The following is a 57,671-nucleotide window of genomic DNA, read 5'->3' as shown; positions in this document are numbered from 1 at the left end:
GGCGTCAGCGGCGACGCGTACGAAGCCACCCACTGCCCGCCCTGCACCCGCTGGAACGACAGTAGCCGCCCGTCATTGGCCCGGTAGTCGGCGAAGTCCAGCAGCCCGCGGTCCGGCAGCCCGGTCATGCCCTCGGCCCGGAACGCGACAGTCCCCCGCTCGATCGGGAAGAACTCCACGCCCTCCATGATCAGCATGCTCTTGGCGGGCACCATGCCCTGGGCCGGAACCTGGGTCCAGAGCAGGACCTCCAGGTGGGCGACCTCCTCCTGGACGTCGCGCTCCTGCACCGAGAGCCACTGGTAGCGGCGGGTGCCGTCGTCCAGCAGATGCTCGGTCCACTGCTCGCCGTGCCAGGAAAGATGCAACGCTCCCATGGTCTTGTAGCGGACACCCGCGACATGCACGGTGTCGCCGACCTTGATGGTCCGGGGATCGAAGAAGGCGGGCCCCTGACCAGGGCCGAAGTCGAGTCCCCCGTTCGCCGGAACCACCCGCCTGTCCTGGCGGGTGGTGGCGATGAACGCGCCCAGCACGACGATAAGCGTCGCGACGCTCAGGCCGAGCACCACCGCTGTCGTCATGGCGCGCGATCCTACTGGAGCCGACGCACGACCGCATTTATCCGTTCATCTGTGGCCGTAATCGCGATACGAATGTGTTGCTTTCCGGCCGTACCGTAGAAATCTCCCGGGGCCACCAGGATGCCCTTCTCCGACAGCCGCCGCACCTGGTCCCAGCAGCCGGAACCGTCGCCGGCCCACAGGTAGAGACCGGCGGTGGAGTGCTCGATCCGCCAGCCCGCCGCCTCCAGCGCGGGGCGCAGAACGCTCCGGCGCGCCGCGTATCGGGCCCGCTGTTCCTCGGCGTGCGCGTCGTCCTGGAGCGCGGCCGCCATGGCCGCCTGGACCGGTCCCGGCATGATCATGCCGGCGTGCTTGCGGACTTCCAGCAGCCGCTGGACGAGCTCCGGATCGCCGGTGACGAACCCCGCCCGGTATCCGGCCAGATTGGACCGTTTCGACAGGGAGTGCACCGCGAGGAGGCCCTGGTGGGAGCCGCCGCAGACGTCCGGGTGCAGGATCGAGACCGGCTGTTCCTCCCAGCCGAGGCCGATGTAGCACTCGTCGGAGGCGACGATCGAGCCGTGCTCGCGGGCCCAGTCCACCACCTTGGCCAGGTGCCCGGCCGGCAGCACCCGCCCGGTCGGGTTGGACGGCGAGTTCACCCAGACCAGCGGCGCCCGCTCGGGCCCGAGCGCGACCAGCCCGTCGGTCGCGTACGGCTCCGCTCCCGCCAGTCGCGCGCCCACGTCGTAGGTCGGGTAGGCCAGCTCGGGGAAGACCACCCGGTCGCCGCCGCGCACCCCGAGCAGGGTGGGCAGCCAGGCGACCAGCTCCTTGGTGCCGATGACGGGCAGCACGGCGGCCGGGTCCACGTGCACCCCGTGCCGGCGGGCCAGCCAGCCGGCGGCGGCGGCGCGCAGTTCGGGCGTGCCGTGGGTGAGCGGGTAGCCGGGGCTGTCGGAGGCGTCGGCGAGCGCCTGCCGTACCAGCTCGGGCACCGGATCGACCGGCGTGCCGACCGACAGGTCGGCGATGCCGTCCGGGTGGGCCTGCGCCACCTCCTTGTACGGCGTGAGCCGGTCCCACGGAAAATCAGGCAGTGCGATCAACGAACGTCCCCCCAACGGGCATGCGGAAGCCGCCCACCGGGGTCAGCGGGCGGCCGTGGCGAACAAGTTAGCTCAGTGGTCGGCGGCCTGCGGGGGCATCGCGGCCACGACCTCGTGGTCCTTATCGATCTTCCCGACCTTGGCGGCGCCGCCAGGCGACCCCAGGCCATCGAAGAAGTCCACGTTGGCGCGGTAGAAATCCTTCCACTGCTCGGGCAGGTCGTCCTCGTAGAAGATGGCCTCCACCGGGCAGACCGGTTCGCACGCACCGCAGTCCACACACTCGTCGGGGTGAATGTAGAGCATGCGGTTGCCCTCGTAGATGCAGTCGACGGGGCATTCCTCGATGCACGCCTTGTCCAGGACATCCACGCAAGGCTGCGCGATGACGTAGGTCACCTCGGGCTCCTTCTCTCCGGCACGACACGGGCCGCGGGTTGCTAACGCCTAGTATTGCGTTGCCTGCCAGGTGGCTGAAACAGGAGGGGGTCAAACCTGTGGCCTTTCGGCTCACAGTGAGCATCTCCGCGGAAGACGTGGGACGCCGGGTGACCGTGCGGCGCAAGGTGCCGGAAGGATTTCGGGACGTCGTGGGCGTACTGGAATCGTGGTCCGGCGGCACGCTGGCGGTCCGGAAACGCGACGGCACGCTGGTGGAGTTTCCCGAGAACGTCATGGTGGCGGCAAAGGTCGTCCCCGGCTGACGGCGTGCCTCCTCGACCGGCCGGAAAATCACGCCAAGTATTCGAATCGTGACCACACGTGCTCTAGGTCTGATAGCCCTGCTCGCGGTGGCCGCGGCCGCCTGCTCCGCCCCGGCTACGGACTCCAAGAACCTGCCGCCGGTGAACCCCAAGGCCGCCAGCCTGCAGTCGGGATTCACCAACATGGACCGGCTGATCGAGACGGCCCAGAAGGAGGGCGAGCTGGTCGTCGTCGGCCTGCCCAGGGACTGGGTGAACTACGGCGCGATCATCGACGAGTTCGCCGACAAGTACGGCGTGAAGGTGACCGCGCTCAAGCCGGAGGCCACCAGCGCCCAGCAGCTGGCCTCGGCCGGCGCGCAGACCCCCGACGTGTACGACCTGAGCCTGGACGTGGCCGTCGCCAACGCCGCCGCCTTCGCGCCCTACCGGGTGCTCGGCTGGCAGGACATCGCCGACGACCTGAAGGAGCCCTCCGGCTCCTGGTACGCGGGCTACGGCGGCTACATGTCGATCGGCTACGACCCCGCCAGGATGGCCGAGCCCGCCTCATTCGCGGCCCTGCTGAAGCCCGGCAACACGGTCGCCCTGCCCGGCGACCCGCTGCGCACCGCGTCCGGGTTCGCCGGCGTGATGGCGACCTCGCTCGCGGGCGGCCAGCCGGACGCCGCGCGCGGCGTGCAGTTCTTCACCGAGCTGAAGAAGGCGGGCGTGCTGTCCACCCCCGACCGGGCCGCCGCGCTGCTCGACTGGGACTACCTCAACCTGGCCAAGGCCGCCACCGCCGCCGAGCACGACAGGCCGGAGCTGAAGGTGACCATCCCGAGGGGCACCGTGCTCGCCTCGCACTTCGTGCAGGCGATCAACGCCAAGGCCCGGCACCCGGCCGCGGCCCGGCTGTGGCAGGAGTTCCTGTTCTCCGACGAGGGCCAGAACCTCTTCCTGCGCGGGTACGCCAGGCCGGTCCGGATGGAGGCGATGGAGATGCGCGGCGGGCTCGACCAGGAAGCCGCCGCGAAGCTGCCCAAGGTCTACGGAACCCCGGTTACGCTCACCATCCCGCAACAGGACGCCGCGAAGACCTACCTTCAGCAACATTGGACCCAGCAGATCGGCTGACCACCATGCATTCCACGGAGGCCGTACAGTATGCCTATACCGTGGAATGAGAGCCGATCTTGCGATATGACACCCCAAGTCTCATACGGTGGAACGCTCGCGCTTACGACAGCTCGTTCGGCTACGTCTCCGCGCAGGGCGCTCCACTGGTGGACCTGCTGGACCCGCAGCCGGGCGAGCGTGTGCTCGACCTGGGCTGCGGCACCGGCGTGCTCACCGCCGAGATAGCCTCGCGCGGCGCCAGGGTGCTCGGCATCGACGGGTCGCACTCGATGATCGAGACCGCCATCGCCCAGTACCCCGGCCTGGATTTCACGGTCGGGGACGGGCACGACTTCACCGTGGCGCAGCCGTACGACGCGGTCTTCTCCAACGCGGCGCTGCACTGGATGAGCCGGGACCCGGACGCGGTGATCGAATGCGTCCGGATGGCCCTGCAGCCCGGCGGCCGGTTCGTCGGCGAGCTCGGCGGCGCGGGCAACTGCGCCGCGCTCACCGCCGCGATGCTCACCGCCTGGCGCGAGCACGGCCTGCGCGACCCGCACCTGCCGTGGTACTTCCCCAGCCCCGCCGAGTACGCGGTCCGCCTGGAGCGGGCCGGTTTCACGCTCCGCCTGGTGGAGTACTTCGACCGGCCGACCCCGCTGGACGACTGCCCCAACGGCGCCGCCGACTGGGTGCGCATGTTCGCGCACTCGCTGCTCGACGGGGTGCCGATGGGCACGGTGGAACCGCTGCTCCGGCGGGTGAACGAGCTGGCCGCGCCGGCCCTGCGGCGCGAGTCAGGCTGGATGGCCGACTACGTCCGGCTCCGGTTCGCGGCCGTCCGCCAGTAGGCGCCGGCAGAAGCCGAATCAAGGTCGTCACCGAGAAACTCCCGCCAACGCGGGGGATTTGCCAGACTATGGTCTGGTCTTACGTACGTGATGGGGATGGCGATGAACTTCTGCCTGAGTGACCTTGTGCCACCACTGCGCTGGAGTGATGCCGCTAATATCCCCACCCCGCCGGAATTACCGGATGCGTGGTGGCGGAGCCTGCCCATGAGCCGGGTGCTGGCGGCGGTCGGCCCGGCGAACATCGCCGAGCTGCTGACCGACCTCACGCTGAGCCAGTGGCGGGCCGCGGCGATCGGCGACATCCTGCCCGCGCTGCACGTGCTGCACCCCGACGAGGCCGACGATCCGCAGGTGGCGATCGCGCTGGACCGGGCCGGTTCGTGGACCGGACTGCTGGCGCTGACCGGCAGGGAGCTCTCCGACCAGCCGTTCGTGAAGGTGCGGCCGGTGCTGATCGCCCTGTTCGGCGCGGTCTTCGCCCGGCTCGGGCAGCCGCAGCTGGTCCGCCCCGCGCGCATCTCCCGGCCGATAGAACCGGCCGAGTACGGCGACCTGGCCGTGGTGGTGCCGCCGGCCGCCGGGGATCTGTGCGCGCTCCTGGACGGGGTGTTCGCGGCGCTGGACGACCAGACCTGGATGGTGGCCCAGAACCGGGTCTTCACCGACACGCCGACGGCCGAGGAGGAGCTGGCCCGGCTGCTGGCCGTGCCGGCCGGGCTGATCGAGGCGATGGAGAAGTCGCTGCGGGCCCGGCTGGAGGAGTGGCTGGAGTCGGCCGAGTCGGCGCCGTTCCGGGCCCACCTGGAGCGGGTCGCGGAGTTACTCGGAGTGGCCGCGCCGAAGACGCGGCTGATCAACGCGGCCCCCTGGCACGAGGAGGAGCTGCGCTCGCTGGACGTGCTGGCCTGGCAGTTCGTGCTGGCCTCGCTGCCCGGCTACCAGGTCTCCGGCGAGTGGCTGGTGGCCGGGGACATGGCCGAACTGCAGGAGAAGACCCGCAAGCTGATCGTGAACTCGGACCGGCCGCCGACGGTGAACCGGGCCAGGCAGCTGGTCTCCAGCCTGGGGATCCGGCCCGAGGTGGCCAAGGAATGGCTGGAGAACGTGCCCTCACTGCGGATCCAGAGCGGGGCCAACGGCACCAAGCCCAAGCCCAGGCCACGTCCCAAGCCCGCGCCCCCGCCGAGACCCGCGGTCGAAGCCAAGCCGGCGGAAGAACCGGAGCCGGAACCGGTGCCGGTGCCGGTGCCTGACCCCCAGCCTGAACCACCGGCGCCCAAACCCGAACCCAAGCCGGCGCCCAAACCCGCGCCGAAGCCGGTGCCCAAGCCGCCGCCGAAGACCGAGCCCAAGCCCAAGGGCGAACCCGGCATGAAGGACGTCGCGCACACCCGGCGCTGCTTCCGGCAGCCCGACGGCCGCTGGTGGCTGCGGGTGGACGTGACCGCCGACTACCTGTCCGGCGCCGAGATCCCGCTGCCCAGCGGCTTCGCCTCCTACCTGGGGCTCAACCCAGGCGACGCCAAGACGGTGCGCAGCGCGGCCGGCGACGTGGAACTGACCTGGCAGTCCGGCCCGGCGGTGGGCTCGCTCCAGCGCATCCTCACCGAGGTCGCCGCCAAGGAAGGCGGGCACATCTTCCTCACCCTCTCCGAGGAGGGCATGCTCCGGGTCCGGCACCTGCCCTCGGCCACCGGCGGCGACAGCACCTCGCGGGCACTCCGCCTGGTCGGCTACACCGCTCCCGGCGGCACCCCCGACCAGGCCACCAGAGTGATCGCCACCCGGATCGGCCTGACCGGCCCGGTCGGCACCGTGGAACTCCTGGCCCGACTCCGAGAACGCGGGGACCGCGATCTGCTGTCCCTGCTCGGATAGCCGCCATGCCCCGGCTCGCGGTCTCCCTGGAGTTCACCAAGGAACTCGGCGCACTGGCCCGCCCGGTCCGCCGGGACGCGGCGGTCGCGGTCCGCCGTTTCCTGCACAACTCCCCCGCCGGGCCGACCCCCGAGCGCGTACGCAACGCCCGCGACCCCCGCGTCTTCACGCTCCGGCTGAGCGACCGCCACCGCGGCGTGGTGCTCCGCCAGCGGGACGTCTACTGGCTGGTCGCGATCCTCCCGGACGCCGAGGCCTGGACCTACGCCCAGCGCCACCGTTTCACCATCAATCCCGCCATCGGCGTGATGGAGGTCTGGGACGCCGAGGCGCTGGAGCGGGTCGAGCCCGCGCTGCGCCGCTCCTCGGCCGGCTCCACCCGCCGCCTGTACGGCCACATCTGCGACACCGACCTGCTCAGCATCGGCATCGACGCCCAGCTGCTGCCGCTGCTGCGGCTGATGAGCACCGACGCGCACCTGACCGCGGTCGAGCCGCTGCTGCCGGAGAGCCAGTTCGCGCCGCTGTCCACGCTGGCCCAGGGCGGCTCGCTGGCCGAGGCGTGGCGGGAGCTGGACGGGTGCAGGTGCGTGCTGGCCGACGTCATCGACACCGAGGACCTGGCCACCGCGCTGCTGCGCAGCCCCGGCAAGGCCGCCTTCGCCGCCGACCGGATCGAGCTGGACCGGATCCTGACCGTGCCGGACTGGTGCACGTTCCTGTATCCGCCGCAGCACACCTACTCCAACTGGGAGACCTACGAGCAGCCCGCGCTGATCACCGGCGGGGCCGGCACCGGTAAGACGATCATCGCGCTGCACCGGGCCGCCCATCTGGCCAAGCACGGCACCGGGCCGGTGCTGCTGGCCACCTTCTCGCAGGTCCTGGTGAACGAGCTGGCCGCCAAGCTGGACATGATCATCGACGACGAGGTGCTGCGCAAGCGGGTCGAGGTCACCAACGTGGACCGGCTCGCCTACCGGATCGTGGCCGAGCACGAGGGCCGCCCGCCCACCCTGGTCGGCGACGTGGCCAAGCTCTGGCAGGAGGCGGCCGGGAGCAGGTTCGGCGCGGCCTTCCTGCTGCGCGAGTGGGAGCAGGTGATCCTGTCCCAGAACCTGCGGTCGCTGGAGGAGTATCTGGCGGCCGAGCGTCCCGGGCGGGGCACGCAGCTGCCGCCCGAGCTCAAGACCAACGTGTGGCGGGCGGTCGAGCACGTGGTCGGGCAGTTGCGGGCGTCCGGGCGGCGCACGCTGCTCCAGCTGGTCAGCGAGGCCGCCGATCTGCTCGGGCAGGCCACCGGGGACATGCTGGGCGACCAGGCGCCGGGGCGGGAGCCGTACCGGCATGTGGTGGTGGACGAGGCGCAGGACCTGCACCCGGCGCAGTGGCGGCTGCTGCGCGCGGCGGTGCCGCCAGGACCCAACGACCTGTTCGTGGTGGGCGACCCGCACCAGCGCATGTTCGACACCCGGGCGGCGCTGGCCGGGATGGGCATCCCGGTCCGCCGGTTCCACCTGAAGATCTCGCACCGGCTGCCGCACGAGATCCTCTCCTTCGGCGTCCGGCTGCGCGGCGGCGGCCCGGTGGACGGCCTGGCCGAGGGCATCTCCGAGATGTACGGCTACCGCTCGCTCCAGCACGGCCCCCGCCCGATGGTCCGCGGCTACGTCAGCCTGGACGCGGAGATCACCGGCCTGGTCGCGCACGTCGGCGAATGGCTGGCCGACGGGGTGCCGCCGAACCAGGTCGCGGTGGCCGCCAGGACCGTGGAACTGGTCAGAACCGCGCGGGCCGCGCTGCGCGCGGCGGGCATCGAGGTGAAGGTGACGATGCTGCACGGCATGAAGGGTCTGGAGTTTCGCCGGGTGGCCGTGATAGGCGTTGCAGACGGGATCGTTCCGGCGCCGGAGCAGCTCACTCCGGCCACGGAAGACCCCACGGCCCGAGCCCATGACCTGCAACGAGAACGGGGGTTGCTCTATGTGGCTTGCACGCGGGCGAACGAGCTGCTCTACGTGTCCTACTCCGGCCGGGCGAGTCCCTTCCTGCCCACCTGATCCCCTAATCTGAACTGCGGATATATTCCCCTTGCCGGTTGGACCTGCATGAATCTAAGCCTGAGCGACATCGTGCCTCCCCTGCGCTGGACCGCGCCCAGCCAGGTCGAGCCGATCGCCAGCGATCCCGGTCTCCCCGACGCGTGGTGGCAGGCGCTTCCCCTCGACCGCGCCGCCGCGGCGGTGGGCACGGAGCGGGTGGCGTCCCGGCTGGCCGACCTGACCACGGCGTGCTGGAGTCACCTGGTGCTGGGCGACGTCATGCCGTTGCTGAGGTTCACCAATCCGGTGGAGTGCCAGCAGATGCCGGGCAGCAGGGAGAGTGTGCTCCAGCTTTTCATCGGCGTCCTGGACAAACTCCTGGAAACCGAACCGGGCGAGCGTACGGCGGCCCCGCCCGCGGTCCCCGAGCGCCCGCTGCCCGAACTGGTGGACGAGGTCTTCGCCCGGCTGGACGACCGCCAGCGCGCCATCGCCAGGGACCGGCTCTACGCCGAGCAGCGCGCCACCCTGGACGAGCTGGCCCAGCGCTTCTCGGTCACCAGGGAGCGGATCAGGCAGATCGAGCGGGACCTGCGCGACCACGTGGAGGCCTGGCTGTCCGGCCCGGACGCGGCCCCGCTGAGCGCGCACCTGAGCTGGCTGCGCACCCGGCTGGGCTCGGCCGTGCCGGCCGACGACCTGACCGCCGCCGTGCCCTGGCACCGCACCGAGCTGGCCACCCTGGGCATCCCGGCCTGGCGGTTCGTGCGCACCCTGCTGTCCGGCTACGAGCAGGTGGACGGCTGGCTGATCGCGGGCGGCTCGGACGAGCTGCGGGAGAAGACCCGGGGCCTGTTCACCGACGGGCCTGTCCCGCTGGCCGAGGCCATCGTGATGGTCTCCCAGCTGGGCGTGCGCGAGGACGTGGCGGAGCGGTGGCTGGCCGCGGTGCCGCACCTGCGGGTGCTGGAAGGGCACGTGGTGCCGTGGCCGCGCAGCGTGAACGACAAGGCCGAGGCGGTGCTGGCGGTGGCCGGGATGCCGCTGTCGCCTGAGGAGATCCAGACCAGGATCGGCGAGGACTACAGCCTGGTCGGGATCCGCAACCAGCTGACCGCCGACGAGCGCTTCCTGCGACTGGATCGCAACAAGTACGGACTCACCCGGTGGGGCGGCGAGGAATATCTGGGCATCCGCGAGATGATCGCCCGGGAGATCCAACGGGCCGGGGGTGAGGCGTCGGTGAACACCATCGTGACCAGCCTGACCTCACGGTATGAGGTGAGCGAGAGCTCGGTGCGCGCGTACGCGGGCGGGCCGGGCTTCGAGCGCACCCAGCGTGGCTGGATCCGGGTGGCCGGCGCGGAGCAGGGCGAGTACCAGCCGCGCCGGGACGTCTCGATGACCCGGCGCTGTTTCCGCAGCAGGGACGGCCGCTGGTGGCACCGGGTGGACGTGAACGCCGAGCATCTGCGGGGTTCCGGTTCGCCGCTGCCGACCGGGTTCGCGGCCCATCTGGGGATGGCCCCCGGCGGGCAGCTGACGGCGTCCACGTCGGCCGGCGAGGTCGTGATCAGCTGGCACAACCAGCCGACCATGGGCTCGATCCGGCCGGTGCTGGCGGAGTACAACGCGGCGGAGGGCGACCACGTCTTCCTGACCGTCTCCGACGGCGGCGAGCTGCTGACCCGGTTCCTGCCCGCCAGCCCGCCCGGACTGCCCGCTCTCAACCGGGCCCTGCACCTGATCGGGTACACGGCTCCGGTGGCGTCGGAGGCGGAGGGGTTGCGGCTGATCGGGGCCCGGATCGGGCTGCCCGACGGGGCCGCGCGGGACGAGGTGCTGGTCCGGCTGCGCGAGCGCGGCGACCGGGACATTCTCACGTTCCTGTAACGGCCATTGTCGGGATCTGCCAGGATCTTCGGCAATTGTCCGTTGGGGGAAGGATTTAACGTGAAATTTCCGGCGATACGGGCTGTTCAGGCTGTGCTGCTCGCTGGGGTGCTCGGCGTGGGGATCGCCTGGCCCGCCCAGGCGGCGACCCGGGTGCTCGGGGTGGACGTCAGCAACTGGACCGGCGACGTCGACTGGGATTCCGTAGCCGATCGCGGGGCCGGCTTCGCCTACGTGCACTCGACCGAGGGCTTGGACTACCGCAACCCGCGCTTCGCCGCCCAGTTCAACGGGGCCGGGCAGGCGGGCATCTACCGGGGCGCCTACCACTTCGCGCAGCCGCACGAGTCCGACGGGGCCGAGCAGGCCGACTTCTTCGTCCGCAACGGCGGGCGCTGGGCCGCCGACGGCAAGACCCTGCCGGGGGTGCTGGACGTGGAGGACAATCCGTACAACAACCGGAACGGCCTGAACCACTGCTACGGCCTGGACCAGGACGAGATGGTGGAGTGGATCGGGGACTTCACCAAACGCTACCGGGCCAGGACGCACCGGGATGTGGTGATCTACACGACCACGGCGTGGTGGCGCAGCTGCACCGGGGACGCGACCGGTTTCGCGAAGAACCCGCTCTGGCTGGCGCGGTGGGGTGACAAGGTCGGGCCGCTGCCGTCGTCCTGGCAGCGGCACACGTTCTGGCAGTCGGCCGAGAAGGGCAACCACGCGGGCGGCGAGGACCGGTTCAACGGGACCAGGACGCAGCTGCGGCGGCTGGCGTTCCCGCCGGTGACCTACCGGGTGACCGGGCGGGCGGCGCGGCGGGACGCGTACTCGATCACAGTGACCAACACCGGGCCGAGGGCGGTCGGCCGGCTGACCGTGTACGGCAAGACCTTCGGCGCGAACCGCCTGCTCAAGGCCCCGAAGGCGTGCCGGATCAGCGCGACCGTGCTGCGCTGCACGCTGCCCGAGGTCGCCCCCGGCAAGGCGATCAAGTTCACCCTGGCCACCAAGGCGAAGGCGGGCTCGGTGGGCCTGCATCTGAAGGTCGGCTCGGCGAAGCTGACCTTGCGGGGCCCGGCTGAGTAGGCTCAGGGCATGCTGCGCCTCTTCGACACACGTCACCGGCAAGTCGAACCGATCTTGCCGGCGGGGGCGCGAGCGCTGCGCATGTACACCTGCGGGCCTGCCGTCCACCGCCACGCCCATCTGGGCGACCTGCGCTCCTACCTGTTCGCGGACCTGATCAGGCGGGTCGTGGAGCGGCAGAGCGTGCGGGCCATGGTGTGCCAGAACATCACCGACATCGACCCTCTGGGCGAGGACCAGGTCCTCGCCCAGGGCCGTTCGGCGCAAGACGCGTTCCGGCGGGACTCGCTCGCACTGAACCTGCGTCAGCCTGAGCACACCCCGCGCACCTCCGAGACCATCGATCTGGTGGTCGACCTGATCGCCAAGCTCATCGAGAAGGGCTACGCCTACCCGGTCCCGGACGGTTCGGTCTTCTTCGACGCCCAGTCCTTCCGGTCGTACGGCGACATCTCCGGCAACCGCCTCGACGCGCTGCACCCCGCCCACCGGATCGACGGCGTGGACCCCCGCAAACGTTTCCACGCCGACTGGGCCCTCTGGAAGGCCGCCCACCACGACCTGACCTGGGACACCCCGTGGGGCCGGGGCTTCCCCGGCCGGCACATCGGGTGCTCGGCCATGTCGCTGGCGTTCCTGGGCGAGCAGGTGGACCTGCACACCGGCGGCGTCGACCTGCTCTTCCCGCACCACGAGAACACGCGCGCCCAGTCCGACGCGGCGGCCGGCCACGAGGTGGTCCGGCACTGGGCGCACGGCGAGCACCTGCTCTTCGACGGCCGCGAGATGGCCGAGTCCACCGGCAACGTGGTGCCGCTGAGCGACGTCACCGAGGCGGGCCTGGACCCGCTCGCGGTCCGGCTGGCGCTGATGGAGCACCGCCACCGCCAGCGGATGGACCTGACCTGGGACGCCCTGCACGCCGCCGACCGCACGGTGCGACGCTGGCGGCAGAAGGTCGCCGAGTGGGCCGAGTCGCCCAGCAGGCCGATCGCGCCCGTCGCCGAGGACGTGCAGCGGGCTTTCAACGACGACCTGGACACGCCGCAGGCTCTGCGCCTGCTCCGCGAGTTGGAGCGCGACCCCGACGTCGCGCCGGGGTCGAAGTTCGAGACGTTCCTGCACTTCGACCATCTGCTCGGGCTGGACCTGTCCACCGAGATCGGCCGGGTGCCCGTGCTGCCGCCGGGCGCGGCCGAGCTGCTGGACCAGCGGGATCGGGCCAGGGGCGCCGAGGACTGGCCGGAGGCCGACCGCCTCCGCGACGAACTCGCCGGCCTCGGGGTGAAGGTGGCCGACACCCCCGACGGCCAGACCTGGGCGCGCTAACTGAGCATCCTGGTCTCGCCTATCGCGAGGTCCCACAGGTCGGCCGGGTCGAGCCCGCGTTCGGCCCACGCCTGCCTGGTCTCCTCGATCGGGGCGAGCAGCCGTTCGCCGGAGAGCACGAAGGTCCCCCAGTGCATGGCCGCCATCCGCCGCGCCCCCACGTCCAGGCACGCCTGCACGGCCTGGTCGGGGTCGACGTGGAAGTTCTTCATGAACCAGCGCGGCTCGTACGCCCCGACCGGCATCAGCGCCACGTCGATGTCCGGATACCGGATGCCGATCTCCTTGAACCGGTGCCCGTACCCGGAGTCCCCCGCGAAGTAGATCCGCCGGTTCCCGGCCGTGAGCACCCAGCCGCCCCACAGCGTCTTGCAGGTGTCCCAGATCGTCCGGCGGCTCCAGTGGTGCGAGGGCACGAACGTGAAGGCGACCTCACCCAGCCGGGCCGACTCCCACCAGTCCAGCTCGGCCACGTTGCGGAAGCCGCGCCGGGCGAACCAGGCCGCCAGCCGGGCCGGTACGAAGATCGCGGTGTCCTTGGGCAGCCGCCGGATGGTCGGCGCGTCCAGGTGGTCGAAGTGGTTGTGGCTGATCACGACCGCGTCCACGTGCGGCAGGTCGGACCAGGCGACGCCGGGCGGGGTGAGGCGGGGGCGGATGCCGGGGATCTTGCGCGCCCAGACGGGGTCGGTGAGCACGGTCAGGCCGCCGACCTGGAGCACGTAGGTGGCGTGGCCGACCCAGGTGATCAGCGCCTCAGTGCCGGCGGGGCGGGGCAGTCCCGAGCGGTAGACCGGGATCTGGTCGGCGTCCCCAATGTTGGTGCGGAAGCCGCCGTGCTGGAGCACGCTGACCACTTCGCGGAAGGAGGCGAGCGGGGCGGTCAGCCGGTCGGCGAAACCGTTCGGCCAGCGGGGCGCGGCCGGGCGGGCGGGGTGTGGGAGGGCTTCCGGGCGGATGGTGTACGACATCGGTGCTCTCCCGTCGGGTCATCAACCACTCCCCTTTGATGATCCCCACTGGACCGGAAATATGCCTCCACCGACCGATGTATGTGATAAATCATCCTCAATGCGGAGATGTCCTTCTCCAGCGGGGGCGGTGGCGGGTGTAGCCGCCGTCCTCCAGGTTGGCCAGGCGCTCGAAGACGTTCCAGGAGGCGATATCCCCGCAGGCGGCGTAGGAGAGGCCGAGCGAGAGCACGTAGAGGATCAGCATCGGCAGGCCGACGCAGGCGGCGTACTGGGAGGCGTGGCGGGACTCGTGGGCCAGGAGGCGGCCCTGGAGAATTCCGTCCGGATATTTAGTGAGAACGACGTTTCCGACGGTGAACGCGCGGGCGATCGGGAACGGGATCCGGTAGCCGTGGGCGTAGATCAGGCCGAACTCGCCCCGCCGGGTGCGGGCGCCGCCGATCCGGGCGATCAGCAGCCCGGCCGGGGTGGACAGGTTCACCCAGTTGATGATCCGGCGGAGCCGGTACCAGTGGCTCATCGCACATTTTGCCGGAGCAGCCAGGAGACCCCCGTGGACGGGATCAGCAGGATCGCCGCCAGCACGACCACCGAACCGCCGTACAGGTAGACGTATCCGGCGGTGTTCCCCGCGATGATCAGGTCGCCCTCCGGGCGCTCCCCGGCGAACACGAACGACATGACCAGCCAGCCCATCGCCGGGAGCAGGGCCGCCAGCCGGGTGCCCATCAACCGGCCCATCCCGTACGGCACCGCGAACATCACCACCACCCAGGCGATCGCGGCCACGGGCACCCCCAACGCGTACCACCCGTGGGTGAACCCGCCCAGCACCCCCAGCACGACCCCGAGCACGGCGAGCGTCCCGTACGCGGCTCCCGTGACAGCCGATTCGACACCCGCCACGGTCTCCGGCCCCTCGGTCACCTCGGGGGCGACAGCGCCCATCATGGCGCCGAGATTAGCCGATCCCCGCGAACAGACAGTCCTCCCGGTCGAACGGCGCACCGATGCCGCCCGCCTCGACCGGCGCGCCGACCCCGGCGGGGCCGCGCACGCCGCTCCACAGGATGTAGTGCTCGACGCCGAAAGCCTCCTGCCCGATGTTGTTGGACAGCGCGTACCAGGGCGCGTCCACCGAGACCTGGGTGGCGTGCGCCCGCAGCGCCGCGAACTTGGCCTCCACCCACGGCCGGGCGTCGATCTCGGTGGTGATCTCCCCGTCGGCGGCCCCGAACGGCAGGTCGTCGACGGATTCTTCGGCCCAGAACGCGACGTCGGCCGCGTGCATGGCCTCGGCTGCCCGTTTCATCACGGATTTGGCCATGGCCGTGTGGTAGAACTTCGCGACTTCCAGCGGCGTGTCGCGGATCATCTGGAAGGCCCGCCAGGCCACCCGGTTCGCCTGGATATGGTCAGGGTGACCATAAAAGCCGTTCTCGTCGTAGGTGACCATGACCTGCGGCCGTACCTCCTGGATGACCTGAACCAGCGCGGCGGCGGCCTGATCCAGATCGGCCCGCCAGAAGCAGCGCGGATCGTCGTTACTGGCCACGCCCATCATCCCGGAGTCGCGCCAGCGACCGGCCCCGCCCAGGAACCGGTGATCGGTCACTCCGAGGGCCGCGCAGGCCGCGTCCAGCTCGCCGATCCGGTATCGCCCGAGCGCGTCGTCGTGTTTGGCGGCCAGGTGCGCCAGGCCGGGCGGGATGATCTCGCCCTCCTCGCCGAGCGTGCACGTCACCAGCGTGACGTGCGCGCCCTCGGCCACATACCTGGCCATGGTGGCGCCGGTGCCGATGGTCTCGTCGTCGGGATGCGCGTGCACCAGCAGCAATCGCCGATCAATCATGCCCCGAGCCTAACTGGCACTATGAGGAGCTATGAGTGAGAGCTTCCCCAGAATGCATGCCCGTACCCGGCGGTTCACCCTCGGGGTGCCGCGCGGCTTCACCGTCAGCCCCGACCGTGTGCTCTTCCTGCGAAGCAACTCCGGGGTGGACGCGGTCACCTGCCTCTGGGAGCTCGACCTGGCCTCCGGCGAGGAGCGCCTGCTGGTCGACCCGCTGACGCTCGGCTCCGCCGAGGAGAACCTGCCCCCGCAGGAGCGCGCCCGGCGCGAGCGGGCCCGCGAGTCTGCGGGCGGCGTGGTCGCCTACGCGACCGACGCCACCGCCCGCCGGATCGTGTTCGCCCTGTCCGGCGCGCTGTTCCTGTGGGAGTCCGGCACGGTACGGGCCCTGGCCACCCCCGGTTCGATCATCGACCCCCGGCTGTCCCCCGACGGCGCGCGGGTGGCGTACGTGACCGGCGGCGCGCTCCGCGTCCAGACTCTGGACTCCGGCGAGGACGTCGAGGTGGCCGCCGAGGAAGGCGTCACCTACGGCCTGGCCGAGTTCAACGCGGCCGAGGAACTGGGCCGGATGCGCGGCTACTGGTGGTCCCCCGCCGGGGACGCGCTGCTGGTCGCCCGGGTGGACGAGTCCCCCGTGCAGCGCTGGCACATCGCCGACCCGGCCAACCCCGACCGGGAGCCTGCCGTGGTGGCCTACCCGGCGGCGGGCACTCCCAACGCGGACGTCCAGCTGTTCGTCCACGACCTGTCCGGCTCCAGGGTCGAGGTGCCGTTCACGCACGAGTACCTGCTCAACGTGCTCTGGGACGCGCACGGCCTGGCCCTGGTGACGCTTTCCCGGGACCAGCGCGAGATGTTCCTCCTCAAGATCGACCCGGCCACCGGCGCGAGCACGGTGGTCCGCACGGACACCGACCCCGCCTGGGTCGAGCCCATCTCCGGCGTGCCCGGCCACCTGTCCGACGGCACCCTGGTCTGGGTGGCCGACGCGGACGGCGGCCGCCGCCTGATCATCGGCGACCGCCCGGTGACTCCCCCGTCGCTCCAGGTCCGCGAGGTCCTCGACATCGACGGCGACACCGTCCTGTTCCAGGCCAGCGGCGAACCCAGCGAGATCATGCTGTGGACCTACGCCGCCGGCACCCTCACCCCCGTCGTCACCGAGGCCGGCGTCTACACCGGCCGCCGCGCCGGCGGCGTCACCGTGATCGCCGGCCAGACCCTCACCTCAGAAGGCTCCTCGGTCCGCGCCCTCCGCTCCGACGGCACCGTCCTCCCGATCCGCTCCCGCTCCGAACGCCCCGGCCTCGATTTGCGCATCTCCCTGCTCCGCGCAGGCTCCCGCGGCCTGTCCACCGCCGTCCTCCTCCCGTCCTGGCACGTCGAGGGCAGCAAGAAACTCCCCGTCCTGATGGACCCGTACGGCGGCCCGCACGCCCAGCGCGTAGTCGCCGCCAACCGCCCCTACCTGGAATCCCAGTGGTGGGCCGAACAGGGCTTCGCCGTCATCGTCACCGACGGCCGAGGCACCCCCGGCCGCGGCCCCGCCTGGGAACGCGAAGTCCTCCACGACTTCACCATCACCCTGGACGACCAGGTAGACGCCCTCCAGTCCATGCCCCACCCCGACCTGGACCTGACCAGAGTCGCCATCCGCGGCTGGTCCTTCGGCGGCTGGCTCGCCGCCCTCGCCGTAATCCGCCGCCCCGACGTCTTCCACGCGGCCGTGGCCGGCGCCCCGGTCACCGACTGGCGCCTCTACGACACCGGCTACACCGAGCGCTACTTGGGCGACCCCACCGAAGGCCACTACGACCGCTCCTCCCTCCTCGCCGACGCCGAGAAGCTGGAACGCCCCCTCATGATCATCCACGGCCTGGCCGACGACAACGTGGTAGCCGCCCACACCCTCCGCCTGTCCTCCGCCCTACTGGCCGCCGGCCGCCCCCACACCGTCCTCCCCCTCTCCGGCGTCACCCACATGACCCCCCAGGAGGTCGTCGCAGAAAACCTGCTCCACCTCCAACTCGACTTCCTGAAGAAGGCCCTCGGCTGATCCAGTAGCCGCTCCCAAACGAACCTGGACAGCCGCAGCCTGCGGCTGTCCATGGTGGTCAGATCTTGTATTCGAGATGAGGGATAGCGCGTTCCCAAACCATCTCGAAGGCACCGACGATCTGGGCGGCGATACGCGGGTCGGAGCTGTATTCCAGTTCGTCGATCCCGGTGCCGTCGCCGGCGTTGAAGTTGAAGACGACCAGGCGCTGGTCGAACATCCACAGGTCAGAGTGCGGCAGCATGATCCCGGTCGCTTGCCGTCTCGGAAGCCAGCGGACGTCCTCTCCGGCCTCGATGTTCACATCGGTGACCATGTGGAGCCATTTGGTGTATTCGCTGACCGGTTCCGACACGATCCTCGCCCGGCGCATCTTCACCCCGCGACCGACTGTCTCACGGACGAGGCGCTGCCAGCGGGTCCGATCCGTCCGGCCAGAACCGCCCGTCCTCCAGTCCTGGAAGCCGGGTGACGGCCCGTATTCCTCACGCATCTCCAGGTGGACCGCTGAGCGGGTCGCGCGGGCGAGCATCTCCGCGACGGTCAGCGGGCCGGTTCCTTGTTTGCCCTCGTCGTACTCGGTCAGGGCGTCCAGGATGATCTGGCGCATACGTGCCGGTAGCCACACGACTGCTTCGTCAGAGGCGATGGCGCCATGCTGGGAGATCATGGCCAGTACCGCTGGGTCGGTGATGACGCGGCCCTGGAACAGGAAATCGCCGGTGTTCGGGTCGACGAACACGGCCGGGCATTTCTCGTCGTCGCAGCCGGGGTCCCCGCCGACGAAATCGAGACGGACATCTTCTGGCATGGGCGGGTCGTTCCTCTCCGGGAAGGCCGACGGTCGGCTCGACCCTCACACGCGTGCGATCAGACGGTCAAGGCCGTCGATCGCCCCTGTGATCAGGTTCCGCGCGCCGTCACCGTGTACCGCGAGCGAGAGCAGTCGTCCCCAAGCTTCCCCGTACTGGCGGATCTCAATGGGTTGTGTGAGTGACAAGTAGCCGCTGACCAGTTCCACCGACACGACCGTCTCGTCTGACATCGTGAAGGACTCTTCGGGGCTCACCCCGTTTCGGTGGATTCCGCGCGGAATGATGCCAATGGTCACGGTCGGTCGCCTCAATGACTCCAGCAGAAACTGGAGTTGCGCACGGTGTGCTTCGAGCGGACCGGGCCAGAACCAGAGCACGTCCTCTTCCAGGATGAACATCCACCGAGCGTCTGGCCGCTCCAGGCAGCGCTGACGCTCTGCCCGGGCGGCGACGGCCTCAGCGACGTCGTCGAGCTCCAGATGCTGTTCACGCCGGGCCTGAGTCAGGTATTCCGTCATCATCGCCGTCGTCTGCAGCAGTCCCGGAATGACCTTGGTCTGGTAGACGCGGTGAAGACGGACGTGCCAGTACTTGTCCCGCAGCCGTTCCTGCCTGGCCTTCAACCCGGCCCGGTTGAGCTGGGTGTGCGTCAGCCACATGCCCGCCACGTTCACCTGTTCGGCGAGGAGCTCCGCGGTCCGGTGCCCCGGCGCCGCGCAGATCGCGCACCACAGCCGGACATGGTCGGCCGAGATCGACCGCTGCCCCTTCTCCAGCATGGTGACCAGACTCGGGCTCGCCCAGCCGGCCGCCCGCGCGAACTCACGGCCGGACATCCGTGCGGCCTCGCGTAACTCCCGGAGCTGGCCACCCAGACGCACGCGTGCGGCCTGCGCTGATGAGGACGGGGAAGAGTGCATGACGTGGTCATCATGCACGGCAGGAGGTTCACACGGATTCGGGTGTTGTGAATCTTTGTGAATGTGCTGGCCTCAAGTGAGCGTCGCCCGTCAGGGTCGTACTGCACGCCTGCCCGACCTGAGGAGGCCCCGGTAAGTGAGAGGCAACGTGAGCGTCGAAGAGCTACGGGAAGCGCTTGTCAAGCGGATCGCGACCAGGCACCAGGTGCTTGGTCTCCCGCTGCCGGCCGAGGTGGAGCAGGCGTTCCTGGCTGTCCCCCGGCACCGGTTCACCGGTGACGCCTCTCTGGAGGAGGCCTACGGGGATGACGCGATCGTCACCAAGCGCGACGACCGAGGCCTGTCGTTGAGTTCGGTGTCGGCGGCATGGCTCCAGGCGGCGATGCTGGGTCAGCTCCAGGTGCGGCCTGGTGACCGTGTCCTGGAGATCGGTAGCGGAGGGTTCAACGCGGCCCTGATCCGGGAGTTGGTCGGCGCGGACGGCTCGGTGACCACGATTGACATCGATTCGGACGTCACCGGCCGCGCGGAGCGGTGCCTGGCCGAGGCGGGGTACACCGACGTTGAGGTGATCTGTCAGGACGCCGAGTTCGAGGTCGAGCCCGGCAGGAAGTTCGACAAGATCCTGGTCACGGTCGGGGCGTGGGACATCCCTCCGGCCTGGATCTCCCAGCTCGCCGACGGCGGGCGGCTCGTCGTGCCGCTCCGCACGATGGGCACGACTCGGTCATGGACGCTGGAACGCCAGGACGGCACCCTGGTGAGCAGGGGCCACCTCATGTGCGGGTTCGTGGCCATGCAGGGTGCGGGCGCCAGCCACGGGATCGGGATCGCGCTCCTGGACGGCAACCAGGTCGGTCTGTGGCTGGACGAAGGACAGTCCGTCGACAAGGCGGCCCTGGATGGCGTCTTGTGCACACCAAGGGCTGAGGCCTGGTCGGGCGTCTCGACCGGCCCGATCGTCCCCTACAGCGACCAGGACTTGTGGCTGGCCGGCCGGCTGCCGGGCTTCTGCCTGATGACCGCGCAGCAGGATGCTCTGGACAGCGGCGTCGTGGACTTGCCTTGGCGGTACGGTACTCCCGCGTTTGTGGACGGCGGGACCATCGCCTACCGTGCCAAACCCCGTCTGATCGAAGAGAACCCCTCGGTCTACGAGTTCGGCGCGTACGCGCACGGCGACGACGCGGCCGAGGCGGCCGAACTACTCGCCGAGCAGATCCAGGCGTGGGACCTGGCCGGGCGGCCGAGTCCGCACCTGTCGGTCTTCCCGGCCGGTACACCGGACGCCGAGTTGCCGGAGGGCCTTGTGCTGAACAAGCGGCATACCCGCGTAGTGATCTCCTGGCCGACGGCCAGGTAGCCCCCAGTTCCTGCTTGGTCGAAAGGACCTGTGCCATGGATCCCAGCGAGTTCATCTTGAACGTCCGTCTCGTGAACGCCGGACCGGTCGCGTCAGTGGTCCCCTCAGCCGACTGCACCAGCGACGGCTGCGGCGACACCCCGGGCAGTGCGGGAATCGCCAACTGCTAGACCGCGCCGCCAGTGCTCCCGGCCCTGCGTACGGACCGGGAGCGTTCTCCACCCCGAAGGAGAAACAGGTGGACCGACCGGCGTTCCGCGCGCTCGACGCCGCGCTCATCCGCGTCGCGGCCTATCCAGACGAATTGGCGTTGCCAGCGTGGCCGGACCTGACCCGTGACGACGTGCAGGGGTGGCTGACCTGGCTTGAGCAGGTCTGGCCCCTGGAGAGCGTGGCCGCGGTCGTCGAAGTGGCGAGCCCCGATCTGGCCCGGCGAATCACCGAACTATGCGAGGACGCGAGCGCGTTCAAGCCGCGCCAGATCCAGCGGGCGACCGAGGCACTGGTCCGGTATCTGATGCGATGGACGAGTCGGGCGACACCGTTCGGCCGGTTCGCCGGGGTCGCCCCGGTCACCGTGGCCGATCACGCATCGGTGGAATGGGGTGGACGGCATATCCCGATATCCCGCCCGGATGGCGAGTGGCTGGCCGACTTGATCCACGATCTTGAGGCCCGGCCGACGTTGCTACGCCAACTACAGGTGATGGCAAACGATCTCGGGTTCGCGCGGGGTGGTGACTGGGTCGTTCCCTGCCTCCACCTCAATGACGGTTCGGTCTCTGACGTGGTGGTCCGCCATACGGCAGCGGTACGCGTGGCCCTTCAGGAATCGCGGAGCCCGATCTGTTTCGATGATCTCGTCACGATGCTCTGCGCGGAATCCCCGCGGACGCCGCCATCAGTCGTTGAGGGCATGCTGACGGAGTTGGTGCGTCAGCGGGTGCTGATCACCAACCTGCACCCTCCGGCGACCGTCACCAACCCCGCCGCCTATCTCGCCACCCAACTGGACGGGCTCGACGGTGTCCCGGAGGACCTGTGGACCGGCCAGCGCTCAGCGGTGAACCTACGGCTGGACTGTGCGATCAGCCTCCCCCCGGCGGTATTGCGAGAGGCCGAGGCCGCCGCGTCGGCGCTGGTTCGCCTCGCTCCCCCTCGGCCTGCTTGGGACGCCTATCACTCGGCGTTCCTGGACAGGTATGGCCCTGACGCGCTGGTCGGGGTTCGGCAGCTCGTGAACCCGGACACCGGCCTCGGCTACCCGGCCGGCTACCGCGGCTCCCTCGCCAAGGTCACGCAGCCCCTTCTGCCCCGAGACGCCGCGCTCGCGGAACTGGCCCAGCGTGCCGCCCTGGACGGCTGCGCCGAGCTGGTGCTCGATGACCGGATGCTGAACGAGCTGGCCAGTCACACAGGCGCGCCGACACCCCATACGGAGCTACGGTTCAGCCTGCACGCCCCCACCTCGGCAGCCCTCGACGCCGGGACTCTAACCCTGACCGTGGTCAGCGCCTCACGGCAGGCCGGGACCTCGGTCGGCCGATTCCTGCACCTTCTGGACCCCGATCAGCGCGAACAGTTCGAACGCGCCTATGCGGCGCTGCCGACCGGGACGCCCGGCGCACTCGCCGTTCAGCTCTCGTGCCCGCCACTGTCGGCGCGGACCCACAACCTCACTCGGACGCCAGGGGTTCTCCCGCTGCTGTCGCTGGGGGAACATCGCAGCCCGCAGGAGTCGGCGCTGCACGTGGACGACCTGGCGGTGACGGCCGACGCCCACCGCTTCTTTCTGATGTCGCTGTCGCGCGGCTGCCCGGTCGAGCCGCTCATGCTGAATGCGGTGGATCCACGGCACGGCACGCACCCACTGGCCCGATTCCTGTGCGAGATCAGTACGGCGAGAGCCGCGCCATGTACGCCGTTCTTCTGGGGCCACCTCGCCCAACGGTTCCCCTTCTTCCCCCGCGTTCGGTACGGCCGCACAGTACTCAGCCCGGCCCGCTGGAATGTGGTCGCCAAGGATCTGCCCGGCAGAACCGAGCCCTGGCAGACCTGGGCGGAGGCGTTCAAGGAACGCAAGGAAGCGCATCACATCCCCGACCTCGTCCAACTCGGCGACGACGACGTGAGGATCCGCCTGAACCTTGCCGAACCCGCCCACCTGGCGCTGCTGCGCGGTGACCTCGACCGGCACGGTCGCGCCACACTGACAGAAGGCGACACCGAGTACGGGTGGATCGGCGGACGCCCCCACGAGATCGTGATCCCGCTCGCTCGCCAAGCCGCCCCGCAGCCGCCATCGCGACCCCTGCGACGTCAGACCGCGCACCCTGAGCCCTGCCACCCGCCCGGCGTCTCCGAATGGCTCTACGCCAAGGTCTACGGACACCCCGACCGGCAACACGATCTCCTCACCCGCCTACCCGAACTGCTGTCAGCCTGGACATACGGCCCAGCGGACGGCTGGTGGTTCCTCCGTTACGACACTCCCGAACCCCACCTACGGGTGCGGTTCCGCCTCCACGACGCCGACCAGTACGGGCCTGCCGCCCGCGGGTTCGGAGCCTGGGCCATCGACAGACGACGGGAAAGGCTGCTCCGCGACTTCGCCCTGGACACCTACCACCCAGAAACCGGCAGATTCGGCACCGGCGAAAGGCTACGGGCGGCCGAGGCAGTCTTCGCCGCGGACTCCGCCGTGGTGATCGCCGAGCTGACCACCGGCCACCATGGTCAAGCCCTCGTCGCGGCCGGCTATCTGGACATCGCCACCGGCTTCCTCGGCACCGACGGCCTCGCCTGGCTGGTCGAACACGTGGCGCCCGGCCGTGGAGCACGTCTCGACCGGGACGTGCTGTGGCAGGCACGGCACAGCCCTCCCGCACCGCTCGAACGCCTCGAACGTCGGCGCACGGCACTCGCCGAGTACCGGGCCCACCTCGGTTGGGACGAGGTCAACGTGGCTCTCGCTGATCTCCTGCATCTCCATCACGCCCGCGTGATCGGGATCGACCTGGACTCCGAACGCACCTGCCTGCGTCTGGCGCGTGCCCTCGCTCAGGAACAGGCAGCACGGACCGAACGAGTCGGGATCAGCGCGTGAACACCCAGCCTGCCCAGTCCATCAGCGGAGGAGCCGCCGGGATCGCGTTGCTGCACCTCGAACGTGCCCGGACCGGCACCGGCCCCTGGGAGAAGGCGAATGCCTGGCTGGAAGCCGCGGTACGCGAAGGAGCCAGCACCGGGACCAACGCCTGCCTGTACTTCGGTGCTCCCGCCTTGGCGTTCGTCCTGCATGGCGGCGCGGGCAGACCGGGCTACGCCCAAGCCCTGGCCACGCTGGACACCGGGACCAGAGCGGTTGTACGCGCCCGCCTGGCTGCCGCGCACCGGCGGATCGACGCGGGCGACCGACCGGCGCTCGGCGAGTTCGATCTGATCAGCGGACTCACCGGCCTCGGTGTCTGCCAACGGCGGCGCGGTGACCTGGACCTGCTGCGTCAAGTCCTCAGCTACCTGGTGAGGCTCACGGAGCCGATCCACGGGCTGCCCGGCTGGTGGACGCTCTCCTCGACTGGACGCACCGTGGGCGACCACCCAGGAGGGCACAGCAACCACGGCATGGCACACGGCATCTCCGGCCCCCTGGCACTGCTGTCCCTGGCCATGCGGGACGGCATCGAGGTCGAGGGACAGGCCGAGGCTATCCATCGGCTCTGCGCCTGGCTCGATCACTGGGAACGCCCGCACGAGAGGGGCGCGTGGTGGCCCGAAACTGTCACGCTCACCGACTTGCGCCGCGGAAGACCCGCCCAGGCCGTGCCGCTGCGACCGTCATGGTGCTACGGCACCCCTGGTATCGCCCGGGCCCAGCAACTCGCGGCACTCGCCACCGGAGATCTCACTCGCCGGCACCGTGCCGAAGCCGCGTTCGTCGGCTGCGTCAACGACCCCGGGCAACTCGGCCGGATCATCGACCCGAGCATGTGTCACGGGACAGCGGGCCTGCTCGCGACCGGCCGACGGATCGCCGAAGACGCGGTCACCGAGATCCCCCTCCACACGCTCATGAAGATCCACCAAGGCGAAGCGGTCACCCCCGACACGCCCCCAGGATTCCTGGTCGGCCGAGCCGGGGTGGAACTCGCCTTCCACACCACGGTGACGAACTGGGACGCCAGTCTCCTGCTCATCTGACCGAAGGATCGGGACCGCCGCCATGGAAGAGACCCTTTGGGCGCAGGTGAACATCATTTACCGTGCACAGGACCGCCAGGGCCGGGAGCATGAGGCGCTCGCCCACCTGGTTCCGGCGCTCGCCGCCGCCGACGCGTCCGGGCTGCTCTCGCGCTGGTTCTTCATCCGCAAACGGCACTGGCGCATCCGCTACCTGCCCGAAGAGGGCGCCGCTGACCAGGCCCTCGCCCACCTGACCGCAGGCGTCCAGTGGGCGCACGGCAGCTACGAGCCAGAGGTCCACGCCTTCGGCGGCCCGCCGGGCATGGACGCCGCCCACACGCTGTGGCACGCCGACAGCCGGAGCACGCTCGCCCACCTCGCCGACGGCGGCGGCGACCGGCGAGAACGCTCCCTGGTTCTGTGCACCGCGATGATGCGAGCCGCCGACCTCGACCTCTACGAGCAGGGCGACGTCTGGGCGCGGGCAGCCGAACACCGCCCGATCCACCGCGCGAATCTCCCCGACCGGCGCACCTGGGCGGCGTTCACCGCCGACGTCCGCCGGCTACTCACCGGCGAGGCCAACCCCGACGGGGCCTTCGCGGACTGGCTGACCGCGTTCCGGGCAACGGGCACGACGTTGATAGGCCTTTCGCACGATGGAACCCTGACGCGCGGCGTTCGCGCAGTGATCGCCCACCACGTGCTGTTCCACTGGAACCGCCTCGGGCTCACCGCCCAGTCCCAGGGCATGATCGCGTTGGCTGCGAAAGAAGCCGTCTTCGGAAGCTGACCTGACCACTATGGACCGACGGCCGGTTTGAACGGCTACCTCGACTTCCCGTGCCAGCTGTCCCAGAGTGCGGCGTAGGCTCCCTTCGCGGCCACCAGGTCGTGGTGGGAGCCGAGTTCGCTGATCCGGCCGTCCTCGACCACGGCCACGCGGTCGGCGTCGTGGGCGGTGTAGAGCCGGTGGGCGATGGCGATCACGGTGCGGCCGTCCAGGACGGCGGCTAGTGAGCGTTCCAGGTTGCGGGCGGCGCGGGGGTCGATCAGTGAGGTGGCCTCGTCCAGGACCAGGGTGTGCGGGTCGGCCAGGACCAGGCGGGCCAGGGCCAGTTGCTGGGCGTGGGCGGGAGTGACGGCGGTGCCGCCGGAGCCGACCACGGTGTCCAGGCCCATCGCCGACACCCACTCCCAGGCGTCCACGGCCTCCAGGGCGCGGCGGACCTCGGGGTCGGTGGCGTCGGGGCGGGCGATCAGGACGTTGTCCCGGAGGGTGCCGCGGAAGACGTGGTGTTCCTGGGTGACCAGGGCGACGTGGCCGCGTAGTTCGTCCAGGGGCAGGTCCACCAGGGGGGCGCCGCCCACGGTCACGGTGCCGGTGCGGGGGCCGTGGATGCCGGCCAGCAGGCGGCCCAGGGTGGACTTGCCGGCGCCGGACGGGCCGACCATGGCCAGGCGTTCGCCGGGGCGGATGTCCAGGTCGATGCCGTGCAGGACGTCGTGGCCGTCGCGGTAGGCGTACCGGACGTCGGTGGCGCGGAGTTCCTCGCCGTCGGCCTGGACGCCGGTGCTGACGCGGTCGTCGCGGACGTTGGCCACGCCGAGGAGGCGGGCCATCGACGCGCCGCCGACCTGGAGTTCGTCGATCCAGGAGAGCAGCCGGTCGAGTGGGTCTACGAGCTGCTGCACGTACAGGATGGCGGCGGTGACCTGGGCGATCGTCACCCAGCCCTCGATGTAGAACAGGCCGCCGAACAGCACGGTGGCGGCCACCGGGATGACGTAGCCCATCTCGACCGCGGGGAACCAGACCATGCGCAGGCCCAGGGTGTAACGCTCGGCCGCGAAGGAGCGGGCGATGTCGGTGTCGGTTCTGGCGCGGCGGCGGTCGTGCAGGCCGAGGGACTCCACCGTGCGGGCGCCTTCCACCGTCTCGGCCAGGCCCTCGGTCATGTCGGCGTAGGCGGCGTTCTCGCGCAGGTAGCCGTCCCTGGCCCGCTTCAGGTACCAGCGGGTGGAGATCCACAGCAGCGGGACGGCGATCAGCGAGGGCAGCGCCAGCAGGGGCGCGACGATCAGCAGGCCGCCGAGCATGAAGACGCCGGTGACGACCGCGATCAGGGTCTCCGGGACGGCCTGCCGGACGGTGCGGGACAGCGCGTCCACGTCCCGGGAGGTCCGGGTGATCAGGTCGCCGGAGCCCGCCTTCTCGACGGTGGACAGCGGCAGCGCGAGCACCTGGTCGACGAACTCCTCGCGGAGCTCGGCCAGCACGCGCTCGCCCAGCGCGGAGGAGGCGTACACGGCGAACCTGATCAGGACGGCCTGCGCGATCACGAAGCCCGCGAAGGCCAGCACCAGCGTGTCCACGTCGATCGGGGCGCCGGTGGAGACCGCCTCGACCAGCTGGCCGAGCAGCAGCGGGCCGGCCAGGCCGGCGATCGCGCCGAGCGCGTGCAGGGCCAGCGCGCCGCCCAGCTGTTTCGGGTATTTCAGGGCCAGCCGCCGGGCGTAGGCGCGGACCTGCGCCCGGTCGGCGACGGGCAGGATCTGGCGGGCCATCAGTCTTCACCCCGGGTGACGGTCGATCGGTAGCCGGAGTCCGACTTGATGAGTTCGCGGTGGGTGCCCTCGGCCTGGACCCGGCCGTCGGCCACGTAGAGCACGAGGTCGGCGCGGTCCAGGACCAGCGGGCTGGTGGTGCAGACCAGGGTGGCCCTGCCTGCTCTGGCCTTGCCGAGGCGTTCGGCGATCCTGGCCTCGGTGTGGGCGTCCACGGCGCTGGTGGGTTCGACCAGGATGAGGATCTCGGGGTCGGTCAGCAGCGCCCGGACCAGCCGGAGGCGCTGCTGCTGGCCGCCGGAGAACTCCCGCCCGGCTTCGGCGACCTGGGTGTCCAGGCCGTCGGGCAGGGCTTCGATGATGTCCTCGGCGCAGGCGGCGTGCAGCGCCCTGGCGATGTCGTCGCCGCGCGCTTTGCCGCGGACGTCGAGCTCGTCCCTGAGCGGCCCGGAGAAGAGCTTGGCGGCGTTGTCGGCGACCAGGATGTGCTCGCGCAGCGCGGCGAAGCCCAGGTCGGCCACGGGTACGCCGTCCAGCGTCACGTTTCCGGCCGAGTAGTGGCCCAGCCGGTCGGCGATGGCGATGGCGTCCTCGGGGTCGGCGGCGGCCAGCGCGATCAGCAGGCCCGGCCGGACGACCACGCCGGAGTCCCGGTCGGCCAGTGTCCCGTCCGGCACCGGCAGCGCGCCGCCGGTGATCTCCGGGTCCAGGTTCAGGATCCGGCAGACCCGGCGGGCGGCCACGTGGCCCTTGGTCAGTTTGTCGGCGGCCTCGGTCAGGGTGCGCAGCGGGGCGATCAGGAAGACGGCGTAGCCGTAGAAGGCGACCAGGTCGCCGCTGCTGATCTGCCGGTCGAGCGCGAAACGCGCGCCCAGCCAGGTCACCGCGGCCACCAGCAGGCCGGGCAGCAGGATCTGCAGGCCCTCCAGCAGCGACTCCATCGCGGAGACCCGGACACCGGCCTTCCTGGTCAGCTGGGACTCCTCGCGGTACTTGTCGGCGAAGACCTGCTCGCCGCCGATGCCGCGCAGCACGCGCAGGCCGACCACGATGTCCGCGGAGCGGGTGGCCAGGTCACCGTACAGGTCGCGCTGTCTCTGCTGGCGGTGGTGGAGGGGTCTGAGCAGCGGGCCGACCGCGAACGCCATCACCGGCACGCCGATCAGCACCATCAGGCCGAGCGGCAGCGAGCTGGACAGCAGGATCACGGTCACCACGGCGATGGCCACCAGCGCGCCGCTGCCGCGTAGCAGGATGTCCATGGCGTTGCCGATGGAGGCGATGTCGGAGTTGCCGACGCTGACCACCTCGCCGGTGGACAGCCGTTTGGGCAGGGTCGCGCCGAGCCGGGTGGCCTGGCGGCTGGTGACCTGGATGGTGCGGTAGGCGGCCCCCAGCCAGGTGACCACCGCGTACCGGTGCCGGAGCACGCCGGAGACCGCCTGCACGCCGCCGAGGCCGAGCAGCACGGCGGCCCAGCGGACCAGGCCGCCGGAGTCCCTGGCCGTCAGCGCGTTCACGGCCGCGCCGATCGCGTACGGCATCAGCGCCTGCCCCAGCCACCACAGGATCGCCAGCGCGATGCCGATCAGCAGCGGCACCAGCTGGGCACGCGCCGTCCACCACAGGAACCGGATCGGGCTGCGGGCATCTGGAGTGCCGGGATCGGACACAGGTAAAGAGCGCATGACCCTCTCAGACTGGCAAGAGCCCAGGTCAATCGGCAAATGATTTTCTGGCGACAGGCCGTTTAACGAAAGATCTTGCGACGTCAACCGGGGTTGACATCTCCCGATATGTCAACCTACATTGACATACATGAACGAAACAGCGCAGCTGGCCAGTGACGCCAGCAGCAGAGACCCGGCCGTGGGGCTGCGGGCGGTGCGCGCCCTGCGGACCCTGGTCGACCGCCTGGAGGCCCTCCAGGTGGAGAACGCCCGGGACCAGGGCTGGTCCTGGCAGGACATCGCGGTGCTCCTGGACGTGAGCCGGCAGGCCGTGCACAAGAAGTACGCCGGAGGCCGCAGCCTGTTGAGACGGGAGAAATGATGTTCGAGCGATTCACCCCCGAGGCCCGCCAGGCGGTCAACCACGCCATGGCGGAGGCCCGCCGCCTCGCCCACCAGCACACCGGCACCGAGCACCTGCTGCTCGCCCTGCTGGCCGACCCGGACTCCGGCACCGCGCAGGCGCTGCGCGGCATCGACCACGCCCAGGCCGCCGCCGCGATCGAGGCCGCCGTCCGGCGGCCCTGCCACGGCGAGGAACTGGACGCCGACCTGCTCAGCACGCTGGGCATCGACCTGGACGCGGTCCGGGAGAAGATCGAGGCCAGCTTCGGCCCCGGCTCGCTGGACCGCGCGCCGTTCCGGACCAGGCGCGGCGCGCTGATCAGCGGCAGACACCTGACCTGGACCCCCAAAGCCAAGAAGGCCCTCGAACTCTCCCTCAGGGAGGCCCTCGCCCTGAAGAGCAAGGAGATCAACACCATCCATCTGCTGCTCGGCCTGTTCCGGGAGGGCAGCGGCCTCGCCATGCGGATCCTGGTCGAACACGGCCTCGACACCGACGCGATCGCCGCGAGGCTGCGCGCTAACGAGACGCCCTAAGGAAGTCCGCGTTCATCCGGGCGATGGCGTCCAGCGAGATGCCCTTCGGGCAGACCGCCGTGCACTCCCCGGTGTTCGTGCAGCCGCCGAACCCCTCCAGGTCCATCCGCTCGACCATGGCCTTGGCCCGAGACGCGCGCTCGGGCTGGCCCTGCGGCAGCGACCCCAGGTGGGTGATCTTGGCGGCGGTGAACAGCGACGCCGAACCGTTCGGGCAGGCCGCCACGCAGGCCCCGCAGCCGATGCAGGTCGCCGCGTCGAACGCGTCGTCCGCGTCGTCCTTCGGCACCGGTACGGCATGCGCGTCCGGCGCCGCCCCCGCCGGCACCGAGACGAACCCGCCGGCCTGGATGATCCGGTCGAACGACGACCGGTCCACCACCAGATCCTTGATCACCGGGAACGGCGCCGCCCGCCACGGCTCGATGGTGACCACCGCGCCGTCCTCGAAGTGCCGCATGTGCAGCTGGCAGGTGGTGGTGGCCTTCTGCTCGCCGTGCGGAACCCCGTTGATCACCATTCCGCACATGCCGCAGATGCCCTCGCGGCAGTCGTGGTCGAAGGCCACCGGATCGTCCCCGGCCAGGATCAGGCCCTCGTTGAGCACATCCAGCATCTCCAGGAACGACATATCCGGCGACACATCTTTGACGTGATATTTCACCATCTTGCCGGGGTCGTCCGGGCTGGGCTGGCGCCAGATCTTCAGGGTGAGGTTCACTTGTAGCTCCGCTGGCTCATCTTGACGTAGGCGTACTCCAGGTCCTCCCGGTGCAGCACCGGGCCTTCCGGCGTGTGCTCCCAGGCCGCGACGTAGGCGAAGTTCTCGTCGTCGCGGAGTGCCTCGCCGTCGGCGTCCTGGGACTCGGCCCGGAAGTGGCCGCCGCAGGATTCGGTCCTGTGCAGCGCGTCCAGGCACATCAGCTCGGCCAGGTCGAAGAAGTCGGCCACCCGCCCGGCCCGCTCCAGCGCCTGGTTGAGCTCCTCGTTCGTGCCGGACACCTTCACATTGCGCCAGAACTCGGCGCGCAGCTCCGGGATCCTGGCCAGCGCCTTGGTCAGCGACGCCTCGGTGCGCTCCATGCCGCAGTAGTCCCACATCAGCTTGCCCAGTTCGCGGTGGAAGGAGTCGGCGGTCCGGTCGCCGTCCACGGCCAGCAGCCGCTGGATCCGGTCCCGCACCGCGATCTCGGCCTCGGCCACGCTCACCTCGTCCACCGGGCCGAAGTCACGGGCGCCGGCCAGGTAGTCGCCGATCGTGGTGGGCAGCACGAAGTAGCCGTCGGCCAGGCCCTGCATCAGCGCGGACGCGCCGAGCCGGTTGGCGCCGTGGTCGGAGAAGTTGGCCTCGCCGACCACGAACAGGCCGGGGATGCTGGACTGCAGGTCGTAGTCCACCCACAGGCCGCCCATCGTGTAGTGGACGGCGGGGTAGATGCGCATCGGCTGGGCGTACGGGTCCTCGCCGGTGATGCGCTCGTACATCTCGAAGAGGTTGCCGTACTTCTCCTCGACGGCGTCCCGGCCGAGGCGGGTGCTGGCGTCGGCGAAGTCCAGGTAGACGCCGAGCCCGCCGGGGCCGACGCCGCGGCCCCCGTCGCAGACGTTCTTGGCGGCGCGGGAGGCGATGTCGCGGGGGACCAGGTTGCCGAAGGCCGGGTAGATCCGCTCCAGGTAGTAGTCGCGCTCGTCCTCGGGGATGGCGGCGGGCGGGCGGGCGTCCCCGGCCTCCAGCGGGACCCAGACCCGGCCGTCGTTGCGGAGGGACTCCGACATCAGGGTCAGCTTGGACTGGTACTCGCCGGAGACCGGGATGCAGGTCGGGTGGATCTGGGTGTAGCAGGGGTTGGCGAACAGGGCGCCCTTGCGGTGCGCCCGCCAGATCGCGCTGGTGTTGCAGCCCTTGGCGTTGGTGGACAGGAAGAACACGTTGCCGTACCCGCCGGTGGCCAGCACCACCGCGTCGGCCAGGTGGCTCTCGATCTCGCCGGTGACCATGTCGCGGACCACCACGCCGCGGGCCCGGCCGTCGCTGACGATCAGCTCCAGCATCTCGTGCCGGGCGTGCATGGTGACCGTCCCGGCCGCGATCTGCCGCTCCAGCGCCTGGTACGCGCCGAGCAGCAGCTGCTGCCCGGTCTGCCCCCTGGCGTAGAAGGTACGGGAGACCTGGGCGCCGCCGAACGAACGGGTGTCCAGCAGGCCGCCGTACTCGCGGGCGAACGGCACGCCCTGGGCCACCGCCTGGTCGATGATGTTCACGCTGACCTGGGCCAGCCGGTAGACGTTGGACTCTCTGGCCCGGAAGTCGCCGCCCTTCACGGTGTCGTAGAACAGCCGGTAGACCGAGTCGCCGTCGCCCCGGTAGTTCTTGGCGGCGTTGATGCCGCCCTGCGCGGCGATCGAGTGCGCCCGGCGCGGCGAGTCCTGGTAGCAGAACGAGGTGACCTGGTAGCCCAGCTCGCCGAGGGTGGCCGCCGCCGACCCCCCGGCCAGCCCGGTGCCGACCACGATCACGCTCAGCTTGCGCTTGTTGGCGGGGTTGACCAGCCGGGCCGCGAACTTGCGCTTCTCCCAGCGCTCCTCGATCGGCCCGTCCGGGGCCTTCGTGTCGCGAATCGGCTCGCCCTCGCGGTAGTTCACTTCACGGCTCCGATCATGATCGCGAACGGCACGGACAGGAAGCCCAGCACCAGCACGGCGGACAGCAGCCCGGCTGCCCCCTGCAACCCGCGCCGCCCCCGGGCCAGGCCGAGCGTCTGGAACGCGCTCCACAGCCCGTGCCGCAGGTGCAGCCCGACCATCACCACGGCCACCGCGTAGAACACGGTCACGTACCAGCGGCCGGGCGCGAATCCCTCGACCATCCGCTGGTACGGCGACGCCGCGCCCCCCGCCGGATTGGCCACCCCGAAGGTCAGGTCGAGCAGGTGATACGCCACGAACAGGGCCACGGTCAGGCCACCCCAGCGCATGACGTGCACCACGTAACCGCCGGCCTGGGACTTGCGCCGGGCCGCGTACTTCACCGGACGGGCCGCCCGCGCCCGCCGCGCCAGCGCCACCGCCGACCAGATATGCAGCACGATCGCCGCCAGCAGCACGACCTCGACCAGGGTCAGCAGGCCGCGCTTGGGCAGCAGCGGATAGCCGACCTCACGCAGCCAGGCCGCGTACCCGTTGAACGCCTCCGCCCCGGCGAAGGTCTTCAGGTTGCCGACCATGTGGCCGGCCAGGAAGAGCACCAGCACCGCCCCGGTCACCGCCATGACGGCCTTCTGGCCATTGGACGAGCCGAAGAACCCCGGCCTGCGCCGCGGCGGCTCGCTCTGCGCGACCGGCGCGGTCGCCGCGCCGCGTTCGATGATGGCTGTCACACCTCGGACGCTAGGAACCCGGAGAGGGCGCCGTCCAAGTCATCGTGGGTCTGGTTTCGATAGCCGGCGGCTATGACGTCTGGCCCGCCGCCCGCGGCGCGTCCGGGCCACCCGGGCCAGTGCGAGCAATCTCACAGCACGTACGCTTGGGAAACGTGCAGCTTCAGCAGCTCGCGTCGTTCGTGGCGGTGGCCGAGACCCGGCACTTCACCCAGGCCGCCGAACGGATGCGGGTGGCCCAGCCCTCCCTCAGCAAGCAGATCAAGGCCCTGGAGACCGAGCTGGGCGCTCCGCTGTTCAGCCGCGCCAGGGGAAACGTGACGCTGACCCCGGCGGGCGAGGCGCTGCTGCCGCTGGCGCGCCGGATGCTGGCCGACGCCGAGACCGCCCGGCGCGAGGTGGCCGAACTGGCCGGGCTGCGGCGGGGGCGGGTCCGGCTGGGGGCGACGCCGTCGCTCTGCGCGGGGCTGCTGGCGGACGCGCTGGCCCGGTTCCACGACGACTACCCCGGGGTGGAGCTACAGGTCGAGGAGGGCGGCTCCCGGGATCTGGTCCGGGCGCTGGCGCGGGGGCAGCTGGACCTGGCATTGATCATCCTGCCGCTGCAGGGCGACGATCCGGCCCTGGTGACCGAGGAGATCCTGCGCGAGACGCTGGTGGTGGCGGCGCCGGCGCACCTGGCGGGGCGCAAGCCGTACCTGCGGATCGAGGAGTTGCGGCGGCGGCCGCTGGTGATGTTCCGGCGCGGCTACGACCTGCGGGAGGCGACCCTGGCGGCCTGCCGCCAGGCCGGGTTCGAGCCGAGGTTCGCGGTGGAGGGCGGCGAGATGGACGCGGTGCTGCGGTTCGTGGAGGCCGGTCTCGGCGTGGCCGTGGTGCCGTCGATGGTGCTGGACGGCCGGCCCAATCTGGCCGGCACCCCGCTGCTCCCCGGCCTGACGCGCACCATCGCGCTCGCGCACCGCAAGGACGTCGAACCGACCCGGGCGGCCCAGGCGTTCCGGGCCGCACTGCTGTCTTTCCTCACTGAGGCCACCCGGGAGGGAACCCTTCCCGAGGGCGTCGAAGCGGTTACCTGATCTCGCTATATTTGGGGTGCCCCTCCCGAATGAGGCATGGTGCCGACTCTTTCGCATAGTCTCCCGGATCTGCTGACGCTCCTGCTGATCGAAGACGATCCCGAGGACAAGTTCCTCGTCGAGGAGTCGTTGTCGACTGCGCGAAGGCCGCCGAAGATCATCTGGGCGCGCAGCCTGGCCGAAGGCCGGGAGCGGCTGACCTCCGAGGTCAGCTGCGTGCTGGTGGACCTGTCGCTGCCGGACGCGCACGGCCTGGAAGCGCTCGAACACGTCCTGGAGATGGCCCCGGAGACCGCCGTGCTGGTGCTGACCGGCCTGAACGACGTCCAGGTCGGGGTGGACGCGATGGCCGCCGGCGCCCAGGACTACCTGCTCAAGCAGGACGTGGACGGCCCGCTGCTGGCCCGCGCCATCCGGTACGCGATCGAGCGCAAGCGCGGCGACCTGGCCCAGCGCGAACTCGTCGCGGAACGCCTGCTCAGCGCCGAGGCGGCCCGCCTCGAACACGGCCTGCTGCCGGTGCCGATGCTGCGCACCGAGGCCCTCGCCCACGAGACCTGCTACCTGCCGGGGCAGCGCCAGGCCGGGCTGCTGGCCGGCGACTTCTGGGACACCGTGCAGACCCCCGACGGCGCGGTGCACGTGCTGGTCGGCGACGTCTGCGGGCACGGCCCCGACGAGGCCGCGCTGGGCGCCGCGCTCCGGATCGCCTGGCGCACGCTCACCATCGCGGGCCTGGACGGCAACCGCCTGCTCGGCACGATGGACACCCTGCTCCGCAACGAGCGCAACTCCCCGGAGATCTTCACCACGCTCTGCACCGCCACCATCGCGCCCGACCTGGGCAGCGCCCGCTTCTACGTGGTCGGCCACCCGCCGCCGCTGGTGATCAGGGACGGTGAGGTGAACGTGGTCACCGACACTCCGTCGGGACCACCGCTGGGCATCTTCAAGGACATGCGCTGGACGCCGGTGGACATCACCCTCGGCGGCGCCTGGTCGCTGCTGCTCTACACCGACGGCCTGATCGAGGCCACCGTCGGCGGCGGCCGGGACCTGCTCGGCACCGACGGCCTGATCGGCCTCATCCGCGAGCAGGGCGGCATCGACCTGGACCGGCTGATCGCCCGGGTGAAGGAACTGCACAAGGACGCCCTGACCGACGACCTGGCAGCCGTCGCGCTGTCCAAGAGGTGACGTGATCAGAATAGAACCGCTGCCGCCGCCCAGACCGCCCAGCGGCTTCGGCCGGCTGAAGGCGGGGCGCTGGTTCCTGCTGGTCGGCGCCGCGCTGCTGCTGGCCTGCACGGCGGCCATCGCGGTGACGCTGACCACGCTGACCGAGACCCGCGACTCCCGGGTCTACATCATCGACGTGATCGACCCGCTGGTCCTGCACACCCTGGAGCTCTCCACGGCGGTGACCAGCGAGGAGAGCGTGATCCGCGGCTACGGCCGGACCAACGAGGAGTCCTTCCTGGCCGAGTACGACCGGGCCAAGGCCATCGAGACCAATGCCGAACTCGCGATCAGGAAGCTGCTCCCGCAGGCGCCCGAGATCAACCTCGACATGGCCCACCTGCAGGCGGCCATCGATGCCTGGCGGCGGGACTACGCCGACGCCATCGTCCGCAACGTCCCCACCGAGGGCAAGGACACGGCCGCCGGCCTCGCCGAGGTGAACAGCGCCAGGTTCGGCGTGGTCCGCAACGCCTTCGCCGCCCAGCAGCGCCACCTGGAGCAACTCCACCAGTCCGGCAGCGAACGGCTGGAGGACGGCTGGGACATCTTCTACCGGGCCCTGGGCACGCTGGCCGCCCTGCTGGCACTGTCCGTCATCCTGTTCACCCTGCTGGTCCGCTACGTCGTGCTGCTCCCGGTGGCCCGCCTGGCCGCCCAGGTCAGAGCGGTCGCCCAGGGCGACTTCGACCACGAGCTGCGGGTCGACCACCCCGCCGAGATGGCCGAACTGTCCGGCCACGCCGACGCCATGCGCCGCCGCATCGTGGCCGAATGGCAGAACACCGCCCGCGCCCGGCGCACCCTGGAGGACCAGACCGCCGAGCTCAAGCGCTCCAACGGCGAACTGGAGCAGTTCGCCTACGTGGCCAGCCACGACCTCCAGGAGCCGCTGCGCAAGGTGGCCAGCTTCACCCAGATGCTGGAACAGCGGTACGGCGACCAGCTGGACGACCGCGCCAAGCAGTACATCAAGTTCGCCGTGGACGGCGCGAAACGCATGCAGCTGCTCATCAACGACCTGCTCGACTTCTCCCGGGTCGGCCGGGTGAGCACCGAACGCGAACCGGTCTCCACCGAGGACGTCTTCGCCGGCGCGGTCGGCAACCTGGCCGCCCGGATCGAGGACACCGACGCCGTCATCACCCACGATGAGCTACCGTCGGTCGTCGGCAACCACATGCTGCTCACCCAGCTGTTCCAGAACCTGATCGGCAACGCCATCAAGTTCCGGTCCGACGCCGCCCCCGTGATCCACATCGGGGTCCGCAGGGACGGCAAGATGTGGGAGTTCTGCTGCGCCGACAACGGGATCGGCGTAGACCAGAAGTACGCCGACCGCATCTTCCTGATCTTTCAGCGGCTGCACCCCCGGGACGTCTACCCCGGCACCGGCATCGGCCTGGCGCTCTGCCGGAAGATCGTCGAATACCACGGCGGCCAGATCTGGCTCGAGAAGGAGCCGGACGCGCCGGGCACCATATTCCGCTGGACCCTGGAGGCGACCGATGAATGAGCTGCGCTGGATCGACGTGCTACTGGTCGAGGACGACCCGGGCGACGTGCTGCTCACCCAGGAGGCCTTCGAGCACAACAAGGTCCGCAACAAGCTGCACGTGGTCAACGACGGCGAGCAGGCGCTGGCGTTTCTGCGCCGGGAGGGCAACTATACTGACGTTCCCCGCCCCGACCTGGTGCTGCTGGACCTGAACCTGCCGCGCAAGGACGGGCGCGAGGTGCTTGAAGAGATCAAGGACGACCCGGAGCTGCGGTCGATCCCGGTCGTGGTGCTGACCACGTCCGAAGCGGAGGAAGATATCCTCCGCAGCTATCGGCTGCACGCCAATGCGTACGTGTCCAAGCCCGTGGATTTCGAGCAGTTCATCCGCGTGGTCCGGCAGATTGATGACTTCTTCGTGACTGTCGTCAAGCTTCCGGGGAACTCGTACCGGGGCACGTGACAGGAATCACAAAGGCAACTGAGTGACCCGCTTCACACATGATGTTTGCGTGGTCGTAACGTAGCCCCCACCAATACGGCGTCCGTACGCGGTGGAGAGGTCCCCGATGACCCAGACAACGGCCGAGAGCCCGGCCAGGAAACAACGCGCTCAGCTCAAAGTGCGAACCCTTCGCACCGACCGATGGTGGCTTGCCCCGGCATTGACGTTCGCCGGTCTCATGGCGTTTCTCATCTACGGTTTCTGGGCGACTTTCGACGCGAGCTACTTCGTCGAACCCTATATAGCGCCATTCTCGTCGCCCTGCCTGGCGACCTCGTGTCCCGAGGGTGCCCGATTCCTGGGCTTGGCTCCCTTCGGCGACTGGTACGGCTTGCCGCCCGGCCTGCTGATCCTCGGATTGCCGGCCGGTTTCCGGGTGACGTGCTACTACTACCGGAAGTCGTACTACCGGTCCTTCTGGCTGTCCCCGCCCGCTTGCTCCGTCGCGGAACCGCACAAGAAGTACACCGGGGAGACCCGGCTGCCGCTGATCATCCAGAACGTGCACCGCTACTTCTTCTACGGTGCGATCGTGATCGGCGCCATCCTCAGCTACGACGCGATCCTCGCCCTGATCCACAAGCCGGCCGGTCTGGGCACCTGGATCCTGCTGGTCAACGCGGCTCTCATCGTCGCGTACACGCTCTCCTGCCACTCCTGCCGGCACATCACCGCCGGGCGGCTGAACCACTTCTCGAAGCACCCGCTGCGCTACCGGGCCTGGACGTTCGTGTCCAAGCTCAACGCCAAGCACCAGCCGCTCGCCTGGGCGTCGATGTTCTCCGTCATGATCGCCGACTTCTACGTCCGGCTGGTCGCCAAGGGCGTCATCACCTTCCCGTTCGCATAGATTCGCCATGGATCGCTAAGGATTCTCAACGTGGAGCGTCACGAATACGACGTCGTCGTCATCGGAGCCGGCGGAGCCGGCCTCCGGGCGGCGATCGAGGCACGGCAGCAGGGCAAGCGGACGGCCATCATCTGCAAGTCCCTGTTCGGCAAGGCCCACACCGTCATGGCCGAGGGCGGGGCCGCCGCCGCCATGGGCAACGTCAACTCCGACGACAACTGGATGGTGCACTTCCGGGACACCATGCGCGGCGGCAAGTTCCTGAACAACTGGCGGATGGCCGAACTGCACGCCAAGGAGGCCCCGGACCGGGTCTGGGAGCTGGAGGCCTGGGGCGCGCTGTTCGACCGCACCAAGGACGGCAAGATCAGCCAGCGGAACTTCGGCGGGCACGAGTACCCGCGGCTCGCGCACGTCGGCGACCGCACCGGGCTGGAGATGATCCGCACGCTCCAGCAGCGGGTGGTCGCGCTCCAGCAGGAGGACTTCGCCGTGCACGGCGACTACGAGGCCTACATCAAGGTCTTCGCCGAGTGCACGGTGACCCGGCTGCTCAAGGACGACGGGGCCATCTCCGGCGCGTTCGCGTACTGGCGGGAGACCGGCAAGTTCATCGTCTTCGACGCCCCGGCCGTGGTGCTGGCCACCGGCGGCATCGGCAAGTCGTATGTGGTGACCTCCAACTCCTGGGAGTACACCGGGGACGGGCACGCGCTGGCCCTGCTGGCCGGCGCGCAGCTGATCAACATGGAGTTCATCCAGTTCCACCCGACCGGCATGGTCTGGCCGCCCTCGGTGCGCGGCATCCTGGTCACCGAGTCGGTCCGCGGCGACGGCGGCGTGCTCCGCAACTCGCTCGGCGAGCGGTTCATGTTCAACTACGTGCCGGACGTGTTCAAGGACAAGTACGCCACCTCCGAGGAGGAGGGCGACCGCTGGTACACCGACCAGGCCAACAACCGCCGCCCGCCGGAGCTGCTGCCCAGGGACGAGGTGGCGCGGGCCATCAACGCCGAGGTGAAGGCCGGGCGCGGCTCACCCCAGGGCGGGGTGTTCCTGGACGTGTCGTCCCGGCTGCCGGCCGCTGAGATCATCAAGCGGCTGCCGTCGATGCACCACCAGTTCAAGGAGCTGGCCGACGTCGACATCACCAAGGAGCCGATGCAGGTCGGCCCCACCTGCCACTACATCATGGGCGGGGTCGAGGTGGACGCCGACACCGGCGCGGCCTCGGTGCCCGGCCTGTTCGCGGCCGGCGAGGTGTCCGGCGGCATGCACGGCTCCAACCGTCTCGGCGGCAACTCCCTGTCCGACCTGCTGGTCTTCGGCCGCCGCGCCGGAGCCGGGGCCTCCCAGTACGTGGACGGCCTGACCAGGCGCCCGGCCGTGACCGGGGTCGAGGAGGCCATGGCGGAGGCGGTGGCGCCGCTGGAGCGCGGCGGCGGCGAGAATCCGTACGAGCTGCACCACGAGTTGCAGCGGACCATGAACGAGCTGGTCGGCATCATCCGCAAGGCGGGCGAGGTCGGCGACGCCCTGGACGTGGTGGAGAAGCTCAAGGAGCGGGCCCACAACACCGCCTCCACCGGCGGCAAGATCTACAACCCGGGCTGGCACCTGGCCCTCGACCTGCGCAACATGCTGCTGGTCAGCGAGTGCGTGGCGAAGGCGGCGCTGATCCGCGAGGAGAGCCGAGGCGGCCACACCCGGGACGACTACCCGGGCATGTCCCCCGACTGGCGGCGCAAGCTGCTGGTCTGCTCGGCCCCCCCGGACGGGTCCGAGGTGACCGTGGTCGAGAAGGAGCAGCCGTCCATGCGGGACGACCTGATCACCCTGTTCGACCGCGGCGAACTGTCCAAATACGTCACCGAGGACGAACTGGCGGAGTACGACGCCGCGCTCGCGGCCAAGAAGAGAGAATCGTGATGGGGTACAAGGCGAAGTTCCGCGTCTGGCGGGGTGAGGGCGGCGACGGCAAACTGGAGGACTTCACCGTCGAGGTGAACGAGGGCGAAGTCGTCCTCGACGTCATCCACCGCCTGCAGGCCACCCAGGCGCCCGACCTGGCGGTCCGCTGGAACTGCAAGGCCGGCAAGTGCGGGTCCTGCTCGATGGAGATCAACGGCAAGCCGCGGCTCGGCTGCATGACCCGGATGTCCACCTTCGAGGAGGCCGACACCATCACGGTCACCCCGATGCGGACCTTCCCCGTCATCAAGGACCTGGTCTGCGACGTCTCGTTCAACTACCAGAAGGCCCGGGAGATCCCGTCGTTCACGCCGCCGGCGGACGTGCGGCCGGGCGAGTACCGGATGCAGCAGATCGACGTCGAGCGGTCCCAGGAGTTCCGCAAGTGCATCGAGTGCTTCATGTGCAACAACGTCTGCCACGTGATCCGGGACCACGAGGAGAACAAGACCAACTTCGCCGGGCCGCGCTTCCTGATGCGGATCGCGGAGCTGGACATGCACCCGTATGACGTGGCCGACCGTAAGGACGCCGCACAGGAGGAGCACGGGCTCGGCTACTGCAACATCACCAAGTGCTGCACCGAGGTCTGCCCCGAGCACATCAAGATCACCGACAACGCGCTGATCCCGATGAAGGAGCGCGTGGTCGACCGCAAGTACGACCCGCTGGTCTGGCTCGGCAACAAGATCTTCCGCCGCTGAAATCACGAAGCGCCGACCGGATCCCGGTCGGCGCTTCGTTTTGCGGCTAGTACGGCCTGCGGCGGCGCGGATCCTCCGGCTCGCCCGGCTGCGGCTCCGCCTGCATGGGGAACACCGCCGTCCCGCCCTGCTGTCCCCCCGGCAACGGCTCCTCGATCGTCCGCTCGATCACGTATCCCTGCGGGTACCCCGGCGCCTGCGCGGGCGGCGGATACGACTGCTGCGCCTCCGGCGGCTGCCCGTACGGCTGCTGCGGATACGGCATCGGGTACGGCACCGGCACGTAACTCACCACCGGTGCCTGGTACGGCTGGAGCGGATACCCCGGATACGGCATCATCTGGGCGCCGGCCATCGGGTGCCCCATCGGGAGCTGCTGCATCGGCATCTGCATCATGCCGCGGCGGAGCGCCGCCGCGTGCGCCAGCCGGCGCAGCCGGCCTTCGAAGACCAGCCAGCCCAGCAGGGCGAGCAGCACCAGCAGCGCGGCCGGGGCGGCCAGCTTGCGGCTGAGGCCGGTCTGGTCGAACTCGGGATTGGCGTTGCGAATGACGATCGCCACCGCCTCCGGGTCCGGCTCGGCGAAGGCCGGGCCGGACGTCGGGGTCGGCGCGGCGGTCTCGCCGACGGCCGGGAGGGAGACCTCGGGCTCGGGCACCTGCGCGGTCTCGGTCGGGATGACCGGGTCGCTGGTGGGCAGCACCGGCGGCACCGGCTGCGTGGTCGGGACGGCGGGCGCCGTGTTGCTGGGCGGCTGCTCCACGGTCGGGCTCGGAGCGGCGCCGCTCGGGGGCGGGGTGACGGTCTGGGTGACGGTAACGCTGACGTCGCCGGTGGGTTCGTTGGTGACCGTGATGGTGACGCTGTCACAGGTCTCACCGGGCGGGCAGCCTTCGACCGGGTTGGCCGCGCTGGCCGCCGCCGCGATCATCACCACGACCGCGCTGGAGGCCAGCGTGGCGGCGACTATGGACGCAACCCGCCTGCGTGCGCGTCCGATCACCGCATCCTCCGCCGTAGCCGCCCGACTTTCTAGGTCAAGGAAATACTAGTCGGGCAAAGGACTGGCAAAGCATGTTTCGTCCAGGGAGTCTCATTCGGGGTCATTTTCGCGGGGTTTACGGGTCAGCCGCATCTGCAGGGCCAGCAGCGCGAGCAGACCCGCCACCCCCGCAGCGGCGACCGGGAAGCCCTCGATGGTGTCGGGGGCCTGGGTCAGCTTCATGTTCGGCGGGCCGAGCAGCGGCGGAGCACCGGACGGGGTCGGCGACGGCGCGATGAGCGGGATGCCCGCGGGAACCTGAAGGTCCTCCGGAAGCGGCACCGAAGTGATCAGCGGGGTCGCGTCCGGCAGGCTGGGCAACTCCACCGGCGGCAGCGTGGGCGTGATCCCGGCCTGCGGCAGGGCGGGCTCGATCGCGGCCGGCGGCGGAACCACCTGGGCGACGGCGCCCGCGGCGTCCTGCACCGTGCCGGGCACGCTGACGGGCGGCACCACCGGCACGGGAGCAAGCCGCACCGCGGCGGACGTAGGCCGCGGAGCAGGCGTTTCCCGAAGTTCAGGCATTTGCTGAAGCTGGGGCCTCTGCCCAAGGTCGGGCGTTTGGTGAAGCTCGGGCCGCTGCCCAAAGTCTGGCACTTGGTGAAGATCAGGTGTTTGCTGCGGGTCGGGCGTGTGCTGGCCAGGCGCGGCGTGCGCCTTCGGCTCGCGGACCTGAGGTTTGGGCAGCCGCGGTTCGGGCCTCGCCGGGCGCGGCATGCGTGGCGCCGAAGGCCACCCCTGGTCCTCGCGCGGCCAGCGCCGCGACCACACTTCCGAGTCGAAGTCCTCGAAGCCCGTCATCGGCGCGCGTGCGGCGCTCGGCGGGAAACCGATTGCCGGGCTGGGCTCTGGCCAGGGCGTCGGGTCGGCGGGGGGCACGTCGGCAGGGTCGAGCGCGGAGCCGATCGCGGGGTCGGCCGCGGGGTCGATCGAGAGCTCGGCGGCCGGTACGACGGTCGGGCCGGCGCTCGGCGAAGGCGTACAGACCGGGGCTGGGCTCGGCGGGAGCATCGATCTGAACGGGGCCGGGCTGGCGGGCAGCGGGATCTGTGGCATCGGCACCCAGGGGGTGGGTGTCGGCGACGGCCAGGCGTGCATGCCGGCGACCAGCGGACCGCAGGTGGGGAGCGGAGACGGCGAAGGTTCCGGCCCCTGATCGGCGATGGCGGCCACCGCGCAGCCGCCGGCCACGACGACCCCCGCCCCCACCATCGACAGGACATATCCCCGTCGCCGCCACTTCGTCACGCGAACTCCCCCGATGTACGCTTCGTAAGCGTTATGTCACACCAGGTCGGAGCTCAACCCCTCCTTGAGCAGATCTTGGACCGCCTTAACTATCGGCAGATCCGCGGGCAGCCAGGCCACCGAGTAGAAGTCCCCCGGCTCCAGCCACCGCAACGCGAGATGCTCGCGCGCCTCCGGGACCCCCGCCGCGAGCACGGCCAGCCAGACCCGCAGCACGTATCCCCCGCTCAGCGGCCAGTCCCCACCGACCCGCCGCCCCACCGTGATCTTGACGCCGAGTTCCTCGTCGCACTCCCGGACCAGGGCGTCGTGCTCGTTCTCCCCCGGATCGACCTTTCCGCCCGGAAGCTCCCACCCGCCCATCAGCTCCGGCGGCTCGGCCCGCTGGGCGGCCAGCAGCCGCCCGCCCTCGACGATCGCAGCACCGACAACGATCTTCTCCATGCCTGCCTAGGGTACGCCCGGACGCCTCGCCAGACCGGACCAACGCGATTGACTCGCGCTTACCGTCCCGCCAACATCCGGTGGCCCCGCCGCCAGCGGCAGCCGTTTCAGCTGCTCAAGCACGTCCGGGTTCTGCAACGGCCGGGTATATCCGACGATCCCAATCCGATCCTGATATGTCGTGACCTTGATGGGTCCGCACAGCGTGCACCGCGCCTCGATCATCTTCCCCGGCGAGACGATCATTCCGACATGCCCGGGATTGGTGGCGGACGTCCCCGGCCCCGAGTTGAAGAACACCAGATCCCCGGCCTGCTCGTCACCCGGTTCGATCTTCTCCCCGAACGGCCACTGCCCGAACGTCGTCCGCGGAATCGACAGCCCCGCGTTCCGGTAGGCCATGTAGATGATCCCCGAGCAGTCGTACGCGTCCGGCCCGGTCCCACCCCACCGGTACGGCTTGCCGCGCTGCTCCAGCGCGTAGTCCAGGATCTTGGCCACGATCTCGCTGGGCGCCGCCACTGTGAAGTCGCAGTCCGGGTTGTTCTCCGGCGGCACGCCGACCTGGCCGGAGGCGGCGTACCGGGCGGCGATCTCCAGGACCTGGTCCACGTACCAGGTCGCCCGGTTGTAGACGAAGATGGCCTTGCGCAGGTCGTCGGGGGCGCCGTTGCGTTTGAGCATCTTGGCCGCGCCCAGGATGGCGTCCGCCGGGTTGTACACGTCGGCGATGCCGTCGTCGTCGCCGTCGGAGGCGTAGCCGTTGAACTCCGACGGGATCGGGATCTGCGCCCTGCCGCCCCAGGTGCTGATCAGGAACTGCATCGGCCCGGCCGCGCCCGCCTCGTTGGTGCCCGTCTTGACCCCTGGCAGGTCGGAGCGCCCGTGGTCGGTCTCCCGCTTGCCGACCGCCGCCAGCACGTTCCACTGGACCCCGATGGCCTGGCCGTGCTTCTTGTAGAGGGCCAGGTACTCCGGCGGGATGTCCTCCTTCGCCGTCGCGGACAGGTCGCCGACGTCGACCGCGCAGTCGGCCCCGCCCCCGCCGAACAGCGCGCCAGGTAACGGCGTCATCAGCACGATCGACCCGAACAGGGTCATCGGCAGGGCCACGGCGAGGAGCGCGGCCACCCATTTCCAGGAGAGCCGGCTCTTGGCCTGGGGGGTCGCCGCGTTCACGGGGAGGTGTCCCCGTCCTGGCCGGCGTCGGCGGGCTGCATGTCGTACACCCGCCAGTCACTGCCCAGTTTCATCACCGTCACGGCGTAGGAGTCGGTCTGGTCGCGCTCGCCGGCCGTGCTGGTGATCCGCTGGATGGAGTCGACCACGAAGACCACCGAGCCCACGGTCATGTCCCGGATCGAGGTCACCTTGGCCGAACCGTCCGAGACGGTCTGCTCGGTGCTGTCGTGCTGGGTCAGCGCGGGCGCGGTCAGGCTCCTGGTCAGCTCGTCGCCGAACTCGGCGGTCGCGAACCGCCGCACCCGGTCCACCCGGGCCACCGGGTCGGCGTAGGTGTAGGTGCCGTACGCGCCGACGAACCGCCGGGCCAGATCGGCGGCGGCGGCCAGTTCGTCCCGGCCGAGCGGCAGGTACGCGTACACGTCGAACTCGCCCGACGGCGTGCTGGCCACCTGGCTCGGCAGCACCGGGACGACCGTGGACGCCGGCGCGTTCCGGCGGGTGGCGGCCGCCTCCGGGGTGCTCTCGCCGTCCCCGCCGCCGAGCATCGTCAGATAGATGCCGATGGCGGCGAGCACGACGACCACGGCCACGAAGACGAGTCGCCTCCGGCCGTCCGTTCCCTCCATGATCAATCCTTGTCGCGGTCGGGGGGCCTCAACCAGAACGGCGCGTTCTCGCCGCCGCGTGCGCTCTTGGCCCGGCTCGGCAGCCACAGCGGCGGCGCGTCCGAGCGTGATTGCCTGGGGGACTCGGCGCGCGGCGGCTGCGACCTGGGCGTCTCAGCGCGCGGCGACCGGCTGGGCTCGGCGCGGCGCTCCGGCCGCGGACTCTCCCGCCGTCCACCGCCACCACCGAACAGACCCCCGCCACCGCCGAAGAAGCCGCCACCGGATCCACGCGAGGAGGAACCACGAGACGAACCACCCGACGAGCCACGGGACGAACCGCCCGAACCGAACAGACCGCCCGAGCGGGAAGTGCCCCGGGAAGCAGCCGATGGCCGGGACGCCCAACCGCCGGAACGGCCGCCGAACCAGCCGCCCGACGACGAACCGCCGGAGGACGAACTCGGAGCGCTGCCCGACGCGGACGGAACCGGTCCACCCGACCGGCGCGGGCCGGTGACCGGCGGACGCCCCCCGGCCGGCGGGCGCAGATTGAGCGGAGGCGCGGAACCCGGCCGAGGCGAGGGCGCCCCCGCCTTCTTGCGTGGGTCGGTTTCCAGCGGCGCGGGCTGCCCGGTCGCCCGGACTCCGACGCCGCCGACCTTCTCCTCGCCGCGCACCCGGCCCTGCGCCACCCCCGACGCGGCGGCGCCCGCCGCGCCGGCCCCGGCCGCCATGGAGGCGGCCCCGATGACGGGCTCCGCCTTGCGCAGCCCCCAGCGGCCCAGCCGGGCCGAGGCCACCGGCGGCAGCACCCCGCGGGAGCGCTCGAGCACCGACGAACTGGCCGCCTCGCCGAGCATCCGGGTGGTGAGCGTGTGCCCGCTCATGGTGGAGAACAGATGCTGGAACGGACGCCGGTAGAAGAACACCGCCAGCGTCAGCAGCGCCATGAACATGATCTGCATGCCCCACGGCAGCGGCGTCGAGATGATCAGCGCGTAGCCGTACACCAGGACGCCCAGCACGAGGGCCAGCACCGCCTGCCTGAGCAGGGTGCCGACCAGCATCTCCACCCAGCGCATCGCGATGATCCGGCCGGCCCCCGGATGCACGCCGATGAGCAGGAAGACCGGGCCGAGGATGAGCAGCAGCAGGAAGCCGATCTTGAGGACCAGCAGCGAGACCGAGACCAGGAAGATCAGCACTCCGGCCACCATGGCGGCGATGAACGCGCCGATCGCCACCCCCAGGCGGCTGGTCCAGTCCTTGCCCTGGAACAGGAAGAAGGCCGGGGTGCCCTCCAGCGGCTTGGCGATCTCCTCTTCGAACCGCTTCTGGTGGACCTCGCTGCCGGGGGCCTGCTGGCCCTGCTGCTCGGCCGCGTCGATGGCCTGGATGTCGAGCAGCTTCGGCGCGAAGGTGGCCACGATCGGGGCGTTCGGGTCGGCGGTCCCGAACTCGCCCATCAGCCATGGCTTGCAGACCAGGGTCGACCAGAGCGCGTCGGCGTTCTGGGTCACGCCGGGGGTGCCGGGCTGGCCGTACCCGCCGGTGGTCGGGCGGGCGCCCTCGGTGCCCTTCGGTGGCAGGCAGGACGCGCCGCCCGCGCCGGGCAGGCCGGAGAAGGCCGAGTTGACGATCTCGCCGGTCTTGTCGGTGATGGTCTTGCCGACGCCGGTCAGGTCCTGCGGGCGGCTGAAGAACCAGGTGGCCACGGTGACCGCCAGGACCATCCAGATGACGCCCTCGGTGGTGGTGGTGGCGCGTTTGCGCAGCAGGCCGTACCAGGCCAGCCAGATCGCGGCGATGATCACTATCGGCCGGAGGAACGGCCAGTACATCGCGTCGGCGAGGTTGACGACCATGTCGTCGACCACGTTCTTGATCGGCAGCAGCGGGCCCTCGGTGGCGGCCGCCTCGTAGGTGGTGATGGTGAGCCGGTCCACCGCCTTGGCCCAGGAGAAGATCGTGCTGGCCCAGGCGTTGCCGAGGACCGCGGCCACGTCGGAGCAGCCGAGGCCGTAGGTGTGCCAGAACTGGCCGGCCATGCCGTACCTGGCGTAGTTGGTGAGTTCCTGGTCGGGGGCGACCTCGACCGGGGTGCCCGCGCCGACGCCCGCGCCGGCCGCCGCGCCGGTGTCGCCGACGTCCGGCGGGGGCGGTTTGACCAACCCGTCGACGCCGCCGCCGACCATCTCCGGGGCCAGCGACGAGGACAGGTCACAGATCCCGTCGGCGCTGGCCGTATTGGATGCTCCGAAGACCAACGGAAGACTGAGAACGGTGACCAGAGCCACCAGCACCAGCGCTAACCGGCGGACAAACTTCACGACCGCACCTCCTGCGCGACCCCCGACCTGCTGGATCCCCCTTGAAGATCATGCATGTTCTCACCGGGTTTGTCGTGCGTCGGATTCGTATCGAGCCAGCGCAGCAGCTCAGGCGAGATTAGGTCCACCCCGATCCGGCCGGCCCGGCCGTCCAGATCACGGAAGATGCACTCGCCGTTGCCGAGGGACCGCAGCACGGCCTTGTGCTCCTCGGACGGATCCACACCCAGCAACTCCAGCACGTGCTCGACCTCGACCCGCTCGGTCGAGCGGAACGCGAACACCGAGGACAGGCAGTTGGTGACCTGCTCGTTCAGCAGGTCGCCCGCGTTCTGCGAGACCAGGACGAGCGCGGTGTTACGGGACCGCCCCATCCTCGACACCTCGGGCACCAGCTTGGCGCCCTCCGGCGTGGACGTGATCGCCCACGCCTCGTCCAGGAAGATCACTTTGGGGGTCCGCCGGTCCAGCCCGTTCATGAGCCGCCGGGCGAACTGGGAGACCAGATAGAGCAGCGCCACCGACAGCCGCTGCTCGTAGGAGTAGTCGTCGCGGCCGGTGGCCACGTCCGGCAGGGTCAGGCCGCCGAGGGTGAACACGGTGGTCCAGCCCTCGGTGTCGATCTGCTCGCCGCCGGAGCGGTCGAAGCAGAGCCGGGCCAGCCGCATGTCCGACATCGAGCGCAGCACCGCGCCCAGGTTCTTGGAGGCCGCGTCCTCGGTCCGCTCCAGGTGGTCGACCACCTTGCCGAGCGAAGGATCCGGCTGGTTGGCGACCGCCGCGACCGCCTGGATCATGGCCGACTCGCGCTCCTCCGACATGCGCGGCAGCAGCAGCCGCAGCGTCTCGGTGGCCATCGTCTTCTTGGCCGCGATGTCGTCGCCGAACGAGAACGGGTCCAGCAGGCCCGGCGCGGCCGACATGAGCGGGATCGTCCTGGCCCGCCGCCCGCGCTGGTGCAGCAGCTCCACCAGCGACGACGCGTCTCCCTTCGGGTCGATCACAGCCACCGTGACCCCGCGCAACGCCATCTGGTAGATCAGCAGCAGCGCCAGCGTGGTCTTGCCGCCGCCCGGCTCGCCGGTGATCGCGATCGCCGTCGGCCGGTTCCTGGTCGCCGCCACCAGCGGGTCGAAGTGCACGATGCTGCGCGCCCGCCCCAGCGTCTCCCCGATGTACGGCCCGAGCCAGCCGGCGTTGCCGTCGTCCCTGCGGTCCCCCAGGTCCACGGTCGCGTGCGCCATCCCGCCCGCGATCGTCCGCAGCGGCTGCCGCTGCGCGTACGCGTTGACCCGGACCTTCTCCCCCGGCAGCGCCTCGCAGAACAGCGAGAACTGGTCGCCGGTCGAGTTGACCACGTCGATGCCCAGGTCGCGGTAGTGCTCCACGACCGCCTCGACGCGCTGCACGCACATCTCCTCGGTGGGGGCGCTGACGCTCATCCGGTGCCAGCCGTACACGAACGGCAGGCGCTCCTTGGTGATGCCGTGCTCCAGCATCCGGGCGGCGTCGATCTGCTCGGCCAGCGCCAGCGGTGCCTCCGCGCCCGCCTCCCTGATGTGGATGTCCATGTCGCGGGCGTGCGCCAGCTTGCGGGCGACGTCCTTGCTGGCCCGGACCGGCGAGATCAGCCGCATCCGGCTGGAGATCTCCACCGGGAACGGCAACTGGTCGCCGAAGTGCATCCACGGCTCGCCGTCGGGGAACGGCATCAGGTCGGGGAAGCGGGCGAAGGACAGGTGCGCGGTGAAGGAGTCGCCGGTCGGCTGCTCGATCCGCAGCAGCGACCTGCCGTTGTGGATCTGGCCCTCGACCAGGGACTCGATCTCGCCCTGGCCCCACCTTCTGCGCGGGCTGGCCGACGGCGGCGGGTCGCCGAGCGCGCCGGAGGCGGCGTGCTGGAACAGCCAGGCGATCTCGACCGAGGTGGCGTGCCGGGCATACAGCGCGCTGGAGGCCAGCGCGCGGCCGAGCCGTTCGGCCGACTCGGTCCATTTGGTCACCTCACGCTCGGGCACGTGGTCGTCGTCCAGCCCGAGCGTCTTCTCCGAACGCTGGTAGAAGCCGAACAGCTGGGCCAGCACGCCGTTGCCGAGCTGCGCGCCGCGCGGCCCGAGCCGCACCCCCAGGTAGACCTCCTTGGACCAGAAGTCCTTCGCCCAGACGTGCCGGTACATCTCCTCCAGGTAGTCGCGCCAGCCAGGACCCTCGTCCGAGGTCGCGTTGAGCGCCATCGCCCATTCGGCGGCCGGGTAGGTCCGGTGCGCCACCCGCAGGTGCACCTCGGCGTCCGGCATCCGGATGGTGGCCAGCGCGATCGTCACGTTGGTGGCGAGCGACTCGCGCTCCTCGGGCGTGATGAACTCGTAGCTGACCGTCGGCAGCCGGAAGTAGGCCCACGCCGAAGAATCGGTGAGCAGCACACGGTCGTCGAAGTACCGCACCGCCAGACGGCTTCGCGTCCGGGACCCCCTAGCCAACGATGCTCTCCCCTCTCGCCGTGGTCAGCCCGCTCGCGACCACTCCGGCCAACGCGACATACGCCCGGCGGCCACCGGCGCGGAGATCGCCGAGATCCACCGGGCCCGACTCCGCCAGCTGGTCCTCCCACGGCACCCGCACGATGGCCCGGCACCTGCCCCGCGCCACCGCCTCGGCCCGCTCCACATCCACCAGGCTGCGCCGGCTCACACCGTTCACCACCATGACCGCCCGTCGCCGCAGATCCGCGCAGCCGTGCCCGTCCAGCCACTCGTACGTCATGGCCACCGCGTCCGGCGCGTCCGCGCTGGCCGGCGCCACCAGCACCAGCTGGTCGGCGTACGGCAGCAGCCGCGCGGCCAGCGCCGCCGCCGGATCCATCACGATCACCCGGTACTGCTGGTCGAGCAGCCGCATGGCCCGCGCGATCCGCTGGTCGGAGAAGGCCGCCCGGTCCAAGATGCGCTGCTCCGCGCCCTCGTCGGTGTCGGCGGCCAGCACGTCCAGACCGGACTCGCACCGGCTGGTGTACGCGGCGACCCTGGTGCCGACCTGGTCGATCACGGCCAGGAAGGAGCTCAGCGTCTCCGGCGACTCGGCGCGGATCCGGGTCGTCAGGGTGTGGTCGCCGGTGTTGGCGTCCACGGCGAGCACGCCGTCGTCGCGGTGCCGGGCCAGGGTGTGGCCCAGCAGCAGCGCCGTCGTGCTCTGCCCGGCCCCGCCGGTGCAGCCCAGCACGACCACCCGGCGACTGCCGGAGATCGGCGTGCGCACCCGCGCCTCATCGTTCTCCGTCCCGTCGGTACGGCTGCCGCCGCTGCCCACCACGACCTGCGCGATCCGCCGCCAGCCGCCGTTCGGGTCGCGGCCGACGACGGACTCGACGCGGCGGACCTTGGGCTCTTCCGGGGGTTTGGCTTCGGGGCGGGGAATGGGGACGGGGGCGGCGGGCTGACCGGATAATGCCGGGACCGCCCGGATGGAGACCTGCCGTGCGGGTTCCGGCCTGGGGATGGGGGGTCGTGGCGGCTGGCCCCGGCGGTGCTGCTCCTTCGCGGGGTCCACGACGGGGACCGGCTCGGGCCGGGGCCTGTCCGGCCTGTCCGGCCTGGGTTCGGGCCTGGCTTCCGGCCTCGGCTCGGGCTTGGACTCGATCTTGGGCTCGGGCCCGTTTTTGGGGCCGGCGTCGGTGGAGGCGGCGGCCAGGCGGCGGAGGCGGCGCAGGGCGTCCGGGCCGATCGGCGGAGCGGTGGTCTCGGCCACCGGCTCGGTCTTCCTCGGTTCCGGCTTGCGCTGCTGCTCTGGTTGCACGAAGACCGGGATGGCCGGGGCCTTCGCGGTAGCCGTACCCCAGGAGGGACGGACGGTCGGCTCGGCGACCGGCGGGGCCAGGGTGGGCTCGGCCGGGATCGCGGCGGCCGCCGCAGCGACGGCGGGGAGCACGGTGCCGGGGGTCCGGCGCCTCAGCGGCTCAGGGGCCTTCGGCTTGGCGGGCAGCTTGACGGAGACCTTGGCTGGCGTCTCAGCGCGCGCGAACGTCACGGCGGGCTGGGCCTGGCGGGCGGCCCGGCGTGCGGCGGCCCGGCGGGACGCGCGCCACACCCGGCCGTGGAACACGACTTCGCCGGGCTCCGACACGGGGGCCAGGCGGCACCAGGTGCGCGGCTCGGCCAGATACCGGCTCTGCGACTGGAGCAGCTCGGTCAGCCGCTTGCCCTCGATCACCGGGCGGGTCGACAGCCAGGTGACCACGCCGGGCGGCACCAGGTAGACCACGTGCCACGGCGCCTCGAACGGGAGGCCGACCAGGCGCAGGAAGACCCACCACGGCGCGCTCACGCCGATGAAGACACCGATCCAGACGATGGGCAGCGGCGTAGGCAGCCGAAGGTCGTACAGCTTGTAGAGCCGCTTCTCAATTCGCCAAATATTGGTGTATGTAGGTAGGTCCACCCGATTCCTCCTCTCCCAGCGTGCCCAGGATCACTGGATGCCAAGCGCCCCCGCGATGGCCTTCGCCGTCACCTCGATGATGTTCGGCACGTAGAAGATCACGCCGATCGCGATCGCCAGAATGATGAACTGGACGAACCGCGTGATCTCCCGGGTGAAGAGGAAGAAGAGCGCGACCACCGAGACGATCACCAGGAACAAAGGACCGAAGAACCGGCGCAGGAATTCGGCCAGGCCCTCCGTGTTGATGCCCTGGTTCGGCGCCGGGGTCGGCGTGAAGGCAATGAGTTCGGCGCCGCCCAGCTGGCTGGTCACGGCGCTCTCCAGAATCGTGTGCACAATCATTTCTCGCCCTCCCGGGGGGTGTGGATCAGCGACATCGCGGTCGGCCATGTGTTACCCCACGGACCGGCCCGCGCCCTGGATCCGCCCGACGAGCCACTTCTCGCCCTGCCGCTCCATGGAGAGTTGGTAGGCCTGCTCCAGGCCGGCCGGTTGCGCGGCCGGGTCCGCCGCCGGGTCGGCGCTCGGCACGGCCGCCACCGGCGGGGCCGGCACCGCCCACACGACCACCGCCGTGATGCTCCGGCTCGCCTCCCCGCCCACGGGCACGATCACATCGGTGAGCTGGGCCAGCGTGAAGGCGCCGCCGAGGCCCTCGATGAGGGCGCCGTCGGTGGCGTAGAGCCGCAGCTCCGCCGCGTTACCCGACGCGTACGCCTTGAAGAAGCCCTCCAGCGTCGGGCGGAGCTGGTCCTCCAGGTTGTTGTCCCGGTCCAGGTTGGCCACCGCGGGCAGGTCGGCCACCGCGGGGGCGGGCAGCAGCGCGGGGCGGCCGGACACCACGAAACGATCGCCCGAGTGGTAGACCGGCACCGAGAGCAGCCATCGTTTGCTGCCGGACTGGAAACTCACCACCACCGTGGCGTTCTCGTTGTCGGCGGCCACGTCAATGCTCTGGAATTGAACGGCGCCGGCCGACATCCGGCCGTAGCCATTCCAGCCGAAACGACGCTCGACCCCGGGGGCGAGAAAAGCGGTGAGCCTTTCATCGCGCTGCTCCGGATTGGTCGCGTCGAAATTTAAATAGACCGCGGCGAATTGATTGGCGAATCCGGCGGCCTCCTGGACCGGGAACCCGGAGTTCTCCGGCGTGACCGGCGTCTGCGCGTTCTGGTCCTGGGTGAACCGCTCGAACGGCGCCCGCACCCCGTTGACCACGATCACGACGATGAGCGCCCAGAGGACGGCCCGCCCCACCCACACGAGCCAGCGGCCCCCGCCACCACTCCAGCCCCGACGCCGCACCGGCGCCGAGTCGAGATCAGGCAACGGGTACGACTCGGGGTCGCCAGCGATCCGAGGATCCTGCTGGACGGTTGACCTGCGAGCCATCACGCCTCCGCTCGCGCCGATCCCCCCGGCTGGCGCGGTGTCTTCTTACTCTCGATCCGGTTATCCACGTTGAAGTATTCACCCTAGCGGTCCCGCCAATTGTTCCAGGAAAGCCACGCCCATGCTGTACGCATCCAAGTAACCGGCCAAACCGAGTCTGCATGAGACGGAGAGTGGCCGTACCGGTAGGTACGACTACGAAACGGCGTCTTAGCAGGCCAGCGGCCCGTACTATTACCAACCGGTCAGCGAGAGCTATCCAAACCGTCCTGAGACTCCTACCCGGGATTTCGCCCAGGTCCGGATAGATCCTACGATCAACGACGATGCATCAGCCGGTGGCAGCATCTCCGGTGGTGGGAGCATCTCCCCTTGCAGGCGCGCTGGACGACGACGATGCGCTGGTGGCCGTCGGCGTAGTTCGAGCTGAACGAGGTGCTGTTGGTGCTGTTGGCGGCGCCGTTGGCGTTGGCGAAATTGCCGCTGTTGACGCTGACCGACTCGTTGACGTAGTTGCCGCTGCTGTTGGTGTTGCCGGTGTCGAGGGTGTCGCCGCTGCTGTTGACGTTGCCGGCGTCGAGGGTGTCGCCGCTGCTGTTGACGTTGCCGCAGCCAGTCGGGTTGCATCCCCCCAGCGGAACGGCGATCGGGGCGATGGCCAGGGCGGCGACCAGCATCGTGATCATCATTTCGCGACCTGCCCGACGGTGTTCCGCTGACGGCCGTTGGCGACGTTTCCGCTGTTCGACAAGTTACTGCTGTTGGTGGACCCGTTGGTGTTGGAGAAGTTCCCACTGTTCACCGGGTTGCCGTGGCTGAAGTAGTTGCCGCTGTCGAAGGAGTTGCCGCTGTTCACCGGGCCGTTGACGCAGCGCACCGGCGAGTTGACGGTCGGCGAGTTGTAGTTGATCAGCCGGATGCCGCACAGAATGCTCGGCAGCGTGCTGAGCAGGCTCCCCAGATCGGCGCCGACCAGCCGGGCGAGCTGGGAGCTCGGCGCGGGCAGGGAACTCGGCGCGGGCAGGGAACTCGGCGTGGGCAGGGAACTCGGCGTGGGCTCAGGCCCGGCCCAGGCCGCGGGAACGCTCCACGCCACCGCCCATCCGGCTGCGACGACCACGGCCGCCCGTACCCAAACCTTCACCGTTACCTCCTCCGTGTCCGACCTGCCCGACCGTAACAGAAAGTGATCAGACGACTGCGGAGGCTCTTGGGTTAGCCTCTCGGTGATATTGGTCCGAGCCTGGAGGTAGTGGTGCAGCAGAGCAAGGTCACGGTCACCGTTTCGACGCGAGGGCGCGCCCGCTAAGCAGCAGGTCGACGCTCCTCGAATCGAACCGGTCTCCGATCCCCTGACCGATTCCTCACTGAGGAGCTCTCCTTTGCGTGCCCTCATGTCCGCGCGGCTCGGCGCGGCCTTCTCCAAGCTGTGGACCGCCTCGGCGGTGTCCAACGTCGGCGACGGCATCACCATGGCGGCCGGACCGCTACTCGTCGCCTCCCTGACCAGCGAGCCGGCGCTCGTCGCCGGAGCCGCCTTCGCCCAGCAACTGCCCTGGCTGATCATCTCCCTGATCAGCGGCGTGTACGTCGACCGTCTCAACCGCCGTCATCTGATCATCGTCGTCAACGTCCTGCGCGGGCTGGCCCTGGCGGTCCTGGCCGCCGCGGTCGCCACCTCGACCGCCTCCATCCCGCTCATCTACGTCGTGTTCTTCCTGCTCGGCACCGGTGAGACCCTCGCCGACACGGCCTTCTCCGCACTGCTGCCCGCCACCGTCGCGCCCGAGCAGCTGACCACGGCCAACTCCCGGCTGACGGCCACCACCGTCCTGGGCAACCAGCTGCTGTCCAAACCGCTGGGCGGCTGGCTGTTCGCCGCCGGCGCGGCCCTGCCGTTCGCGGCCGACGCGCTGACCTTCCTCCTCGCGGCCGCGCTGACCTCGGCCATCCGCGTCACTCCGGCCAGACCCGCCGCCGTCGGCGGCAGCGTGCGCGCGGACATCGCGGCGGGGATCCGCTGGCTGTGGCGGCATCGGCCGCTGCGCACGCTCGCGGTGACCATGGGCGTGGCCAACGTGGCCTTCTGCGCACCGTTCGCGATCTTCGCCCTGAACGCCCAGCAGCGGCTGGGACTGACCGAGGTCGGCTACGGCCTCCTGCTCACCGCTTTCGGCGTCGGCGGACTGGCGGGCAGCATGCTCGCCCCACGACTGAGCGCCCGCTTCGGAAGCACGGCACTCCTGCGCGGCGGCCTCATCGTCGAGATCGGCACGCACGCCGTCCTCGCGGCGCCACCACGCACCCGCTGGTCGCGGCGGCCGTCCTGACCGTCTTCGGCGCGCACAGCGTGAACTGGGGGATCATCGTGGCCACCCGGTTCCAGCAGGCGGTGCCGGACGAACTACGCGGACGCGTCGGCAGCGTCTACGCCCTCATCCAGGTGAGCGGCGCCGCGGCCGGCTCACTCCTCGGCGGCGCACTCGCCCAGACCGGGACGATCACCACCCCGTTCTGGGCGGCAGCCGCCGCCATGACCGTGGTCACCGCGATCGCCTGGCGTCCGCTGCGTGCTTAGCCCCGATTAGACGTTGAACCGGAACTCGACCACGTCGCCGTCGCGCATGACGTACTCCTTGCCCTCGATCCTGGCCTTGCCGGCGGAGCGGGCGGCGGCGACCGAGCCGGCCTCCATCAGTTCGTCGAAGGAGATCACTTCGGCCTTGATGAAGCCGCGCTGGAAGTCGGTGTGGATGACGCCGGCGGCCTCGGGGGCGGTGGAGCCCTTCTTGATCGTCCAGGCCCTGGTCTCCTTCGGGCCGGCGGTCAGGTAGGTCTGCAGGCCGAGGGTCTCGAAGCCGACGCGGGCCAGCTGGGAGAGGCCGGACTCGTCCTGGCCGACGGACTGGAGGAGTTCCAGCGCCTCGTCGTCGGGGAGCTCCACCAGTTCGGACTCGATCTTGGCGTCCAGGAAGACGGCCTCCGCGGGGGCGACGATGGCCGCCAGCCTGGCCCGCAGGTCGGTGTCGACCAGTTCGTCGGCGTCGAGGTTGAAGACGTAGAGGAACGGCTTGGCGGTGAGCAGGTGCAGCTCGCGCAGGTCGGCCAGGTCCATTCCCGACGCGTACAGCGTGGTGCCGCCGTCGAGGATCTTGCTGGCCGCCTCGGCGGCGTCCAGGACGGCCTTGCGGTCCTTGTTGGTCCTGGCCTCCTTCTGGAGGCGTGGCACGGCCTTCTCGATGGTCTGCAGGTCGGCCAGGATGAGCTCGGTGTTGATCGTCTCGATGTCCCGCTCGGGGGCCACGTCGCCGTCCACGTGGGTCACGTCGGGGTCGGTGAAGACCCGGATGACCTGGCAGATGGCGTCCGTCTCGCGGATGTTGGCGAGGAACTGGTTGCCCCGGCCCTGGCCTTCCGAAGCGCCTTTCACCAGGCCGGCGATGTCCACGAACTCCACCTTGGCGGGCAGAATCCTGGCCGAGCTGTGGATGGTGGCGAGCTGGGCGAGACGTGCGTCGGGTACGCCGACGATCCCCACGTTGGGCTCGATGGTGGCGAACGGGTAGTTGGCCGCCAGGGCGTTGGCGCTCTTGGTCAGCGCGTTGAAAAGGGTGGACTTGCCGACATTGGGCAGGCCGACGATCCCGATGCTCAAACTCACGGAAGCCGAGTTTACCGGCCGGACAAACAGATCCTGGTCGGTCCGCCGCGCAATACGTGATCGGAACCCTTCGGACAGCGTTGGCCGGCGCGGTGGAAGGCGGTGACGGTGGCCCAGGCACGGTTCGAGGCGCAGGGGACTTCGACGATTCGCCGTAACGAGGTGTGTCTTTCGGGGCGTTCCAGGCA

52 protein-coding genes (1 of these 52 running past the window's edge) are annotated in these 57,671 nt (G+C 70.3%); 25 read left to right on the top strand and 27 right to left on the bottom strand.

Annotated features, from left to right (window positions below; genetic code table 11):
• The 3 genes from Acor_RS25355 to fdxA form a co-directional block, all read right to left on the bottom strand.
• On the bottom strand, window positions 1–584 hold the 5' portion of the coding sequence (locus Acor_RS25355; protein ID WP_155339242.1) for a DUF4178 domain-containing protein. Its footprint begins 31 nt before the window's first position; only the first 584 of its 615 coding nucleotides appear in the window; the start codon lies at window positions 582–584; the stop codon falls past the left edge of the window.
• Window positions 585–595: 11 nt separating this feature from the next.
• On the bottom strand, window positions 596–1,675 hold the full coding sequence (gene dapC / locus Acor_RS25350; RefSeq protein ID WP_155339241.1) for a succinyldiaminopimelate transaminase: 1,080 nt from the start codon (window positions 1,673–1,675) through the stop codon (window positions 596–598).
• Window positions 1,676–1,747: 72 nt separating this feature from the next.
• Window positions 1,748–2,074, bottom strand: coding sequence for a ferredoxin (gene fdxA, locus Acor_RS25345; protein WP_155339240.1), 327 nt, complete (start codon window positions 2,072–2,074; stop codon window positions 1,748–1,750).
• Between the two features lie 98 nt (window positions 2,075–2,172).
• Between fdxA and Acor_RS25340 the strand changes: the two genes are divergently transcribed.
• The 8 genes from Acor_RS25340 (at window position 2,173) to Acor_RS25305 (ending at window position 12,568) form a co-directional block, all read left to right on the top strand.
• The gene (locus Acor_RS25340; RefSeq protein ID WP_155339239.1) at window positions 2,173–2,379 is read left to right on the top strand and encodes a putative acetyltransferase; all 207 of its coding nucleotides are present in this window, start codon (window positions 2,173–2,175) and stop codon (window positions 2,377–2,379) included.
• A gap of 48 nt (window positions 2,380–2,427) precedes the next feature.
• The gene (locus Acor_RS25335; RefSeq protein ID WP_246239088.1) at window positions 2,428–3,498 is read left to right on the top strand and encodes an ABC transporter substrate-binding protein; all 1,071 of its coding nucleotides are present in this window, start codon (window positions 2,428–2,430) and stop codon (window positions 3,496–3,498) included.
• Between the two features lie 59 nt (window positions 3,499–3,557).
• Window positions 3,558–4,334: a class I SAM-dependent methyltransferase gene (locus tag Acor_RS25330; RefSeq protein ID WP_155339237.1), complete on the top strand. Its 777-nt coding sequence runs from the start codon at window positions 3,558–3,560 to the stop codon at window positions 4,332–4,334.
• A gap of 207 nt (window positions 4,335–4,541) precedes the next feature.
• Window positions 4,542–6,215 (top strand): hypothetical protein, encoded by a 1,674-nt coding sequence (locus tag Acor_RS25325; protein WP_155339236.1) that lies wholly within the window; start codon window positions 4,542–4,544, stop codon window positions 6,213–6,215.
• A 5-nt stretch (window positions 6,216–6,220) separates the two neighbouring features.
• On the top strand, window positions 6,221–8,275 hold the full coding sequence (locus Acor_RS25320; RefSeq protein WP_155339235.1) for a UvrD-helicase domain-containing protein: 2,055 nt from the start codon (window positions 6,221–6,223) through the stop codon (window positions 8,273–8,275).
• A 48-nt stretch (window positions 8,276–8,323) separates the two neighbouring features.
• Window positions 8,324–10,150 carry a sigma factor-like helix-turn-helix DNA-binding protein gene (locus Acor_RS25315; RefSeq protein ID WP_155339234.1) on the top strand — a complete coding sequence of 609 codons (1,827 nt, stop codon included), beginning with the start codon at window positions 8,324–8,326 and terminating at the stop codon, window positions 10,148–10,150.
• A gap of 60 nt (window positions 10,151–10,210) precedes the next feature.
• Window positions 10,211–11,239, top strand: a complete 1,029-nt coding sequence (locus Acor_RS25310; protein ID WP_170317071.1) for a lysozyme — start codon at window positions 10,211–10,213, stop codon at window positions 11,237–11,239.
• Between the two features lie 9 nt (window positions 11,240–11,248).
• Window positions 11,249–12,568: a CysS/YqeB C-terminal domain-containing protein gene (locus tag Acor_RS25305; RefSeq protein WP_155339232.1), complete on the top strand. Its 1,320-nt coding sequence runs from the start codon at window positions 11,249–11,251 to the stop codon at window positions 12,566–12,568.
• Here Acor_RS25305 and Acor_RS25300 read toward each other — a convergent pair.
• The 4 genes from Acor_RS25300 to mshB form a co-directional block, all read right to left on the bottom strand.
• Window positions 12,565–13,539, bottom strand: coding sequence for an MBL fold metallo-hydrolase (locus tag Acor_RS25300; protein WP_155339231.1), 975 nt, complete (start codon window positions 13,537–13,539; stop codon window positions 12,565–12,567). The genes Acor_RS25305 and Acor_RS25300 overlap by 4 nt on opposite strands.
• A 97-nt stretch (window positions 13,540–13,636) precedes the next feature.
• The gene (locus tag Acor_RS25295; RefSeq protein WP_155339230.1) at window positions 13,637–14,062 is read right to left on the bottom strand and encodes a hypothetical protein; all 426 of its coding nucleotides are present in this window, start codon (window positions 14,060–14,062) and stop codon (window positions 13,637–13,639) included.
• On the bottom strand, window positions 14,059–14,493 hold the full coding sequence (locus tag Acor_RS25290) for a DUF6113 family protein (RefSeq protein WP_155339229.1): 435 nt from the start codon (window positions 14,491–14,493) through the stop codon (window positions 14,059–14,061). The genes Acor_RS25295 and Acor_RS25290 overlap by 4 nt, the downstream gene beginning before the upstream one ends.
• A 10-nt stretch (window positions 14,494–14,503) precedes the next feature.
• Window positions 14,504–15,394, bottom strand: a complete 891-nt coding sequence (gene mshB / locus Acor_RS25285; protein ID WP_155339228.1) for an N-acetyl-1-D-myo-inositol-2-amino-2-deoxy-alpha-D-glucopyranoside deacetylase — start codon at window positions 15,392–15,394, stop codon at window positions 14,504–14,506.
• A 31-nt stretch (window positions 15,395–15,425) separates the two neighbouring features.
• Between mshB and Acor_RS25280 the strand changes: the two genes are divergently transcribed.
• A complete protein-coding gene (locus Acor_RS25280) occupies window positions 15,426–17,453 on the top strand; it encodes a S9 family peptidase (protein ID WP_155339227.1) in 2,028 nt (675 codons plus the stop codon).
• 58 nt (window positions 17,454–17,511) lie between these two features.
• Here the strand turns inward: Acor_RS25280 and Acor_RS44650 are convergent, their stop codons facing one another.
• Both Acor_RS44650 and Acor_RS25270 read right to left on the bottom strand, forming a co-directional pair.
• Window positions 17,512–18,264 carry a DUF6879 family protein gene (locus Acor_RS44650; protein ID WP_246239086.1) on the bottom strand — a complete coding sequence of 251 codons (753 nt, stop codon included), beginning with the start codon at window positions 18,262–18,264 and terminating at the stop codon, window positions 17,512–17,514.
• Window positions 18,265–18,309: 45 nt separating this feature from the next.
• Window positions 18,310–19,188: a Scr1 family TA system antitoxin-like transcriptional regulator gene (locus tag Acor_RS25270; RefSeq protein ID WP_281353261.1), complete on the bottom strand. Its 879-nt coding sequence runs from the start codon at window positions 19,186–19,188 to the stop codon at window positions 18,310–18,312.
• 136 nt (window positions 19,189–19,324) lie between these two features.
• Between Acor_RS25270 and fxlM the strand changes: the two genes are divergently transcribed.
• The 4 genes from fxlM (at window position 19,325) to Acor_RS25250 (ending at window position 25,526) form a co-directional block, all read left to right on the top strand.
• Window positions 19,325–20,551: a methyltransferase, FxLD system gene (gene fxlM / locus Acor_RS25265; RefSeq protein WP_218034474.1), complete on the top strand. Its 1,227-nt coding sequence runs from the start codon at window positions 19,325–19,327 to the stop codon at window positions 20,549–20,551.
• 238 nt (window positions 20,552–20,789) lie between these two features.
• The gene (locus Acor_RS25260; RefSeq protein WP_155339225.1) at window positions 20,790–23,657 is read left to right on the top strand and encodes a lantibiotic dehydratase; all 2,868 of its coding nucleotides are present in this window, start codon (window positions 20,790–20,792) and stop codon (window positions 23,655–23,657) included.
• Window positions 23,654–24,751: a lanthionine synthetase C family protein gene (locus tag Acor_RS25255; RefSeq protein ID WP_155339224.1), complete on the top strand. Its 1,098-nt coding sequence runs from the start codon at window positions 23,654–23,656 to the stop codon at window positions 24,749–24,751. The genes Acor_RS25260 and Acor_RS25255 overlap by 4 nt, the downstream gene beginning before the upstream one ends.
• A 22-nt stretch (window positions 24,752–24,773) precedes the next feature.
• Window positions 24,774–25,526 (top strand): thiopeptide-type bacteriocin biosynthesis protein, encoded by a 753-nt coding sequence (locus tag Acor_RS25250; RefSeq protein WP_155339223.1) that lies wholly within the window; start codon window positions 24,774–24,776, stop codon window positions 25,524–25,526.
• Between the two features lie 35 nt (window positions 25,527–25,561).
• Here Acor_RS25250 and Acor_RS25245 read toward each other — a convergent pair whose 3' ends face one another.
• Window positions 25,562–27,301 carry an ABC transporter ATP-binding protein gene (locus Acor_RS25245; RefSeq protein ID WP_155339222.1) on the bottom strand — a complete coding sequence of 580 codons (1,740 nt, stop codon included), beginning with the start codon at window positions 27,299–27,301 and terminating at the stop codon, window positions 25,562–25,564.
• On the bottom strand, window positions 27,301–28,989 hold the full coding sequence (locus tag Acor_RS25240; protein WP_155339221.1) for an ABC transporter ATP-binding protein: 1,689 nt from the start codon (window positions 28,987–28,989) through the stop codon (window positions 27,301–27,303). Before Acor_RS25240 ends, Acor_RS25245 begins: the two co-directional genes overlap by 1 nt.
• Before the next feature lie 130 nt (window positions 28,990–29,119).
• On the opposite strand from Acor_RS25240, the gene Acor_RS25235 reads away from it, so the two are divergent.
• Window positions 29,120–29,353 (top strand): RNA polymerase subunit sigma-70, encoded by a 234-nt coding sequence (locus tag Acor_RS25235; RefSeq protein ID WP_155339220.1) that lies wholly within the window; start codon window positions 29,120–29,122, stop codon window positions 29,351–29,353.
• Window positions 29,350–29,913 carry a Clp protease N-terminal domain-containing protein gene (locus Acor_RS25230; protein ID WP_218034473.1) on the top strand — a complete coding sequence of 188 codons (564 nt, stop codon included), beginning with the start codon at window positions 29,350–29,352 and terminating at the stop codon, window positions 29,911–29,913. Before Acor_RS25235 ends, Acor_RS25230 begins: the two co-directional genes overlap by 4 nt.
• On the opposite strand, the gene Acor_RS25225 is transcribed toward Acor_RS25230, so the two are convergent.
• Genes Acor_RS25225 through Acor_RS25215 form a run of 3 tightly spaced genes read right to left on the bottom strand, consistent with a single transcriptional unit; the run spans window position 29,897 to window position 33,290 of the window.
• The gene (locus tag Acor_RS25225; RefSeq protein WP_155339219.1) at window positions 29,897–30,634 is read right to left on the bottom strand and encodes a succinate dehydrogenase/fumarate reductase iron-sulfur subunit; all 738 of its coding nucleotides are present in this window, start codon (window positions 30,632–30,634) and stop codon (window positions 29,897–29,899) included. The two genes, Acor_RS25230 and Acor_RS25225, sit on opposite strands and share 17 nt — an antisense overlap.
• Entirely contained in the window at window positions 30,631–32,556 is a 1,926-nt protein-coding gene (locus tag Acor_RS25220) for a fumarate reductase/succinate dehydrogenase flavoprotein subunit (RefSeq protein WP_155339218.1), read from the bottom strand. The genes Acor_RS25225 and Acor_RS25220 overlap by 4 nt, the downstream gene beginning before the upstream one ends.
• A complete protein-coding gene (locus tag Acor_RS25215) occupies window positions 32,553–33,290 on the bottom strand; it encodes a succinate dehydrogenase cytochrome b subunit (protein WP_155339217.1) in 738 nt (245 codons plus the stop codon). Before Acor_RS25215 ends, Acor_RS25220 begins: the two co-directional genes overlap by 4 nt.
• Before the next feature lie 155 nt (window positions 33,291–33,445).
• On the opposite strand from Acor_RS25215, the gene Acor_RS25210 reads away from it, so the two are divergent.
• The 7 genes from Acor_RS25210 (at window position 33,446) to Acor_RS25180 (ending at window position 41,136) form a co-directional block, all read left to right on the top strand.
• Complete coding sequence (locus tag Acor_RS25210) at window positions 33,446–34,369, top strand: LysR family transcriptional regulator (RefSeq protein WP_155339216.1); 924 nt, start codon at window positions 33,446–33,448, stop codon at window positions 34,367–34,369.
• Window positions 34,370–34,405: 36 nt separating this feature from the next.
• Entirely contained in the window at window positions 34,406–35,566 is a 1,161-nt protein-coding gene (locus tag Acor_RS25205; protein WP_155339215.1) for a PP2C family protein-serine/threonine phosphatase, read from the top strand.
• 1 nt (window position 35,567) lies between these two features.
• Window positions 35,568–37,124 (top strand): sensor histidine kinase, encoded by a 1,557-nt coding sequence (locus Acor_RS25200; protein ID WP_246239084.1) that lies wholly within the window; start codon window positions 35,568–35,570, stop codon window positions 37,122–37,124.
• Window positions 37,117–37,569, top strand: coding sequence for a response regulator (locus Acor_RS25195; RefSeq protein WP_155339214.1), 453 nt, complete (start codon window positions 37,117–37,119; stop codon window positions 37,567–37,569). Before Acor_RS25200 ends, Acor_RS25195 begins: the two co-directional genes overlap by 8 nt.
• 106 nt (window positions 37,570–37,675) lie before the next feature.
• A complete protein-coding gene (locus Acor_RS25190) occupies window positions 37,676–38,461 on the top strand; it encodes a hypothetical protein (RefSeq protein WP_155339213.1) in 786 nt (261 codons plus the stop codon).
• A gap of 21 nt (window positions 38,462–38,482) precedes the next feature.
• A complete protein-coding gene (locus Acor_RS25185; protein WP_155339212.1) occupies window positions 38,483–40,390 on the top strand; it encodes a fumarate reductase/succinate dehydrogenase flavoprotein subunit in 1,908 nt (635 codons plus the stop codon).
• Complete coding sequence (locus Acor_RS25180; RefSeq protein WP_155339211.1) at window positions 40,390–41,136, top strand: succinate dehydrogenase/fumarate reductase iron-sulfur subunit; 747 nt, start codon at window positions 40,390–40,392, stop codon at window positions 41,134–41,136. Before Acor_RS25185 ends, Acor_RS25180 begins: the two co-directional genes overlap by 1 nt.
• A 46-nt stretch (window positions 41,137–41,182) precedes the next feature.
• Here the strand turns inward: Acor_RS25180 and Acor_RS25175 are convergent, their stop codons facing one another.
• Window positions 41,183–42,139, bottom strand: a complete 957-nt coding sequence (locus Acor_RS25175; protein WP_155339210.1) for a hypothetical protein — start codon at window positions 42,137–42,139, stop codon at window positions 41,183–41,185.
• A 90-nt stretch (window positions 42,140–42,229) separates the two neighbouring features.
• Complete coding sequence (locus tag Acor_RS25170) at window positions 42,230–42,655, bottom strand: hypothetical protein (protein WP_155339209.1); 426 nt, start codon at window positions 42,653–42,655, stop codon at window positions 42,230–42,232.
• A 202-nt stretch (window positions 42,656–42,857) separates the two neighbouring features.
• On the opposite strand from Acor_RS25170, the gene Acor_RS25165 reads away from it, so the two are divergent.
• Window positions 42,858–43,334 carry a hypothetical protein gene (locus Acor_RS25165; protein WP_155339208.1) on the top strand — a complete coding sequence of 159 codons (477 nt, stop codon included), beginning with the start codon at window positions 42,858–42,860 and terminating at the stop codon, window positions 43,332–43,334.
• Between the two features lie 128 nt (window positions 43,335–43,462).
• Here Acor_RS25165 and Acor_RS25160 read toward each other — a convergent pair whose 3' ends face one another.
• The 10 genes from Acor_RS25160 to Acor_RS25115 form a co-directional block, all read right to left on the bottom strand.
• The gene (locus Acor_RS25160) at window positions 43,463–43,870 is read right to left on the bottom strand and encodes a (deoxy)nucleoside triphosphate pyrophosphohydrolase (protein ID WP_155339207.1); all 408 of its coding nucleotides are present in this window, start codon (window positions 43,868–43,870) and stop codon (window positions 43,463–43,465) included.
• Window positions 43,871–43,876: 6 nt separating this feature from the next.
• Window positions 43,877–45,049 (bottom strand): C40 family peptidase, encoded by a 1,173-nt coding sequence (locus tag Acor_RS25155; RefSeq protein WP_246239082.1) that lies wholly within the window; start codon window positions 45,047–45,049, stop codon window positions 43,877–43,879.
• Complete coding sequence (locus Acor_RS25150) at window positions 45,046–45,681, bottom strand: hypothetical protein (RefSeq protein WP_155339206.1); 636 nt, start codon at window positions 45,679–45,681, stop codon at window positions 45,046–45,048. Before Acor_RS25150 ends, Acor_RS25155 begins: the two co-directional genes overlap by 4 nt.
• A 2-nt stretch (window positions 45,682–45,683) precedes the next feature.
• Window positions 45,684–47,993 carry a type IV secretion system protein gene (locus Acor_RS25145; protein WP_246239080.1) on the bottom strand — a complete coding sequence of 770 codons (2,310 nt, stop codon included), beginning with the start codon at window positions 47,991–47,993 and terminating at the stop codon, window positions 45,684–45,686.
• Window positions 47,990–50,473, bottom strand: coding sequence for an ATP-binding protein (locus Acor_RS25140; protein ID WP_155339204.1), 2,484 nt, complete (start codon window positions 50,471–50,473; stop codon window positions 47,990–47,992). Before Acor_RS25140 ends, Acor_RS25145 begins: the two co-directional genes overlap by 4 nt.
• Entirely contained in the window at window positions 50,466–52,427 is a 1,962-nt protein-coding gene (locus Acor_RS25135) for a TcpE family conjugal transfer membrane protein (RefSeq protein ID WP_155339203.1), read from the bottom strand. Before Acor_RS25135 ends, Acor_RS25140 begins: the two co-directional genes overlap by 8 nt.
• A 30-nt stretch (window positions 52,428–52,457) precedes the next feature.
• Window positions 52,458–52,772, bottom strand: coding sequence for an LptF/LptG family permease (locus Acor_RS25130; protein ID WP_155339283.1), 315 nt, complete (start codon window positions 52,770–52,772; stop codon window positions 52,458–52,460).
• A gap of 51 nt (window positions 52,773–52,823) precedes the next feature.
• Complete coding sequence (locus tag Acor_RS25125; protein ID WP_155339202.1) at window positions 52,824–53,822, bottom strand: conjugal transfer protein; 999 nt, start codon at window positions 53,820–53,822, stop codon at window positions 52,824–52,826.
• Window positions 53,823–54,139: 317 nt separating this feature from the next.
• A complete protein-coding gene (locus Acor_RS25120; RefSeq protein WP_155339201.1) occupies window positions 54,140–54,511 on the bottom strand; it encodes a hypothetical protein in 372 nt (123 codons plus the stop codon).
• Window positions 54,508–54,966, bottom strand: coding sequence for a hypothetical protein (locus Acor_RS25115; protein WP_155339200.1), 459 nt, complete (start codon window positions 54,964–54,966; stop codon window positions 54,508–54,510). The genes Acor_RS25120 and Acor_RS25115 overlap by 4 nt, the downstream gene beginning before the upstream one ends.
• A gap of 238 nt (window positions 54,967–55,204) precedes the next feature.
• Between Acor_RS25115 and Acor_RS25110 the strand changes: the two genes are divergently transcribed.
• Window positions 55,205–56,152 (top strand): MFS transporter, encoded by a 948-nt coding sequence (locus Acor_RS25110; RefSeq protein WP_218034472.1) that lies wholly within the window; start codon window positions 55,205–55,207, stop codon window positions 56,150–56,152.
• Window positions 56,153–56,172: 20 nt separating this feature from the next.
• Window positions 56,173–56,400: an MFS transporter gene (locus Acor_RS45565; protein ID WP_281353259.1), complete on the top strand. Its 228-nt coding sequence runs from the start codon at window positions 56,173–56,175 to the stop codon at window positions 56,398–56,400.
• Window positions 56,401–56,406: 6 nt separating this feature from the next.
• Here Acor_RS45565 and ychF read toward each other — a convergent pair whose 3' ends face one another.
• The gene (ychF, locus tag Acor_RS25105) at window positions 56,407–57,483 is read right to left on the bottom strand and encodes a redox-regulated ATPase YchF (protein ID WP_155339199.1); all 1,077 of its coding nucleotides are present in this window, start codon (window positions 57,481–57,483) and stop codon (window positions 56,407–56,409) included.
• Window positions 57,484–57,671 lie beyond the last annotated feature (188 nt).

This window comes from Acrocarpospora corrugata (assembly GCF_009687845.1).
GTDB classification, from domain to species: Bacteria; Actinomycetota; Actinomycetes; order Streptosporangiales; family Streptosporangiaceae; genus Acrocarpospora; species Acrocarpospora corrugata.
The sequence above is the reverse complement of the archived record's forward strand: the minus strand, read 5'-3'. Positions and strand labels throughout refer to the sequence as shown.

Bases quoted from the DNA above. Each gene is read 5' to 3' on its own strand.
- Acor_RS25325 (WP_155339236.1), top strand. From the start codon at position 4,542: ATGAGCCGGGTGCTGGCGGCGGTCGGCCCGGCGAACATCGCCGAGCTG.
- Acor_RS25320 (WP_155339235.1), top strand. From the start codon at position 6,221: ATGCCCCGGCTCGCGGTCTCCCTGGAGTTCACCAAGGAACTCGGCGCA.
- Acor_RS25315 (WP_155339234.1), top strand. From the start codon at position 8,324: ATGAATCTAAGCCTGAGCGACATCGTGCCTCCCCTGCGCTGGACCGCG.
- Acor_RS25305 (WP_155339232.1), top strand. From the start codon at position 11,249: ATGCTGCGCCTCTTCGACACACGTCACCGGCAAGTCGAACCGATCTTG.
- Acor_RS25300 (WP_155339231.1), bottom strand. From the start codon at position 13,539: ATGTCGTACACCATCCGCCCGGAAGCCCTCCCACACCCCGCCCGCCCG.
- Acor_RS25295 (WP_155339230.1), bottom strand. From the start codon at position 14,062: ATGAGCCACTGGTACCGGCTCCGCCGGATCATCAACTGGGTGAACCTG.
- Acor_RS25290 (WP_155339229.1), bottom strand. From the start codon at position 14,493: ATGATGGGCGCTGTCGCCCCCGAGGTGACCGAGGGGCCGGAGACCGTG.
- mshB (WP_155339228.1), bottom strand. From the start codon at position 15,394: ATGATTGATCGGCGATTGCTGCTGGTGCACGCGCATCCCGACGACGAG.
- Acor_RS25280 (WP_155339227.1), top strand. From the start codon at position 15,426: ATGAGTGAGAGCTTCCCCAGAATGCATGCCCGTACCCGGCGGTTCACC.
- Acor_RS44650 (WP_246239086.1), bottom strand. From the start codon at position 18,264: ATGCCAGAAGATGTCCGTCTCGATTTCGTCGGCGGGGACCCCGGCTGC.
- Acor_RS25270 (WP_281353261.1), bottom strand. From the start codon at position 19,188: ATGCACTCTTCCCCGTCCTCATCAGCGCAGGCCGCACGCGTGCGTCTG.
- Acor_RS25250 (WP_155339223.1), top strand. From the start codon at position 24,774: ATGGAAGAGACCCTTTGGGCGCAGGTGAACATCATTTACCGTGCACAG.
- Acor_RS25245 (WP_155339222.1), bottom strand. From the start codon at position 27,301: ATGGCCCGCCAGATCCTGCCCGTCGCCGACCGGGCGCAGGTCCGCGCC.
- Acor_RS25240 (WP_155339221.1), bottom strand. From the start codon at position 28,989: ATGCGCTCTTTACCTGTGTCCGATCCCGGCACTCCAGATGCCCGCAGC.
- Acor_RS25235 (WP_155339220.1), top strand. From the start codon at position 29,120: ATGAACGAAACAGCGCAGCTGGCCAGTGACGCCAGCAGCAGAGACCCG.
- Acor_RS25230 (WP_218034473.1), top strand. From the start codon at position 29,350: ATGATGTTCGAGCGATTCACCCCCGAGGCCCGCCAGGCGGTCAACCAC.
- Acor_RS25205 (WP_155339215.1), top strand. From the start codon at position 34,406: ATGGTGCCGACTCTTTCGCATAGTCTCCCGGATCTGCTGACGCTCCTG.
- Acor_RS25195 (WP_155339214.1), top strand. From the start codon at position 37,117: ATGAATGAGCTGCGCTGGATCGACGTGCTACTGGTCGAGGACGACCCG.
- Acor_RS25190 (WP_155339213.1), top strand. From the start codon at position 37,676: ATGACCCAGACAACGGCCGAGAGCCCGGCCAGGAAACAACGCGCTCAG.
- Acor_RS25180 (WP_155339211.1), top strand. From the start codon at position 40,390: ATGGGGTACAAGGCGAAGTTCCGCGTCTGGCGGGGTGAGGGCGGCGAC.
- Acor_RS25160 (WP_155339207.1), bottom strand. From the start codon at position 43,870: ATGGAGAAGATCGTTGTCGGTGCTGCGATCGTCGAGGGCGGGCGGCTG.
- Acor_RS25150 (WP_155339206.1), bottom strand. From the start codon at position 45,681: ATGGAGGGAACGGACGGCCGGAGGCGACTCGTCTTCGTGGCCGTGGTC.
- Acor_RS25130 (WP_155339283.1), bottom strand. From the start codon at position 52,772: ATGATTGTGCACACGATTCTGGAGAGCGCCGTGACCAGCCAGCTGGGC.
- Acor_RS25125 (WP_155339202.1), bottom strand. From the start codon at position 53,822: ATGGCTCGCAGGTCAACCGTCCAGCAGGATCCTCGGATCGCTGGCGAC.
- Acor_RS25120 (WP_155339201.1), bottom strand. From the start codon at position 54,511: ATGATGATCACGATGCTGGTCGCCGCCCTGGCCATCGCCCCGATCGCC.